Source organism: Methylobacterium sp. 1030 (genome assembly GCF_040544715.1).
Lineage (GTDB): Bacteria > Pseudomonadota > Alphaproteobacteria > Rhizobiales > Beijerinckiaceae > Methylobacterium.
In genome coordinates this window covers 1-53,840 of the sequence record NZ_JBEPKM010000022.1, presented here as the reverse complement: position 1 = coordinate 53,840, position 53,840 = coordinate 1, and the positions used below count along the sequence as shown (strand labels likewise).

Sequence of the window (53,840 nt, the reverse complement as noted above, 5' to 3'; positions counted from 1 at the left end):
CCCAGCAGGGGCTGGTGGAGGAGACCGAGAGCGTGACCAGCGGCGCCGCCGGCCGGCCGGCGCGGCTGGTGCGCTTCCGCCGGGAGGTGCTGCTGGAGCGCCCGGCCCCGGGCCTGCGGCTGCCGTCGCGGCGGGCGGGGTGACGGCGGTCAGTCTCGCCGCGCCAGGGTGCCGAGCCCGCTCGCGTCGAGCGCGTCCACCGTCACGGCGGCGGCCCGGCCGTCGCTGCCGATGGCGAAGCGGACGGCGGAGGGGCGGTCGGGCGCCTCGGCGTCCGGGAAGCTGAGGAAGAGGTCGCGGTCGAAGTGCCGGAGGGGGTAGCGGCGCGCCCCCGCGGGGCCGACCGTCAGCGTCAGGGCGCCGTCCGCCTCCGCCACCACGGCCTCGCCGACATAGGCGTTGGCGTAGCGTCCGGCATAGGCCGAGAGCGCCAGGGGCGCGGCGGGCGGCGCCGGCGGTGTGCCGTAGGCCGCCTTGTCGGCGGCGATGCCCGGCGCGAACAGGCTCTCGTAGGCCGCGCCCCAGGCCGTCACCCAGTCCCGGCCGACGCGGCCGTCGAAGACGAGGTCGGCGAAGCTGTCGGCCAGCCCCTCCGGCACGCCGGACGGGAAGGCGTTGGTCAGGACGAGGATCCCGAGACCGGCCTCCGGATGGATCGAGACGAGCGTCTGCGCGCCGACGCTGAAGGCGCCCGCGTGGCCCCAGACGAGGCCGTGCCGGCCGTACTCGACGTTCCAGCCGAGGCCGTAGAAGGACGCGCCGCCGGTCACGGGGTTGCGGCCGCGGGCCATGAGCGGGGCGTGCGTCTGCGCCAGGGCCGGGGCCGCGACGCGCTGCGCGCCCTCGAAACGGCCCTTGCCGATCACGAGCCGCAGCCATCGGGAGAGGTCGCGGACATCGCTGCTGACGCCGCCGGCCGGTGCCTGCGCGTCGGGATCGCGCTCGATCTTGGCGGTCCAGACGCCGCCGGCCCGGACGTGGAGCGCCGCGCGGTCGGGCCGGCTGAGGAAATCCGCGTGGGTCGTGCCGGTGGCGGCCATCCCGAGCGGCCGGAACAGCCGGTCCCGGGCCACCGCCTCCCAGGGCTGGCCGGTCGGCTTCGCGGCGGCGACCGCGCCCTCGGTGAAGCCGAAATTGCTGTAGGCGTAGCCGGCGCGGAAGCTGGAGGCGGGCGGCGCGAGGCGCAGCCGGTGCAGGATCGCGTCGCGGCCGAAGCCGATCGCCTCCAGATCGTCGCCGGCGGTCCCCGGCAGGCCGCTGCGATGGTTGAGGAAGTCGCGCACCGTGACCTGCGCGGTCGGGTAGGGCTCGTGCAGCTGGAAGGCGGGATCGAGATCCGCGACGCGCGAATCCCAGTCGACCACCCCGTCGCCCACCAGGGCGGCCACGATCGTCGCGGTGACGGGCTTGGACAGCGAGGCGATCTGGAAGACCGTGTCGGGGCCGACCGGCTCGGGCTTCCCGGCCTGCCTGAGGCCGTATCCCTTCAGGAGGAGCGTCTCGTCGCCGAGGACGACCGCGACCGCGAGGCCCGGCACCGCGCCCGCGTCGACGGCCCGCCGCGCCAGCGCCTCCAGCGCCGGCAGCTGCGCCTCGACCTGCGCCCGCGTCAGCGTCCCGGCGGATCCGGCTCCGGGCCCGGCCGCGATCAGGCCGAGGGCGAGGCACGCGCCGACGAGGCGCCGGCGCGATCGGGCCCGCTGCATGAGTCGTCGATCCCGCCTGAGAGAGCTCGGACCTCGAGAGTGGCATCGTCGGGCCGCCGAAATCAATCGCGCCGCCCCGGGCCGCGCCGCGAATGCGCGGGCCGGCCTGACGGACACGGACGAAGACTGTTCGGGAACCGGGCCGGGCTAGCGGAACGGGTCGGCGCCGGGTGCCGGCTTCACGCCGCGGAGCATCCGGTACAGCGTCCATTCCTCGACGATCTTCCGCCCCGGAAGGGCGCAGAGCCCGATCGTGCCGCCATCGGGCAGCTTCGCGAGGATCGTCTGCCCGCCCATCGTCGCGCAGAAGGCCGAGGCCGGATTCTCCAGCGCGCGGGCCGGCCCGGATCCGGCAAGGGCGGCGCAGACCGCGAGCGCGCGGACAGGCCACGCGGCGGGCGCCCTCCACGGTCCGATCATGCGCGTCATGGGCCGCCCTGCCCTAACCGTAGGTGTGGTCGTCGGCCGGGAACCGGCCGGCCCGGACCTCGTCCGCGTAGGCTTTCACGGCGTCCTCGATGTGGGTCCGCAGGCTCCCGAACTGGCGCACGAATTTCGGCGTGCGCTCGGACAGGCCGAGCATGTCCTCCAGCACCAGGATCTGGCCGTCGCAGACCGCCGAGGCGCCGATGCCGATCGTGGCGGCGGTGACCTGGGGGGAGGTCGCGATCGCCCGCGCCACCGGCTCGACGATGCCCTCGAGCACGATCGCGAAGGCGCCGGCCTCCGAGATGGCGCGGGCATCCTCCAGGAGGCGGCGCTCGTCGTCGGGGGCCCGGCCCTGGACCTTGAAGCCGCCCATCGTGTTCACCGCCTGCGGGGTGAGGCCGATATGGCCCATCACCGGCACGCCGCGCTGGACGAGGAACGCCACCGTCTCGGCGAAATGGGCGCCGCCCTCCATCTTGATCGCGCCGGCGCCGGTCTCCTTGAGAACCCGGGAGGCGCTGAGGAAGGCCTGCTCCCGGCTCGCCTCGTAGGAGCCGAACGGCATGTCGACCACGACCAGCGCCTTCTGCGTGCCGCGGATCACCGCCTGGGCCTGGAGGATCATCATCTCCAGGGTCACGGGGATCGTCGATTCCATCCCGTGCATCACCATGCCGAGGGAATCGCCCACGAGGATGAAGTCGCAATAGGGATCGACGATGCCGGCCGTGTGGGCGTGGTAGGCGGTGAGCGCGATGATCTTGCGCCCCTCGGCCTTGCGCTTGCCGATATCGACCGCCCGGAGCCGTCGGGACTGCACGACCTGCGACATGGTTCAGACCTCATTCCGGCCACTCGGGACGCGGCGCGGGCCCCCTCTCCCGCCCGGGAGAGGGCGCGCCCCGCCACGCGAGCCTTGTTCCGCGGCGTCTCTTACAATGCCCGGCGATGCGGGTCAGCGCCCCGCCTGCGGCTCGGCGCCCGCCTTCCAGTCCGGATCGACCGTCAGGTTCGCGGTCTCGTGCATCTCCTGCCAGCCCTCGACGCCCTCGGGGAACCAGCGCACGCCGGTATAGCCCTTCAGCACCAGCCGCTTGGCGGCGTTCCAGCTGCCCCAGCACTCGACGTGGCAGAACACCACGACGGGCTTCGCCTTGTCGCCCCCGGTCAGCGCCGCGACGCGGGCGTAGAAGAGCGCCTCGCGCGCCGGCGCCAGGGGCTCGGCGCCGGCCTCCGGCATCCAGACGGCGCCGGGGATCGACGGATGCACCGGCAGCCAGAGGCGGCCCTCCGGGAAGTTCGACGGCTTGCGGTCCGGCGCCGCCACGTCGAGCAGCACCGGCTTGTCGGGGCCGGCGATCAGGGCGGCGACGGCGTCGGCGTCGACCACCGCGGCGCCCTTGAGGGTCTGCGGCGTGTAGCCCTTCGGAGGGCCGGCGTAGAGCCCCTCCGGCTCGGGCACGTTCACCGGCGAATCGGCCGGCGCCGCGGCGAGGCAGAGGAGCGCGGCGCAGGCCGCCGCGGCCCGGCCGGTCAGGAGGAGGCGCCGCATGGTCAGTTCGTCGGGCTCGGCGCGGTGAAGCTGTGCTGCCACTGGCCGCCCTGGTTGTCGGAGGCCGCCACCTGGATCGGCTTGCCGTCCGGCTTGAACGCGAAGTTGATCACCGGGTTCGACGCGATCGAGATGTCGCCCGTCATGGTGAAGACCTTCCGGTCGCCCGCCGAGACGGTGAGCTTGTCGATGTAGCGCGCCGGCGTGTAGTCGCGGGTCACCTGGTTCATCTGCATGCCGGAGAAGTTCGGGTGGCGGATCATCAGCGTCGCCTCCACGGGCTTGCCGGCCGCCGTCTCGGCGAACTTCATGCGCATGTCGCCCATGCCCTTCATGGCCTCCTCGTCGCTCATCCCCATCGGGGCCGAGCAGCCGCCGGAGGCCTTCACGAACTGCTTGGCCTCGTAGAGCTTGCCGTCCGTGGTCTCCACCACGGCGTGCATGTCGGTGTAGTTGTTGACCCGCACGCGCAGCTTCAGCTCGGCCGGGTCGGCGGCCGGCCCGAACTCGAACTTGGCCGCGTAGGGCGCCGGGTTGTCGTCGATGATCAGCGAGACCGCCTTGATCTGCCCGTCCTTGGGCATGGTCAGGGTGATCGGAACCAGGGCGGCGTCGAGCGCCCGGGCGGGCGCCTCGATCTTCACGAGGCTGTCGGTCGGGGCGATCTGGCGGTCGCCGAAGATCGACTTGGCGATCTCCTGCCAGCGGGCCGCCCGCTCCTGATCGGTGTCGGAGGCGCCGGCCGCCCGCGCGGCGCCGGCGAGCGGTCCCGACAGCGCCGTCGTCGCCAGGACGAGGCCGAGGGCGAGGCTGGAGAAGGTCTGTCCGATGAAGGTCTGTCCGATCCTGTGCGTCATGGCGTGCCTCCCGATTGGCTTGGATATGGGGATTCTGAAACCTATTCCCACTCGAGTTCCTGGTAGGCCACGGTGACGTTGCGGCCGTTGTAGGTGTCGAACAGGGCCCACTTGTCGCGCTGGTCCGCCGCGACGCTGGTCACGGCCTTCTCGATGGGCACGTCCTTGGCGATCGCCGCCCGGGTGCCGTCGCGCAGGGCGGCCAGGTAGCCGGAGAGGTCGGCGAGCGCCGGGGCGAGGTCGACCGCGACGGGGCCGTGGCCCGGGACGGCCCGGGCGGGACCCATGGCCTTCAGCCGCTCGATCTCGGCGAGCCAGCCCTTGAGGCTGCCGTCGAGGGAGGGGATCCGGTTCACGAACAGCAGGTCGGCGGGGAACAGCAGGCCGCTGCCGGAATCGATCATCGACAGGTCCGAGGTGGTGTGCGCCGGACCGTGCGCCGTGAAGGTCAGGCGGCGGTCGCCGAGGTCGATCTCGGCCGTGTCGGCGACGGTCATGGTCGGGTAGACCACAGGCCCGGTCCGGTCCTCGCCGAGCAGGTCGATCAGCCGCTTGCGGTAGAACTCGCCCCGGGCCGCCAGGGCCTCGGTGAGCTTGGCGTGGCCGATGAAGACCGGCTTGTCCTGGACGAAGGCCCCCGCCCCGAAGACGTGGTCCGGGTGGACGTGGGTCAGAACCACGTGAGTGATCGGCTTGTCCGTGCGCTTGGCGATCTCGGCGCGCAGCCACTGGCCGTCGGCGAGGCTGCCGCCGGACTCGGTCACCACCACGCCGGTCCTGCCGACGAGGAAGCCGATATTGGCGATGGCGTCGGCGTTGTCGGGGGTGGCGTCGGCGATCAGGCCCTTGCGCACGTACAGGCCCGGCCCGACCTCCTCCATCGTGAAGCTCTCGGCGGCGCGGCCCAGCGTCGGCAGGCAGCACAGGCAGAGCCCCGCGAAGAGGGCGTGCCGTCGCGTCGGCCCGGCGGTCTGCACCCGCGGATGGACGGCGCGTGCCGTCATGCCGAAACCTCCCGATCTTGCCCGTTCTTGATTGTCTACCATTAAGTAGGTAGATTGATCGTCCGTCAAGGGGTCGCCGGGAGCCGGTCCCCGCCGCGGCCGCACGTTCGCGTGACTTCGTGCGATGACGGGGGTGAGTTTTGGAGCGACGTTCGCCGCGATGAGGGATACCCGCGCCGAGTTGCTGATGCAGGCCGAGACCCTGGTGCGGGGCCGCGGCTTCGCCGGCTTCAGCTACGCCGACCTCGCGGCGGCGGTGGGCATCCGCAAGGCGAGCATCCACCACCACTTCCCCACCAAGGTCGATCTCGGCGCCGCCCTGGTGGCGGCCTACGCGGCGCGCTACGCCGCGGCCCTGGAGGCGATCCGCCGGGACGTGCCGGACGGGCCGGGCCGGGTCGAGGCCTACGGGCGGCTCTATCTCGGCGGCGTCGAGCAGGGGCTCGGCTGCCTCTGCGCGGCGCTGGCCATCGAGGGCGAGGCCCTGCCCGAGCGCCTGCGCCGGGACGTCGCGGCCTTCTTCGCGGACCATCTCGCGTGGCTGGAAGGCATCCTGCGCGCGGGCCAGGTGGATGGCAGCGTGCGCGGCGGCGCGGATCCGGCGGCGCTCGCCCGCTACGTCGTCGCCACCCTGGAGGGGGCGCTCCTGATGGAGCGCCTGTTCGCGAGCCCCGACGCCTTCCGGGGGACGCTGGCGGTGCTGGTCGACGGCCTCAGGCCGCAGTGAACCGGGCGTAGCCGTCCGCCCGCAGCCGGCAGGCCGGGCAGGTGCCGCAGCCGTAGCCCCAGGGATGCCGCTGCCCGCGCTCGCCGAGGTAGCAGGTGTGGCTCTCCTCGACGATCAGGTCGACCAGCGCCCGCCCGCCGAGGCTCTCGGCCAGCTCCCAGGTCTGCGCCTTGTCGAGCCACATCAGCGGCGTGTGCAGCACGAAGCGCCGCTCCATGCCGAGATTGAGCGCCACCTGCAGGGCCTTGATCGTGTCGTCGCGGCAATCCGGGTAGCCGGAATAGTCGGTCTCGCACATGCCGCCGACCACGTGCCGGAGCCCGCGCCGGTAGGCGAGCGCCGCCGCGAAGGTCAGGAACACGAGGTTGCGGCCGGGCACGAAGGTGTTGGGCAGGCCCGACGCCTCGTAGCCGATCGCGGCCTCCCGGGTCAGCGCCGTCTCGGAGACCTGCCCGAGGGCGTCGAGGGCGAGCGTGTGGTCCTCGCCGAGGCGGGCCGCCCAGGCGGGATCGAGGGCGGTCGTGCCCGCCCGCAGGGCCGCGCGGCGGTCGAGCTCGACCCGGTGACGCTGGCCGTAGTCGAAGCCGAGGGTCTCGACGTGGTCGAATTGGTCGAGCGCCCAGGCCAGGCAGGTGGCCGAATCCTGGCCCCCGGAGAACAGCACCAGCGCGGCGCGGTCCCCCGGGATGGCGGCGTCACTCGCCATCGTACTCGGCCCAGGACATCGGGGTCTCGGCGACCCGCACGAGCGCGAGGCCCGGCAGGTCCGGCCGGAGGCGCTGCCAGATCCAGGCCGCGATGTTCTCGGCGGTCGGGTTCTCCAGCCCCTCGATCTCGTTGAGGCAGTGGTGGTCGAGCCGGGCGAGCAGCGGCCCGAAGATCGACTCGATGTCGTAGAAGTCGATCACCCAGCCGGTGTGGGGATCGACCGGGCCGGCGACCGTCAGCTCGACCCGGTAGGAATGCCCGTGCATCCGGTGGCAGCGGTGGGTCTCGGGCACGTTCGGCAGCCGGTGGGCCGCCTCGAAGGTGAAGGCTTGGGTGATCTTCATGGACGGTTCGCGGGTGTGGCCGATCTCGCCCCCGCCATAGCGCCGACGGGCGGTCCCGCGCAAAGGCGGGCTGCCCTGCGTTCGGCGGCGCGGCCGGGGATCAGGCCCCGGCGCCGGCTTCCGACCACTGCGCGTACCACGCCTTGAACAGGCGCAGCTGCGTCTCCGCGTAGTGGCGCTGACCGGCGCTGAGCGCGTCGGTGGCGTTGAAGTGCAGCGCGTATTCCGGGTTCCCCTCCAGCACCATCAGGTGCTTGTAGTAGAGGACGAGGTCGGTCCCCTCGTCGAAGCTCGACAGGATCGCCAGCGCGGCGTCGAGTTCCTCGGCCCGGCGCCGGGCCCGGACGTCGCCCGCGGCGGCCTTCTCGCACAGGGCGACGAGGTGGAGCACCTCCCGCGGCAGGACGTTGCCGATGCCCGTGATGGCGCCCCGGGCGCCGCAATTGACGTAGCCGTGCACCACCTGGGTATCCACCCCGACCATCAGGGTGATGTCGGGGGACTGGCCGGTGATGTGCTCGGCCGCGTAGGTGAGCGAGGCCGCGCCGCCGAATTCCTTGAAGCCGACGAGGTGCGGGTGGCGGGCGCGCAGGCGGAAGAACAGGTCCGCCCGGGTCTCGAACCCGTAATAGGGGCTGTTGTAGATCACCGACGGCAGGTCGACGGCCGCCTCCAGGATGCCGCCGAAATGCGCCTCCTGGGCCGCGGCCGAACTGCCGCGCGACAGGACCCGCGGGATGATCATCAGGCCGTGGGCGCCGGCCGCCTTGGCGTGCGCCGCGAGCGCCGCCGCCCGCTTCGGGTTCTGCGCGCCGGTCCCGACGATCACCGGGACGCCGGCGGCGAGCAGCCGCTCGACGCCCGCCATCCGCTCCTCGTCGGTGAGTAGCGGCCAGTCGCCCATCGAGCCGCAGTAGACGACCGCCGACATGCCGGCACCGACGAGCTCCCGCCCCTTGCGCGCCAGGGCGTCGAGGTCGGGCGTCCGGTCCGGCCGGCAGGGCGTCATCAGGGCCGGGATCGTGCCGGAGAAGATGTGTCGATCGAAGGCCATCGCCGGCTCGCCTGCTGGGAGGTGGGATCGTCCCGGCCGGCCCCGCGGGCCTCGCGGGGCGGCACGCCTCTCCATGGCAGCGCCGCGCGAGTCTGGCAAGGATTTTATACAATCTCTGTCGCGCGGGCCGGGACCGGCGCGGCGCCGAGGAAGGCCATCAGCGCGGCGGCGACGTGGTCGATATGGTCGGTCAGGAGGGCGCAGGCGGCCGAGACGTGGCCGTTCCGGCAGAGCCGGACGATCTCGCGGTGCTCGCGGTCGGCCCGCTCCAGCTCGGCGCTGTCGGTGGAGAGCTGGAGGCGGGTGTAGCGGTCGCACTCGGCCAGCAGGGAGCCGACCAGTCCGAGGGCGCGGGGACGATCCGCCCGGCCGTAGAGGAGGAGGTGCAGCTCCGTGTTGAGGGCGCCCCAGCGCGCCGTCGCGCCCGCCCGCAGGGCCGCGGCGTACTCCTCCAAGAGGGTGTCGGCCCGGGCGTAGTCGTCGGCGGTCAGGCGGGGCGCCGAGAGGGCCAGGAGGCGCGGCTCGAGGGCGCCCCGGAGCTCGAGGGCCTCGGCGGCGTCGGCAGCCGAGAGTGGCGCCACCATGGCCCCGCGATGCGGCAGGATCCGCACGAGGCCCTCGGCCTCCAGCTGAAACAGGGCCTCCCGCACCGGGATCCGGCTGGCGCCGAACTCCGCCGCGAGGCCATCCTGGCGGAGCTGCGAGCCGGCCGGATAGCGGCCGTCGAGGATGCGCCGCCGGATCTCGGTCCCGATCGAGCTCGCGATGGTCCGGTTCTTCATCGTCTCGCTCCCGGTCGATCCCGGATGCCCCGCAGGACCCTTGACGGCGGAGCTCCGGTGTTGAAATTGTATAAAATCAATCGGGCAACGGGCTCGATCAGGACAAGGGTGCCCGCGATGACGCTCTCCCGTCGCCAGATTCTGGCCGGAACCGCCGGCGCGGCCGCCGGCCTCGGCCTCCCGCACCTGGTCCGGGCCCAGCCCGGCGGCGGCAGCGTGCTGCGCTTCATCCCGTCGACGCCCCTGCCGTCCCTCGATCCGATCGTCGCCACGAGCTACGTCATCCGCAATCACGGCTATCTCGTCTACGACACGCTGTTCGCCACCGACGAGAATTTCCGCATCCAGCCGCAGATGGTGAGCGAGTGGCAGACCGCGCCCGACGGCCTGCGCTGGACCTTCCATCTCCGCGACGGCCTCACGTTCCACGACGGCTCCCCCGTCGAGGCCAAGGACTGCATCGCGTCCATCGCGCGCTGGTCCAAGCGGGACGCGTTCGGCCAGACCCTGGCGGGCTTCGTGGAGGGGTACGGCCAGGAGGACGCGCGGACCTTCACGGTCGCGCTGAAGAAGCCGTTCCCCCTGCTCCCGGCGGCGCTCGGCAAGCTGTCCTCGAACGTGCCCTTCATCATGCCGGAGCGCGTCGCCCTCCAGGACGCGTCCAAGCCGATCGCCGACGCCACGGGCTCCGGGCCGTGGCGCTTCGAGGCGCGGGAATGGATCCCCGGCCAGAACGCGATCTACACCCGGCACGCCGGCTACCGCCCCCGCGAGGAAGCGCCCTCCTGGGCGGCCGGCGGCAAGGTCGCCAAGGTCGACCGGATCGAGTGGCTCGCCATCACCGAGGCCTCGGCGGCGGTGGGCGCGATGATCCAGGGCGCGGTCGACTGGTACGAGCAGCCGGCGATCGACCTGATCCCCGTCCTCAAGGGCAAGCCGGGGATCGAGATCCGCAACGTGCCGCTCGGGCTGATCCTGCTGATGCGGTTCAACCACACGCAGCCGCCGTTCAACAATCCCGAGATCCGCCGGGCCGTGATGATGGCCATGAAGCAGGACGACTACATGCAGGCGGTGGTCGGCAGCCCCGAATACTACCGGGAGGCCAAGACCTTCTTCACGCCGGGCTCGCCGATGTCGACCGGGGCCGGCGGGGCCGCGGCCATGCAGGCGGACCTCGCCAAGGCCAAGGCGATGCTGGCCAAGGCCGGCTACAAGGGCGAGCGCGTGGTGCTGCTGGCCCCGGCCGACCAGCCGATCGCCTACAACCAGTCGCTGGTGACCCAGGACCTGCTCAAGCAGCTCGGCATGAACGTCGATCTGGTCTCGACCGACTGGGGCAGCTTCATCGCCCGCCGCGGCAACCGCGGGCCGGTCGATGCCGGCGGCTGGTCGCTGTTCCACACCCTCTGGTCGGGGGCCGACGTGCTGAACCCGGCGCTCCACCCACTGATCCGCGCCAACGGTCAGGCGGCGTGGTTCGGCTGGCCGGACGACCCGACCCTGGAGGGCCTGCGCAGCGAGTGGATCGCCACCAGCGACGAGGCGCAGCAGAAGGCGCTCGCCGCACGCATCGAGGAGCGGGCCTTCGCGGTCGTGCCCTACGCCCCGGCAGGCCTCGTGCAGCAGCCGATGGCGGTCAGCGCGAAGCTCAAGGGCATGGTCATGGCCCCGGTGCAGTTCTTCTGGAACATCGAGAAGACCGCCTGAGTCCGGGCGCTCCCGAGGAAGGTTCGTCTTTGCGAGCGCAGCGAAGCAACCCAGGGCAGCGGGCCGCTGATGGGCGTGGCGCCGCTGGATTGCTTCGCTCCGCTCGCAAAGACGCGAGGGCGCAGGTGCCCGCGCGTCTTCAGCCCGCGCCCTTCCCCGACACGCCGGCCTGCGCGAAGGTCGCCATGCCGGTGTGGCAGGCGAGCGCGCCCTTCAGCAGGCCCATCGCCATGCCGGCGCCCGAGGCCTCGCCGAGGCGCATGCCGAGCGCCAGCAGCGGCACCAGCCCGAGCCGCTCCAGAACCTCCGCGTGGGCGCCCTCCGCCGAGACGTGGCCGGCGAGGCAGTGATCGAGGGCATTTGGGTCGGCGGCGTGCAGCACGGCCGCGGCGGCGGTCGCCACGTAGCCGTCGATCACCACCGGGATGCGCTGCAGCCGCGCGGCCAGGATCGCCCCCGCCATGGCGGCGATCTCCCGGCCGCCGAGGCGCGCCAGGACCTGGAGCGGGTCGTCGAGGTGGCCGGCATGGTGCGCGAGCGCCGCCTCCACGGCCGCGACCTTCCGGGACAGGCCGTCCCGGTCGACGCCCGTGCCGCGCCCGACCCAGTGGGCGGGATCGCCGCCGAACAGGGCGGCGTAGAGGGCGGCCGCCACCGTGGTGTTGCCGATGCCCATCTCGCCGATGCCGAGGCAGTCGGTGCCGGCGGCCACCGCCTCCATGCCGAACGCCATGGTGGCGACCGTGGCGCGCTCGTCGAGGGCCGGCCCCTCCGCGATGTCGCCGGTGGGCATGTCGAGGGCGAGGTCGAACACCTTGAAGCCGAGGCCGTAGGCCGCGCAGATCTGGTTGATCGCCCCGCCCCCGGCGGCGAAGTTGTCGAGCATCTGGCGGTTGACCGCGTCCGGGAAGGCCGAGACGCCGCGGCGCGTGACCCCGTGGCTGCCGGCGAAGACGCAGACCAGCGGCCGGTCGAAGGTCGGCGGCGCCTTGCCCTGCCACGCCGCCAGCCACGTCACGAGGCTCTCGAGGCGCCCCAGCGAACCGGCGGGCTTCGTCAGGGTCGCGTCCCGGGCCGCGACGGCTTCCTTCGCCTCCGCGTCGGGGCCCGGCATCGCCTTCAGCAGGTTGCGGATGTCGTCGAAGGGGCCGGGTTCGGGAGCGGTCGTCGAATCGGTCATGGCGGCGATGATTTCCTGTGGGCGCCTCCGGACGGGGAGACTATACGGGAGCGGCGCGCGGTGGCGGGCGGATGCGAGAGGCCGCGATGGACAGGCAGACCGGCGGGGAGGCCGACTGGCCCGGGCGCGGCGCCCTCTACGACCTCGCCGGGTGCCTGCGCTTCTACTCCCGCCTGCCGGTGCCGCAACTGCCCGGCGAGCCGGACCCGCACCGGAGCCCCGACTTCACCACCCTGCCGCGGATGCTGCCGCTGGCCGGCCTGATCCTGGCGCTGCCCGCCGCCCTGGTGCTGGCGGCCGGCTGGGCCGTCGGGCTCGGGCCGTTCCTGGCCGCGACCCTCGCGGTGGCGGTCGCCGTGGTGGCGACCGGTGCCCTCCACGAGGACGGGCTCGCGGACGTCGCCGACGGGTTCGGCGGCGGCGCCACGCGGGAGCGCCGCCTGGAGATCATGCGCGACAGCCGGATCGGGGCCTACGGCGGCGCCGCCCTGGTCCTGGCGCTGGCCCTGCGGATCGGCGCCCTGGCGACGCTCCTCGACCGGATCGGCCACGCGGCCGTGGCCGGCCTGATCCTGGCGGCCGCCCTGTCGCGGGTCGCCGCCCTCGCCCCGATGGCGCTGCTCGCGCCGGCGCGGCCGGGCGGCCTCTCCGCCTCGGTCGGCCGCCCGGGCCGGGCGAGTCTCGCCACCGCGCTCGGCCTCGGCGCGGTGCTGGCGCTCGGCGCCGTGCCCCTCGGCCTGCCCCTCGGCGGCGTCGCGCTGATGATCCTGTGCGCCGGCCTCGCGGCCCTGGGCCTGACCCGGCTGGCGCGCGCCAGGATCGGCGGCCAGACCGGCGACGTCATCGGCGCCTGCCAGCAGGTCGCGGAGATCGCCGCCCTGCTGGCCCTGGTGGCGGCGACGGCGGGCGTGGCGGATTGAGGGAGGCCGCCGCGTCTTGACCCGGCCACGATCCCCCGGCCAAGGATCACCGATGCCGCCCGCGCCGAAACCCTCCTCGCCCTGCACCAAGGTCTGCGTCCTCGACGCCGCGACCGGCCTGTGCTGCGGCTGCGGCCGGACCCGCGACGAGATCGCCGCCTGGGGCTCGCTGTCGGAGGACCGGCGCCGCGCCGTGATGGCGGGGCTCGGCGCCCGGATGCGGGCCGCCGGCCTCACCCCCCTGGAAGCGCCGCTGCCGTCATGATCTATCTCGGCCTCGCGGCCCTCGCCCTGGTTCTCGTCGCCCTGGTCCTCAGCGACGGCAGCGACAGCGTCGGCGGCGTGATCGAGCCCGACCAGTTGGCGAACCTCGCCTGGACCGGCACGATCCTGCTCCTGGTGGTGGCCGGGTTCTGGCGGCAGTTCACGGCCCGGCTCGGCGCGAACCTGCAGGCGCTCCTGGCCTGGGCGCTGATCGGCCTCGCCCTGGTGATCGGCTACAGCTACCGCGACCGGATCCAGGATGTCGGCGCCCGGGTGCTCGGCGATCTCCGGCCGGGGAGCGCGACCTCGAGCGGCGACGGTTCCGTCACCGTCACAAGGCGGGCGGACGGCGATTTCCGGGTCGACGCCTCGGTCAACGGCCGGGTGCAGCCCTTCCTGTTCGACACCGGGGCGAGCAGCGTCGTGCTCACCGCCGAGAACGCCGCCGCGCTGGGGCTCACGCCCGCGCCTGCCGAGTTCACCGCCCGCGTCTCCACCGCCAACGGCATCACCTACGCGGCGCCGACCCAGCTCGACTCGCTCAGCGTCGGGACGATCACCGAGCGGCGCGTCAACGCCATGGTGGCCAAGCCGGGCGCGCTCTCGGCGAACCTCCTCGGCCAGACCTTCCTGTCGCGGCTCTCCGGCTACGAGGTCCGGGGCGACCGCCTGATCCTGCGCCGGCCCTGACCGGGCCGCCGCGCAAGACGCTCAGGCGGCGTGGGCCTCGGGGGCGGCGCGGGAGACCAGCGCCACCGCCTCCCGCAGGGTCGCGAGGTCGGCCTCCGGGCGCATGCCGTGTGTCGAGAGGTGGCGCCGGAAGGCCCGCGCGCCCGGCCGGCCGTTGAACAGGCCGAGCATGTGCCGGGTGACCGCGTGGAGGCGCTCGCCCCGGGCGAGGCACGCGGCGATGTAGGGCTCGAACGCCGCGACCGCCGCGAAGGCGTCGGGGGCCGGCGCCGGCACGCCGAACAGGTCGGGATCGACCCCGAGCAGGAGCGCCGGCTCGGTGTAGGCGGCGCGGCCGACCATGACGCCGTCGACCTCGGCGAGCCGCGCCCGCGCGGAATCCAGGTCGCGCAGGCCGCCGTTGACCGCGATCGGCAGGCCGGGAAGCCGCCGCTTCAGCCGCGCGGCGCGGCCGTAATCGAGGGGCGGCACGTCCCGGTTCTCCTTGGGCGAGAGCCCCTGAAGCCAGGCCTTGCGGGCGTGGACGATCAGCCCGTCGACGCCCGCCGCCACCACGGCGTCGGCCAGGGTGTCGAGCGCCGCCTCGGGGTCCTGGTCGTCGACGCCGATCCGGCACTTCACCGTCACCGGCACGGAGACCGCGGCCTTCATGGCGGCGACGCAGTCGCCGACCAGGGCCGGCTCGCGCATCAGGCAGGCGCCGAAGCGGCCCTCCTGCACCCGGTCCGAGGGGCAGCCGACGTTGAGATTGACCTCGTCGTAGCCGAGATCCGCGGCGATCCGGGCGGCCCGCGCCAGGTCCGCCGGGTCCGAGCCGCCGAGCTGGACCGCCACCGGGTGCTCGATCTCCGCGAAGCCGAGCAGGCGCTCCCGCGGCCCGTGCAGCACCGCGCCGGTCGTCACCATCTCGGTGTAGAGGCGGGCGCGCGCCGAGAGGGACCGGTGGAACGCCCGGCAGTGGCGGTCCGTCCAGTCCATCATCGGGGCGACGGAGAAGCGCCATCCACTGAGAGTTCCGGGTTCTTCCGTTGCGGCAATCACTTGCTGTCGCTCTCGTGCTGTACCTCGGCGATGCCCCATCGGGCGTCGGACTGCTCGGAATCCGGCTGTGGCGTGCCCGCTCGGCCCCGTCCGGTCCCACCGCGGGGGCGCGATGGGGCGCATCGTCGAGTCCGCCGGGAAGCACGGGACGACGGGGTATCACGCCCGGACCGTCGTCAAAAGAGACGGCACGGTCCACCGCGGGGCCCGGACCGTCGACCGGCGCGCCCGCCGCGGCTCTAAACGCGCCGTTAACCAAGATCAGTGATTTCCCAGGTCATTGGTAGCGTCGCGCGGGCTGTACCTGCCGCCGCGCAAGGATGGCACATCATGCGGCTGATCGTCGGCACAGTGATCGTCTTCGCCTGCGTCTTCGGCAGCTACGCGGCGATGGGCGGCCATCTGCTGGTCCTGTGGCAGCCGTTCGAGTTCGTCATCATCCTGGGTGCGGCGATCGGCGCCTTCGTCATCGGCAACACCGGGCCGGTGCTCAAGGCCGTGCCCGCCATGCTGGGCACGCTGATCAAGGGCCCCAAGTACAACCAGCAATCCTATGTCGAACTGCTGGGAATGCAGTATTCGTTGTTCAAGCTCGCGAAGCAGAAGGGTGCGATGGCGCTCGAGCCGCACATCGAGGATCCGGGCGAGTCGACGCTGTTCAACGCCTTCCCGACCTTCGCGGCGAACCACCACGCGGTCGAGTTCGTCTGCGACTACATGCGCATGGTGACGCTGGGCGCCAACAACGTCCACGAGATCGACGCGCTCATGGATGAGGAGCTGGAGACGCACCATCAGGAGCAGGAGCGCGTCGTCTCGGCCATGCAGTCGCTCGCCGACGGGACGCCGGCGCTCGGCATCGTCGCCGCCGTGCTCGGCGTGATCAAGACGATGGGGGCGATCAAGGAGCCGCCGGAGGTGCTGGGACACCTGATCGGCGGCGCGCTCGTCGGCACCTTCTTCGGCGTCTTCGTGGCCTACGGCTTCTTCGGGCCCATGGCGCAGTCGCTCAAGAGCCTCTTCGAGGCCGAGTCCAAGTACTATCTCTCGCTCAAGGCGGGGCTGCTCGCCCACATCGCCGGCCAGCCGCCGGTGATGGCGGTCGAGTTCGCCCGCAAGTCCCTGATGAGCGACGTCCGCCCGACCTTCAACGAAGTGGAAGCGGCGACCGCCGCTCTGCCCGCCCAGAGCTGATCCGACATCCGGGAGGGAGTCCATGGCGACGATCATCATCAAGAAGGTCAAGAAGGCCGCCCACGCCCACCACGGCGGGGCCTGGAAGATCGCCTACGCGGACTTCGTGACCGCCATGATGGCGTTCTTCCTGCTGATGTGGCTGATCAGCATGACGACGCAGGAGCAGAAGATCGGCCTGGCGGAGTACTTCTCGCCGGCGGCTCTGAGCCCTGCGACCAGCGGCGCCGGCGGAATCCTGTACGGGACCGCCCTCGACACGTCCGGCAACAAGCCGTCCACGCCCCGCGACGCGGAGCGGGGCTCCGCCGAGCGGGAGGAGATCACGCGCCCGACCAGCCCGGGGCGCGTCAGCGACGTCGATGCCAGCCGCCCGGTCGCCAACGTGGAGGCCAATTTCAGCGCCATAGCCAGCCTCCGGCAGGCGCTCCAGACGATGCCCGACATCGCCGAACTGTCGAAGAACATCGTGATCGAGCAGACCAAGGAGGGCGTGAACGTCTCCCTCGTGGACCAGGACGGCCGCGCCATGTTCCGCGAGGGGTCCGTCGAGCCCTACGACCGCACCCGTCGCGTGCTGGAGGCCCTCGCGCCCGCCATCCGGCGGCTGCCCAACCGCCTGTCGATCACCGGCTACACGGCCGTCGCGCGCCCGGGCTCGACGCGGGCCGGCGAGCCCTGGAACCTCTCCGCCGGGCGTGCCCTCGCCGTGCGCGAGGTCCTGTCGGGTGCCGGGGTTCCCAACGACAACTTCTCCTCCGTGTCGGGACGCGGCGACACGGAGCCGGTTTTCCCGGACAATCCCTACCTCGCGCCGAACCGGCGGGTGACGATCACGCTGCTCAACGCGAGCCCGCCGGTGCCCCCGAACCTTCTCCGCTGACGCCGGAGCGGCGCGTCGCGTCGGACCGCGACGCGGCGCGCCGTCGATGCCGCCTCACGTCACCGCGGCGCGTCACGCGCTCCGCGCGGGACCGCGCGCCGCCGCGTCGCTTCCGGCGCGCGGTGTCGAGGCGGCGCGGGTGGCCGGCGACCGGGCCGAGCGCCCGCGCCGCGCCGAGGCGGTAGGCTGACGGCGCGGCGGCGCGCGCACGTCGCCCGCGAGCGGCACCGCGATCCCTGAGCCCGCCGCGCTCGGAGCCTCCGGGTTCGAGGCCGCACCGTCGCGATCCGGGTCAGCCCCGGGCATCCTCTCGGCCGGGATGCCGGAAATCGATGTCGCGGTCGGGCCGCGCGCCGCGCGCTCCACGGGGCGCGACAGCGTCCGACGATTCACCGCCGGGACCTGCGCGCAACCCGCCTCCCCCGCCCTGACTCCCGGAAGCGGACCGGCGGCAGTCCGCCCGGAGCAGCCGGTCGAGCGCGGCCGACGGGCGGGCGTGGACGACCGGCGGCTCGCTGACCCGCCGCGTGTCGCGCGGCGTGAACCTCTCGAACGTCGTGTCCCTGCCTAGCCCGCTCCGGCAGCGCGGTGGGCGCGTCCGGCCCGCCGATCGGCGCCCGCGGGCCGTGCGACGGCGGCACGAGACCGTCCGCGACGAGGTCGATCGTCCCGGCCGACCGCTCCGCCGGGAGCGCGATGAAGCATATCTCACATGTGTGGCCGGAATGGAATTATTCCAATGTTCGGCAGATGATCGGCGGGCGCGGCGCCGAAGGGCAGTTGATTCGATCTGCGAGCTTCGCGGTGTAGCTTTATTTATAGTTAGGAATATTTGATATGACGATCGGTAGAAAGATATTTTGTCTTATCAGTAGCATCCTTCTGGCATTCATATCGATCGTGGGCGTCCAGGTCTCGTCCGTCGGCGCGGTGATGATGGAGGGGCGCAAGGCCGCCATCCGCGCCCAGGTCGAGTCGGCGCACGGCATCGTGGCGGCGTTCGCCCGGCAGGCGGAGGCCGGCGCCGTCTCGGCCGACGAGGCGCGGCGGCGCGCGGCGGAGGCGCTGCGGGCCATGCGCTACAACGGCGGCGACTACGTCTTCGTCTACAGCTCGGAGCCGGGCAACATCGGCCGCAACGTCGTGCATCCCGATCCCAAGATCGAGGGCACGCGGTCCCGCGACGACGCGGCGATGAAGAAGACCTTCGTCTGGACGATGATCCAGCACGCCCGGGAGGGCGGCGGCTTCACCGAGTACCGCTGGGCCCGCCTCGGCGAGACCGAGCCCGCCCCGAAGGTCGCCTACTCGCTCGCCTACGAGCCCTGGCAATGGGTCATCAATTCGGCCCTGTACGTGGACGACATCCACGCCCTGGACCGGGCGCGGATGGTCACCACCCTGCTCTGGCTGATCCCCCTCGCGATCGGGATCGGGCTGGTCGGGTTCCTGCTGGCGCGCAGCATCACCCGCCCCCTGAGCGCCTTCACGGCCGCCCTGCGCCGCCTCGCCGGCGGCGCGACGGACGTCGCCATCCCGGGTCTCGGCCGGCGCGACGAGATCGGCCAGATGGCCGAGGCCGCCGGCGTGTTCCGGGACAGCATGATCGAGGCGCGGACCCTGTCGACCGAGCAGCGCGCCGAGCAGGAGCGTCGGCAGGAGCGGGCCCAGTGGATGGAGGCGGTGACCCGCAGCTTCGACACCGAGGCGAGCCAGCTCCTGGCACGGGTCGACACCGCCGCGGCCGGCATGCGGGAGGCCTGTCGGGCGATGGCCGACACCGCCGCGCAGGCGTCGCGGCAGGCCGGCTCGGCCGCCGGGGCGGCGCAGCAGGCCGCCGCCAACGTGCAGACGGTGGCGGCGGCGACCGAGGAGCTGTCCGCCTCGATCGGCGAGATCGGCGGGCAGGTCACCAAGTCGGCCGCGATCGCCGGTCAGGCGGTGAGCGAGGCGGAGCGGACCGACCGGCAGATCCGCGGCCTCGCCGGGGCGGCGGAGCGGATCGGGGAGGTCGTGCGGATCATCTCGGCGATCGCCGAGCAGACCAACCTCCTGGCGCTGAACGCCACGATCGAGGCGGCGCGGGCGGGCGAGTCGGGGCGCGGCTTCGCGGTGGTCGCCGCCGAGGTGAAGGGCTTGGCCGGGCAGACCGCGAAGGCCACGGAGGAGATCACCGCGCAGATCGCGGCGATCCAGGGCGAGACGACGGAGGCGGTCGGCGCGGTCCACTCGATCGGGAGGACCGTCGACACGATGAACGCGATCGCCAGCGCGATCGCGGCGGCGGTCGAGCAGCAGCGGTTCGCCACCGGGCACATCTCTCAGAACATCGACGAGGCCGCCCGGGGGACCGACGCGGTGAGCGCGAACGTGGTCTCGGCCTCGTCGGCGGCGGAGGCGACGCACCGCGTGGCCGGGGAGGTCGGTGCCGCGGCCGGCGACGTCTGCCGCAGCGCCGAGGCCCTGCGCGCCGAGGTGATGCGCTTCCTCGTCGAGATGCGCGCCGCCTGAGCGCGCCGACGCCCCGGACGGGCGCCGCTGGCGCGGGGCACATCCGTGACGTGCGTGGGAGAGGCGCGTCAGAACACCGGCATGGCCCCGGCCACCGTGACGAGCGCGCCCGACGTGTAGCTGCTCTCGTCGGAGGCCAACATCACGTAGGCTGAGGCGAGTTCGGCCGGTTGTCCGGGCCGACCGAACGGAACCTGACTGCCGAAGGATTTCACCGAATCCTGGCTCATCCCGGAGGGGATGAACGGGGTCCAGATCGGCCCGGGCAGCACGCCGTTCACGCGCACGCCCTTCTCGGCGAGGAGCTGGGCCAAGCTGAGCACCATGTTGCTCAGGGCGCCCTTGGTGGCGCTGTAGGCCATGAGCGACGGCATCGGGTGCTTGGAATTCACCGAGGAGGTGAAGATCACCGAGGCGCCGGGCTTGAGATGGGCGAGCGCCGCCTTGGTCACGTAGAACGCGCCGAACACGTTGGTGCGGAAATGGTCCTCGAACACGGCGTCGTCGATCGCGGCGAGGTCCTCGTTCGGCTGCTGGAACGCGCCGTTGTTGACCAGCACGTCGAGGCGCCCGAACGTCTCGACGGTGCGGGCGACGATCTGGCGCCCGTAGGCGGCGTCCTTGAGGTCGCCCGGCAGGAGCAGCGCCCGCCGACCCGCCTTCTCGACCCACTGGGCGACCGCCTCCGCGTCGGCCTGCTCGTCCGGCAGGTAGGAGATGGCGATGTCGGCCCCCTCCCGGGCGAAGGCGATGGCGACCGCGCGGCCGATGCCGGAATCGCCGCCGGTGATCAGCGCGGCCTGGCCGGTCAGCTTGCCCGAGCCCTTGTAGCTCGCCTCGCCGTGGTCGGGTTCGGGCTCCATGCGGCCGGTCTTGCCGGGGAAGCTCTGGGGCTGCGCCGCGAAGGGCGGGCGGGGATACTTGTGCAGCGGATCCGTGGTCACGCGTCGTCTCCGATGGGGATGCCGGTCCAACCGCACGGCATCCCGGGTGTTCCGGTGCCCTGGCGCCGCGCCCCGCCGGCACAGCCCTGTTCGAGGCCGCCCGCCGCCCTTCCCCCCTCGCGGACAACACGAACCCGTGTGCCGGCGAGGGGCCGACACAGGTCAGCAACAGCCGCTCGTCACTCTGGCCGCGAGGAGGTCCCGCCATGATCGACGTTCAGCCGGAGGATCGGGCCGCCCGCGTGATCGACCGGGTCCTGATCTGCGCAGCGATGCTCTCGCTCACCTTCGGACTGGCGACGGGCCTGTGGGGTCTGCTGCAGTGAGCCGGCCCGGTCGCGCGCCCGCGCGGCGGTCCGGACGCGACTACACCGCCGTGACGCTGATCGGAGCGGGACTCACGGTGCTCGCGCTCGCGCTGCTGCTGGTCGGGATCCCGTGAGCGGTCGCCGGCGATGCTGCTGAACCGCGTCCTCGTCGCCGCGCTGGTCGTCGCGGTCGCGGCGTTCCTGCTGTACCTAGCGGCCCTCGCCCGCGCGGCGCTGTCGCCCAACGAGCCCTACGCGGCCAGCATCGGCCTCACCCTCGACCAGTGCGTGGCCGCCCAGGACAGCCTGTCCGCCGAGGCGTCGCGCCTCTACTGCCTCAGGCCCGTCCCGAAGCGCCTGTGACCGGCAAGGATCTCGGCCCGCCGGAGACCCTGCGTGAGTTTTCCTGACACATCGTGTGAGGACATGGTGATTGTCCGCACGGTGCCGGAAACTTACGGTTCGAGGTGCCGGCTGGCTCCGCCACCGCGCTCGATCACAGGAAAACGCACGGAAGACCCGGCATCATGACGGATGACGCGACGATCCGGTCCGGACGCTGCCACTGCGGGGCGGTGCGCTTGGAGGCGGCCCTCGACGACGATCTCGCGTCGATCCGTCGATGCACCTGCTCCTACTGCCGCATGCGCGGCGCCGTCGTCGTCATGGCGCGGCCGGGCGGGGTGAGGATCCTGGAGGGGTCGGAGGCGCTGACGACCTACCGGTTCCATACCGGGGCGGCGCAGCACTTCTTCTGCTCCCGCTGCGGCGTCTACACGCACCATCAGCGGCGGTCGGACCCGAACGTCCACGCCGTCAACGTGGCCTGCCTGGACGGGGTCAGCCCCTTCGACTTTCCGGAGGTCCCGGTGATGGACGGCGTCAATCACACGAACGACACCGGCCAGCCCACGCGGCGCGCCGGCACGCTGCGCTTCGTCTCGGCAGAGTGACGGCCGCGTAGGGCTGCGTGAGGGTCGCGTGACGGCGGCGGACCGTCCGCGGTCGGGGCCCGGTGCGGGATCCCCGATCGGGCCCGGCTCAACCGCTAGTGATCGTGGCCGCAGCCGCAGCCGGGACCGTGCACGTGGCCGTGCTTCTGGTGCCCGTGCTCGTGATCATGGCCGTGATCATGGCTGTGACCGTGGGCATGATCGTGGCCGTGCTTCTCGTGCCCGTGATCGTGGCTGTGCCCATGATCGTGCGCGTGGGCGTGGTCATGCCCGTGGTCATGGCCGTGCTCATGGCCGTGCTCATTCCCGTGGTCGTGATGATGGTGGGCGTGATGGTCGTGCCCGTGATCGTGCCCGCAGGTGCTGTGATCGTGGGCGGCCTGCTCGGGACGGAAGGCACGGGAGACCGGGGTCGCGACGCAGCCCTGCCCGCGCACCAGCTCGGCCGCGGCGGGCGTCGCCGGCACGTAGAGCACGTCCGCGCCGATCTCGGCGTCCACGTGGCTGCCGCCGAGCTGCCAGGCCAGGCGCAGCAGGCGGGCCGGATTCTCGGCGCGCACCTCCAGGAGATCCTCGGCGGCCGCCCGCACCGCGACGAGCCGGCCGTCGTCGAGGCGCAGGGCGTCGCCGTCCTCGAGCGCCGCGGCCTTGGTGAGCGCGACGTCGAAGCCGAGGCCGCCCTCGGCGACCAGGGATCCGGCGACGGCAGCCCGGCCCGCGCGGTCGAGGGTCACCGTGTCGGCGACGCGGTCGGCGCGGACCGCGGCCCGGCGGACGATCGTGGTGGCTGTCGGCATGGGACCCTCGGACATGTGCCGGACTGGTGCCGGGCGTGGTGCCGGATAGGGCGTCGCGGCACCGCGGCCGGAGCGCCTCCGAACGTGGCATAGGGCGAGACGGGAACCGGGCGCAACTCGTCTCGCAACGCGTCTCGCGGCCGATGGAACCTTAGCCGTATGGCCGACATTCCTTTCCTGCTAAGCTCGACCCGATCCGCAACGATCACGGCCACCGGCCGGACCGGATTCACAAGGGAGTTCTGGGGACCATGAAGAAGCTGACGGCCGCCGCCATCGCCACCATCGCCGCCCTCTCGCTCGCCGGCTGCAACACCCCGGAGGACCGGGCTCTGGGCGGCGCCGGCCTCGGCGCCCTGACCGGTGCCGCGATCGGCGCGGCGGCCACCGGCCGCGCGGGCGGTGCCCTGGCGGGTGCCGCGATCGGCGGCGCCGGCGGCGCCATCGTGGGCGCCTCGACCGCGCCGCGCTGCCCCTACGGCACCTATCGCGACGCCTACGGCAACGTGTACTGCCGCTGAGCTGAAGGGGAAGGGCCGGGCGCGTCCCGGCCCTTCCTCGCGGCGTGCGGAGCGGCTATCCCGTCGCTCGGCCGGGCCCGTCCCGGTGCCGGAACCCCGCCGCCGCCGATGACAGAGCCGAGCCGAGGATCAGCGCCGGGACCGGTCGTCCCATGACTCAGGCGACCAAAACTCAGGGCGTCTGGGGCAAGCTCGGCGGCGCGGGATTCGGCCTCGCGATCGGCGGCCCCCTCGGGGCGCTGATCGGCGGGGTCGCCGGTCATTTCCTGCTCGACCGCGTCGGCGCGCCCTTCGGGCGGACGCCGCGCGACGTCGTGTTCACCACCGGACTCGTGGCGCTCGCCGCCAAGATGGCCAAGTCCGACGGCGTCGTGCTGCCCTCGGAGGTCGAGGCGTTCGGCCGGGTCGTGCAGGTGGAGCCGTCCGCGCGGGCGGGCGTCGAGCGCCTGTTCGACCTCGCCAAGAAAACCACGAACGGCTTCGAGGCCTACGCCCAGCAACTGGCGACCACCTTCGGCGACGAGCCGGCCCTCCTCGAGGACGTGCTCGACGGCCTGTTCCAGATCGCCGGCGCCGACGGGGCGCTGCACGAGGCCGAGGAGCGCTACCTGCGCGCGGTCTCGGGCATCTTCGGCTTCGACGAGGCGGCGTTCCGGCGCATCGCCGCCCGCCACGTGCGGTTGCCGGACGATCCCTACGGCGTCCTCGGGCTCGACCGCGAGGCGGACGACGCCGCCGTGAAGGCCCGCCACCGGGCGCTGGTGGCCGAGCACCACCCGGACCGGGCGCTCGCCCGCGGCCTGCCGACGGAGGCGGTGGCCATCGCCACGCGGCGGCTCGCCGCGATCAACGCCGCCTATGACCGGATCGCGCAGGAGCGCGGGCTGCGGTGAGCCTGACCCCCGACAGCCCCCTCGCCCGCCGCGTCGCGCCCTCGCCGAACCACGGCGCCCGCCGCGCGGGGCCGCTCGACATGCTGATCCTGCACTACACCGGGATGGACAGCGGGGCCGCCGCCCTCGCGCGCCTGCGCGACCCGCTGAGCGAGGTCTCGGCGCACTACCTCGTGTTCGAGGATGGCGGGATCGTCCAGATGGTGCCGGAGGCCCGCCGGGCCTGGCACGCCGGCGCCGGCGCCTGGAAGGGCGAGACCGACGTCAATTCCCGGTCGATCGGGATCGAGATCGTGAACCCGGGCCATGCCGGCGGCCTGCCGCCCTACCCGGAGCCCCAGGTCGAGGCGGTGATCGCGCTGGCCCGGGACATCCTCGCCCGCTGGCCGATCCCGCCGGAGCGGGTGCTCGCCCATTCCGACGTCGCGCCCGAGCGCAAGGAGGATCCGGGGGAGATCTTCCCGTGGGACCGTCTGGCGGCGGCGGGGGTGGGGCACCGCGTGCCCCCCGCGCGCCTCCAGGACGGCCGGTTCTTCGCGCGGGGCGATGCCGGCCAGCCCGTCGAGGCGCTGCAGGCGATGTTCGCGCTCTACGGCTACGACCTGCCGGTGACCGGTCTGTTCGACGCGCGCACCCACGCGGTGGTCACCGCGTTCCAGCGCCATTTCCGCCCGGCGCGGGTGGACGGCGTGGCCGACGCCTCCACCATCACCACCCTGCGCGACCTGATCGCGGCGCTGCCGCCGGCCTGAGGGCCAGGCGCCCGCCGGGCCCCCTCAGGCGCGGTGGGCCCGGGCCTCGCGGGGGTGTCCGGCCTCCGGGGCCGGCGCGACCGGCGCGTCGGTCCGGGTCCGCCAGAGGCTGTAGAAGACGCCGGCCGCCAGCAGCGTCAGGGTCACCACCAGGGAGACCCAGGGCTGCACGTGGATGAGCCCGAACGTGTCAGCGACCACGATCTTGGCGCCGATGAAGATCAGGATGAAGGCCAGCGCCGTCTTCAGGTAGGCGAACCGGTCGACCATCGCGGCGAGCGCGAAGTAGAGGGCGCGCAGGCCCAGGATCGCGAAGATGTTGGAGGTGTAGACCACGAACGTGTCGGTGGTGATCGCGAAGATCGCCGGCACGCTGTCGACCGCGAAGATCACGTCGGCGCCGTTCACCAGCACCAGGGCGAGCGCCAGCGGGGTGAAGTACAGGGCGACCTTGCCGGTCCTCGGGTCGGTCTTGCGCACGGTGAAGCGCTGGCCGTGCAGGTCGGGCGTGACCCGGAAGGTCGTCTTGAACCAGCGCACGACGGCGCTGTTCTGGAAGTCGCCTTCCTCCTCGTCGCCCGAGAGCAGGATCTTCAGGCCGGCGTAGATCAGGAAGGCGGCGAACAGGGAGAGCACCCAGTGCACCTCGTGCACCAGGGCGGCGCCGAGCCCGATCATCAGCCCGCGCAGCACCACGGCCGCCAGGATGCCCCAGAGGAGAACCCGGTGCTGGGCCGCCCGCGGGATGCCCAGGGCCGTGAGGATCATGGCGATGACGAAGACGTTGTCCATCGACAGCGACTTCTCGACCACGAGGCCGGTGACGTACTCCTCGGCGGAAGACGGCCCGAGATACCACCAGATCCAGCCGCCGAAGGCGAGGCCGAGGGCGAGGTAGAAGCCAGTGAGAGCCAAGCTCTCCCGGACGCCGATCTCGTGCTCCTTGTCGCGGTGGAGGAGCCCGAGGTCGAAGGCGAGCAGGCAGGCGATCAGGACGTGGAACCCGAGCCACATCCACAACGGCTTGCCGAGCCATTCGACGGTGAGGACGTCCATCATGTGCGGGGACCTGATGCTGATTCCAGATGGAAAGCATCGGCTCCGACATCACGGGCGCTGAGGAGCGCCCGCCAGAGGGGCCCGCAGCCGATGGGGCCGACGTAAGCGGTGATCCGGGCGAATCAAGGGCAGAGCGCCCGGCCGGCGCGCGGTCCGGTGACGCTGTCCGCTCCCCGTGGCCCCGCCGCGACGCGGGCGCGCGCGTCGGGGCGGCCTCCTGTCCTGGAACAGGAGCGCGCGCGGGGTGAGGGACCGCGTCCGGTTCCGCGCCGCCGTCAGGCGGAGGCGTCCGGCGTCTCGGCGGCCATCTTGGGGGATGTGCGCTCGCGCAGGGGCCGCTCCTCCATCAGCGCCAGGAACGTGAAGGCTCCGAGCAGGCCGAGGCAGGCGGCCAGGAAGACGTGGCGGAAGGTTAGGGCGAGCTGGGCCGGGTCCGCGCCGCGGATTAGGCTCTCCACGTCGTGGGCCCCTCCCCCCGCCCCGCCCGCGGCGCCGCCGAGCACGATCGTGCCGAAGGCCGCCACGATCAGCGCCCCGCCGAGGGAGCGGAAGAAGTTCATCGCGGCGGTGGCGATGCCGAGCTGGTGCGTCTCCACCGCGTTCTGGATCGAGATGGTCGAGAGCGGCAGGATCGTCCCGATCCCCATGGAGAGCAGCGCGAACAGCACCTCCATGAGCCAGAAGGGCAGCGCCCGGCCCTGCCAGGCGATGGTGGCGCAGCAGGCGAGGCTGACGCACATCATCGCCAGGGGCACGCGCTTGTAGTGCCGGAAATGGAGCATCGACCGGCCCGACAGGGTCGCACCCGTGACGGTGCCGATCATCAGCGGCACCAGGGCCACTCCGGACTCGCTCGCCGAGAGCCCGATCACCCCTTCGAGGAAGATCGGCACGTAGATGGTGAGCCCGATGAAGGTGCCCATGGCGAAGCACGCCGCCAGCGTCGCGCTGTAGACCACCCGGTCCTTGAGCACCTCCGTGGGGATCAGCGGCTCGGCCGCCGTGGCGAGCCGCGCCGCGAAGCCGCCGCCCAGCACGGCCGCCCCGGCCAGGAGGGCGAGGACCGGCGCCGAGTCCCAGGGATAGCGCACCCCGCCCCAGCTCAGGGCCAGCAGGAGGGTGACGGAGCCCGCCACCATCAGGGCGGCGCCGGGATAGTCCAGCCGGTGGCGGCGCTCGTGGCGGGGCAGGCGCTTGAGGTTGGCGTTGGTGAGCGCGAAGGCGAGGACGCCGATCGGCAGGTTGATCCAGAAGATCAGGGACCAGTGCAGGTGCTGGGCGAAGAGGCCGCCGAGCAGCGGCCCCGCCACCGAGGCCGTCACGAACACGCCCGCGATCACCACCTGGTAGCGCGCCCGCTCCTTGGGCGACATGATGTCGGCCAGGATGGTCTGCGCCAGGGCGATCAGACCGCCGCCGCCGACACCCTGGAGACCCCGGGCGAGCGCCAGCGCCACCATCGTGGGCGCGAGCGCGCAGGCGAGCGAGCCGACCACGAAGGTCGCGATGGCGATCAGCAGCATGACCCGCCGGCCGTGGATGTCGCTGAGCTTGCCGTAGAGCGGGGTCACCGCCGTGGAGGCCAGCAGGTAGGCGGTGACGATCCAGGGCAGGTTCGCGGCGTCGCCGAGGTCGAGGCCGATGGTCGGCATGGCGGTCGCCACGATGGTCTGGTCGAGGGCCGCGAGCAGCATCGCGGTCATCAGCCCGTAGACGATGGCGCGGATCTCGCCGGGGCTGAGCGCGGCCTGCGGGGCGGGCCGCGCCTGGGCCTGCGGCTGGATCTCGGTGACGGCGACGGGACTGGCCACGTGTCTGAGAGCCTCTGATCCGGACCGTGCCGGCCGACCGTCCGGGACGGACGGGGCCTGGGGCGGCATGAGGGGGGCGCGGGCGGGCCGCGGTCGCGGGCCTGTGCACCGGTAACCGCGGCGCCCGGGATCGGGAAGAACGTGCGTTCGGGCGTGTCCGTTTCCTAGCGCAACGCCGGAGGCCGGCCCATGGCGCCCGGCGCCGATCCGACCTTCGCCCTTGACAGAGGGGGCCGGGCTGTCGCTCTCCCGCCCCATGCCGGATGACAGGGACGCAATCGCCATCGTGGGCGGGGGGCCCGCCGGGCTCGCCGCGGCCGAGGTGCTGGGCGAGGCTGGCCGCGCGGTCACGGTCTACGAGCGCATGCCGTCGGTCGCCCGCAAGCTGCTGATCGCCGGGCGCGGCGGCCTCAACATCACCCACAGCGAGGCGCGGGCGGAGTTCCTCGCCCGCTACCATCCGCGCGGCGCCCTCGACGCGGCGATCGCGGCCTTCCCGCCCGACGCGCTCAGGGCGTGGTGCGGGGATCTCGGCGAGCCGACCTTCGTCGGCTCGAGCGGGCGCGTCTTCCCGCGCAGCTTCAAGGCCTCGCCCCTGCTGCGGGCGTGGCTGGCGCGGCTCGACCGCCTCGGCGTCCGGATCCGGACCCGCCACCGGCTCACGGGGATCGCCGGGGGCCTGCGCTTCGAGACCCCGGACGGTCCCCTGGACATCCGGCCGCGCGCCACCCTGCTGGCGCTGGGCGGGGCGAGCTGGCCGCGCCTCGGCTCGGACGGGCGCTGGGTGCCGCTCCTCGAGGGGCTCGGCGTGGCGGTGTCGCCCCTGCGTCCGGCCAATGCCGGCTTCGCGGCGGCGTGGTCCGACCTGTTCCGGGAGCGGTTCTCCGGCGCGCCGCTGAAGCGGGTGGCGCTCACCTGCGCGGGCACCACGGTGCGGGGCGAGGCCGTGATCACGGAGGCCGGCCTCGAGGGCGGGGCGGTCTACGCCCTCTCGCGCGCCCTGCGCGAGGCGATCGCGGCCGGGGGCAGCGCCCGGCTCGTCGTGGATCTCCGCCCGGACCTGACCCGGGACGCCCTCGCCCGCCGCCTGTGCGGCGCCCGGCCGGGCGACTCGGCCGCGACCCGGCTGCGCAAGGCCGCGGGCCTCGCGCCCGCGGCGGCGGGGCTGCTGCGCGAGGCGGCCGGCACCGCCCTCCCGGCGGAGCCCGGGGCCCTCGCCGGGCTGATCAAGGCGGCGCCCATCACCCTCACCGCCTCCGCGCCGATCGAGCGGGCGATCTCGACGGCGGGCGGCGTCCGGCTCGACGCGCTGGACGGGCGGTCCATGCTGCGCGCCCATCCCGGCCTGTTCCTGGCCGGCGAGATGCTCGACTGGGAGGCGCCGACCGGCGGCTACCTCCTCCAGGGCGCCTTCGCGGGCGGCCGGTCGGCCGCCGCCGGGATGCTCGACTGGCTGCGCGAGAGCGGCGGCTGACCCGCCCGGTTCACGGCCGCGTGCAGAACCCGACGATGCCGGTCGCCTCCGCCGGGCAACTGGCGCCCTCCCCGTCGTAGGTCGGCGCGCCGCCCTTGAGGCAGTGGGCCGTGACCAGCATCTCCCCGGTCCCGCAGGTGATCGTGCAGCCTCCCGGGCAGTCGGACTTGCGCACGGGCCGCAGGCTGGCGGCCTCGCCCTTCGGGCCCGGGCCGCCCTGCGGCCCGATCGGCCCCCGCGAGCCCGGTGCGCCCGGCGGGCCCGAGGCTCCCGTGTCGCCCTTCGGGCCCGGTGCGCCCTGCGGGCCGGCCGCGCCCGTGGCACCGGGCTCCCCCTTCGGGCCGGGCTCGCCCTGGGGACCCGTATCGCCCTTGAGGCCCTGATCCCCCTTGGGGCCGGTCTCGCCCTTGGCCCCCGTCTCGCCGGGCGGTCCCGCCGCACCCTGGGGACCGGGCGGTCCGGGCGGACCCTCGGGCGCGCAGTTCGCCACGACCGCCTCGCGCTCGTCCGGCTCCGCCTTCAGCGTCACCACGCAGGTCGAGGGCCGGTAGGGCAGCCGGAAGGTGAACCGGCCGCGCCGGTCGGCCTGGATCGAGATGTCGTCGTCCAGCACCACGATCGCGCCGGGCTTGCGCACGGAGCCCGAGATCCTCAGGTCGCCGGCCTCGATCCGCGCGTCGTAGACCATGATCGGCTGGCTCGGGGCCTGCGCGTGGCGGACCCGCGGACGGGCCGGGCGCGCCCGCCCCGTCGCGGGGGCGGACGCGGCCGGATCCGGGGCGGCGGCACCCGGCGGATCCGCCTGCTGGCCGAGCGCCGCGCCCGGCAGGGCGAGCAGGAGCGTCAGGGTGAGGGCTGAGCTGAGGGCTGAGCGCATGCGCGGTCCGGTTCGGCCGCGTCACGCGCGCGGCGTCCGGACATTGGTCTCGCCCTGCGATTGCGGTCAACCGCGACCTCGGACGCCGCGGGGGCGGCCGATTCCACAGGCGTCCACAGCCGTCCACAGGCCAAGCCGCTGCCGCCACGCGCGATTCCGGGACCCCGCGGAAACCGTTTGTGCATGTTCCTGTTATGTTCCTATCGTCCAGCATGACCGGAGCCGATGGAGATGGGGCTGGACCCTGCCGACGAGACCGAGGCGGCGATCGCGCGGGACGATCCCCGGGCCCGGCTGGCGGTCCTGCGGGCGCGCCTCGCGCCGCCGGATCGCGGCCGGGATCCGGTCCCGGTCCTGCCGCTGGGCGTTCCGGATCTCGACGCGCACCTGCCGGGCGGCGGTCTCGCCCTCGGGCCGCCCCACGAGATCGCGCCGGCCGAGCCCGCGGACGCGATCGCGGCCCTGGGCTTCGCCCTGGCGCTCTGCGCCCGCCAGCTCGCCCGGGAGCCGGGGGAAGCGCTGATCGCCGCCGCGCCCGGCGAGCCCCTGCCCTACGGGCACGGCCTCGCCGGCCTCGGCCTCGACCCCGGCCGCCTGCTGCTGCTGGAAGCCGGCAGCGACGCGGAGGTGTTCCGCGCCCTGGAGGCGGCCCTGCACGCGCGGGCGCTCACGGCCCTGATCGGCCTCCTGCGGGACGGGCTGCCGCTGAAGCCGGGCCGGCGCCTGCAGCTCGCCGCGGATGGGCCGGCGCCGCCGCTGCTGCTGATCCTGCGGCCGGCGCCGGCCGGTCTGCCCAACGGGGCCGCCACGCGCTGGCGGATCGCCGCCGCGCCGGCGGCGCGGGACCGGTTCGGGACCCTGGACAGGCCGCGCTGGCGGGCGCGGCTCGAGCGCTGCCGCAACGGGCGGGGCGGCGACTGGCTTCTGGAGTGGGACCATGCCGCGCATCGTCTGCATCTGCCTGAGCCACTGGCCGGTGACGCGGCTGCGGCGGGCCGGTCTCGCGCCTGAGCGCGGCCCCCTCGCGGTGGCGGCCGAGGGGGCCGGCGGGCTGCGGCTCGTGGCCCTCGACCCGGAGGCCCGCGCCCTCGGCCTCCGGGTCGGCGAGCCCCTCGGCCGGGTCCGGGCGCGGATCGGCGTGCCGCTCCAGGTCTACCCGGCCGACCCGGAGGCCGACCGGGACGCCCTGCTGCGGCTGTGCCGCTGGGCGAGCGGCTACGCGCCCCACGTGGCCCCGTTCGGGCCGGGCGAGGCGGCGGACGGGCTCTACATCGACGTCGCCGGCGCGAGCCACCTGCGCGGCGGCGAGGCGAACCTCGTCGCGGACTTGGCCGCCCGGCTCGCGCGGAGCCGCGTACCGGCGGGGATCGCGCTGGCCGACACGCCCGGCGCCGCCTTCGCGCTGGCGCGGCAGGGCGGGCCCGATCCGGTCGTGGTGCCGCCGGGCGGGGCCTCGCAGGCCCTGCGGGCCCTCCCGGTGGACGCCCTGCGCCTCGATCCCGGCACGGTCGCGGGCCTGAAGCGGCTCGGCCTGCGCCGGATCGGCGAACTCGACGCCCTGCCCCGGGGGCCCCTCGCCCGCCGCTTCGGCGCGGCGCTGCTGCTGCGCCTCGACCAAGCCCTGGGCCGCCGGCCCGAGCCGCTGGCGCCCCTGACGGAGGCGGCCGCCTACGCCGCCGCCCGCGGCTTCCTCGACCCGATCGGGCGGCAGTCGGACATCGTTCGGACCGCCCGGGACCTGATGGCGGAGACCGCGCCGCGGCTGGAGCGGGACGGGCTCGGCGCCTGCGCCCTGCGCCTCGGCCTGCACCGGGTCGACGGCGCCCTGCGGGTGATCGATCTCGGCCTGTCCCGCCCCGAGCGCGATCCTGAGCGGGTCGCGGCCCTCGTCGCCCTGCGCCTCGACCGGCTGGGCCCCGCCCTCGACGCCGGCTTCGGCTTCGAGACGGTGGCGCTCGCCGTGACGGTGACCGGCCCCATGCCGGCCCGCCAGACGGATCTCGGCGCGGCGGCCCCGGGCGACGGGATCGGGTTCCTGGCCGACGCCCTGGCGCAGCGCCTCGGGCGGGCGCTCCTGCGGCTCGAGCCGCGGGCGAGCCACCTGCCGGAGCGGGCCGACCGGGACCGGGTCTGGGTTGCCGGAATGGGGCACGGACCGTCGACCGATCGAGGCGTCAGCCGGCCACGGGCGCCTCTCCCGCCCCCCGCTCCCGAACGGCAGCGTGGGCCGGATGCGCTCCTTCAGCGTCGGCGTTCAACCGTGATGGCTGCGCCTTCCGACCCAGCGGCGGAAGAGGAGGCGCGCACCGGCGCGTCCCCCTGGCCCGACCACCTCCCGCCCCGCCCCCTGGTGATCTTCCCCCGCGGCGAGGCCGCCCTCGACGTGCTCTCGACCGTCCCGGAGGGGCCGCCCCGGCGCTTCCGCTGGCGCGCCCGGGTCCACCGCGTCGCCCATGCCGAGGGGCCGGAGCGGATCGCCGCCGAATGGTGGCGCGCGCCCGGCGCGGATCGCGATTACTACCGCATCGAGTGCGAGGCCGGGCACCGGCTCTGGCTCTACCGCGACGGCCCGCACGCCCCTGATCGCCCGGCCGCGTGGTACGTCCACGGGCTCTTCGCGTGAGCGGCCCCGCCTACGCCGAGCTCGCCGTCACCACGAACTTCTCCTTCCTGCACGGCGCCTCCCATCCGCAGGACTTCGTCGTGCAGGCGGCGTCCTACGGCCTCGCGGCCATCGGCATCGCCGACCGCAACACCGTGGCCGGCGTGGTCCGGGCGCACGCGGCGGCGCTGGCGCTCGACCAGGAAGGCACACCGATCCGGATCCTGCCGGGGGTGCGCCTCGTCACCGAGGAGGGGTTCGAAGCCGTCACCTACCCGATGGACCGGGGCGCCTGGGGGCGCCTCTGCCGGCTGCTCACCCTGGGCAACCGGCGCGTCCGCAAGGGCGCGTGCCGCTTCTCCTTCGCCGAGATGGTGGAGGCCGCCGAGGGGCAGATGTTCATCGCGATGCCGCCGGCCCGGCGCCTGCCGGAGGGGTTCCGGGCGCGGCTGGAGGCGCTGGCCGCCGCCGCCCCGGGCCGGACCTTTCTGGGGGCGAGCCACACGCGCCGCGGCGACGAGCGGCGGCGCCTCGGGCTGCTCGCCGAGCTGGGCGCGGCCTCCGGCGCCCCGATGGTCGCGGTCTCGGACGCGCTCTACCACCATCCCGAGCGACGCCCGCTGCAGGACGTGGTCACCTGCATCCGCCAAGGCTGCCGGATCGAGGACGCCGGCTACCGGCTGGAGGCCAATGCCGAGCGCCACCTGAAGCCCGCCGCCGAGATGGCGCGGCTGTTCTCCGACCACCCGGAGGCGCTGGCCCGCACCGTCGAGATCGCGCAGGCCTGCGAGTTCAACCTGTCGCAGCTGCACTACGAGTATCCCGACGAGCCGGTGCCCCCCGGGCGCACGCCGCAGGAATACCTGGAGGAGAAGACCTGGGAACGGGCGCGCTGGCGCTACGGCGGCGAGGTCCCGGACGGCGTCGCGGCGACGCTGCGCGAGGAGCTGCGGCTCATCGCCAAGATGAAATACGCCCGCTACTTCCTGACCCTGTTCGACGTGGTCGAGTTCGCTCGCGGCCGGGGCATCCTCTGCCAGGGCCGCGGCTCGGCGGCCAATTCCGCCGTGTGCTTCTGCCTCGGCATCACCGCGGTGGACCCGTCGAAGCACCGGCTGCTCTTCGCCCGCTTCATCTCGGAGAACCGCGGCGAGCCCCCCGACATCGACGTCGACTTCGAGCACGAGCGCCGCGAGGAGGTGATCCAGCACCTCTACGCCCGCTACGGCCGGGAGCGCGCCGCCCTCTGCGCCACGGTGATCCACTACCGGCCCCGCATGGCGATCCGCGAGGTCGGCAAGGTCCTGGGCCTGACCGAGGACGTGACCGCGGCGATCGCCGACACGGTCTGGGGCTCCTGGGGCACCGGCATGCCGGACCAGCACGTGCGCGAGGCCGGGCTCGACCCGGAGAACCCGGCGATCCGGCAGGCGCTCGACCTCGCCCACCAGCTGATCGGCTTCCCCCGCCACCTGTCGCAGCATGTCGGCGGCTTCGTGCTGACCCGCGGCCGCCTCGACGAGACCGTGCCGGTGGGCAACGGCGCCATGGCGGACCGCACCTTCATCGAGTGGGACAAGGACGACATCGACGCGATCGGCCTGATGAAGGTCGACGTGCTGGCGCTCGGCATGCTGACCTGCCTCAAGCGCGGCCTCGATTTCTTGGAGAAGGATCACGGCACCTTCTACGAGACGCTGGCCGACCTGCCGCAGGACGATCCCGCGACCTACGCGATGCTGACGAAGGCCGATTCCGTCGGCGTGTTCCAGGTCGAGAGCCGGGCGCAGATGTCGATGCTGCCGCGCCTTAAGCCCAGGGAGTTCTACGACCTCGTGGTGCAGGTCGCGATCGTGCGCCCCGGCCCGATCCAGGGCGACATGGTCCATCCCTACCTGCGGCGACGCTCCGGGATCGACCCGGTCGAGTACCCGGCCCCGCACCCGGATCACGGCCCGGCGGACGAGCTGAAGGAGGTCCTGCAGAAGACCTACGGCGTGCCGCTGTTCCAGGAGCACGCCATGCAGATCGCCATCACGGCGGCGGGCTTCACCCCGGCCGAGGCCGACGGGCTGCGCCGGGCGATGGCGACCTTCCGCCACGTCGGGTCGATCGGCGGCTTCGCGGACAAGTTCGTGGGCGGCATGACCCGCCGGGGCTACCCGCAGGACTTCGCCGAGCGCTGCTTCGCGCAGATCCGGGGCTTCTCGACCTACGGCTTCCCGGAGAGCCACGCGGCGAGCTTCGCGCTCCTCGTCTACGCCTCGGCCTGGATGAAGTGCCGGCACCCCGACGTCTTCCTGGCCGCGATCCTCAACGCCCAGCCCATGGGCTTCTACCAGCCGGCCCAGCTGGTGCGCGACGCCCGGGCCCACGGGGTCGAGGTGCGGGGCGTCTGCGTCAACGCCAGCGACTGGGACTGCACCCTGGAGCCGGCCGGGGATCCGGCGCTGCACGCCGTGCGGATCGGTCTGCGCGTCGTGCGCGGCCTGCCCGAGGCCGCGATGCGCCGGCTCGTGCGGCTGCGCGCCAACGGCTACGCCAGCATCGAGGGCCTGCAGGCGTCCCTCGCCCTGCCCCGCAACGCCCTGGAGCGGCTGGCGGAGGCGGACGCGTTCCGCTCGCTCGGCCTCGACCGGCGCGCCGCCCTGTGGATGGTCCGCACCCTGGAAGGGACGTCATCCCGCAAGGCCGCCAAGGCCGATGCGAGCGAGCGCCGCGCCCATCTTCTCGACGCACCCCTGCCGCTCTTCGCGTGGCACGCCGATGACGGCCTGTTCCGGCACGAGCCGGCGGTGGACCTTCAGCCCCTGGCCCCGTCCGAGGCCGTGGCCGAGGATTACGCCGCCACCGGCCTGTCGCTCCAGGGGCACCCGGTCGCGTTCTTCCGGGGGCGGCTCGCCCGGATCGGCGCGATTCCGGCCCGGGCCCATCTCGATCCGGCGCTGCCCCAGGGGGCGCGGGTCACGGTGGCAGGGCTCGTGCTGATCCGCCAGCGGCCCGGCACCGCCAAGGGCGTGGTCTTCCTGACGCTGGAGGACGAGACCGGTATCGCCAACGTGATCGTCTGGAAGACCGTGTTCGAGGCGAACCGCCGGATCGCCATGCAGGCGCGGTTCCTCGCCGTGCGCGGCCGGATCCAGCGGGCGGACGGGGTGGTCCACCTCGTGGCGGAGGGGTTTCGCGACCTCACCGCTGCCCTGCGCGATCTGCGCGAGGCCGGCATGAAGCTGCCGCCCGAGAACACGGATTTCGGCGTGCCCCCGGACCGGCGCGTGTTCCCCAGCCGGGATTTCCACTGAGGCCGGCACTTCGACCAGCCCCTCGACCAGCCCCTCGACAGGCCCCTCGACAGGCCCCGCGCCGCGCGTAGAGTGCGGCGATGTCGAGCTTCGCCGTCCCGCGCCTCCTCCTCGCCGCCTGCGCGGCCCTGCCCCTCCTGGCGGAGGCCGCCCGGGCCGACAGCTGCGACGACCTCACCCGCCAGATCGCCGACGCGATCGGCGGCCGGGTCGGCAAGCGCGCCGGCCCCAGCATCGACATCCGCGTGGCCGGCCCGATCAAGTTCGACGTGACCTGCCGGGCCGAGCCGATCGTGCAGGCGACCTCCGCCGAGCCGAGCCCCTCGGCGACCTTCTTCCGCGACCTGTCGGTGGCCTCCGAGATCCTCATCGGCCAACCGGCCGCGACCGTCGAGCCGATCATCGCCACCGCCTACCGGACCGCGCTGGCGGAGCGGCGCAAGTCGTTCATCCAGCAGAACGGCTGGTCGGCGTCCTGCTACACCGACCCGGGCAGCAGCACGATGCGCACCCTGTGCTCGGTGGGGCGTATCCCGCCGGGCTGAGGCGGACCTGAGCCGGCAGGATGCGTGGCCTGGGCCCGCTCAGTACTCGATCACGCCGTCGAGCGCGTAGTGCTTCACGGTCTTCCGGTTGGCGATCAGCTCGTCGACCGTGGGCTCGCCCTTGAGGGCGCGGGCGATGGCGAGTTTCGTGGCCTCGTAGTTGGTCCGGTAGAGGTCCTTCTGGTCGAGGTTGTCGTCCTCGGCGCAGCGCTGATCGAGCCAGATCATGATGATCATGCACAGCTCGTCGAGCCCGTCCTTCGGCAGGATGCCCTCGATGATGCAGTCCACGATCGCGTCGCCGGTGGCGGCCTGGACCACGCCGCCGAGGAGCTCGGCATACTCGGCCGTGTGGATCGTGACCTTGGTGGTCATCATCGTGGCCGGGCGCACGAGCTGGTTGAGGTCGCGCACCACGAACATCCGCGTGTGGCCCTGGACCTGCCCCATCATCGACGCGAAGGCCTGACCGACCGGGCCGCGCACCGAGCCGATCAGCACCTCCGGCATGGCGTCGGTGTACTGGCCCTCGGCCGCCAGCACCGTGGCCTCGCCCGTGCGGAACCAGATCTCTTGCATGTTCGAACTCCACCTGATCGGAGCCCGCGGGAGACATCATCGGCGGCCTCGCGTCAATCGCCCCGAAGCCGGCTCCCATCCCGGCCGCCCCTGCCCTCGCCCGCGCTGCGGCGCGGGCGCGGACCCGTGCCGCCCCGCGTCGCCGCGATGCGGCCGCCGGCATCCGCGACGGCGCGCATCTCCACCCCTGCGCGGCCTGTGGCCTTGAGGAACGCGGACAGGCGAGGCAGGGAAGATCGGAGCGCGGCTCCGGGAGCGGTCCCGGGCCTGGCCGTTCCGGTGGGCGCGCGGCGCCGTGCCGGGCATGCGGGAGGAACACGATGGCGGAGAGCACGGACCGGGGCTCCGGCTGGAGCCTTCAGGCGAGCGCCGTGCCCGACGGGGTGCGCCTGGAACTCGCCCTCGCCGACCTCGGCGGTGCGCCGGTCACCGCCGCGATCGTGCTCGACCGGACGGAGGCCCGGGCCTTCGCCCGCGCCCTGCTGGCCGCCGCCGGCGACGCCGCGGAGCGGACCTTCCCGAAGCCGGGCGCCTGAGGACGCGCCGCCGGCCGGTCAGCGCACGCCGAGGCCCGGATTGCGGCCCGGCAGGCGGGGGACCACGGTGCCGCGCTTCTCGATCGGCGCGTCGCAGGCGTAGGCGAACTCGGTCTTCAGCGGATCGAACACGGTCTCGCCGGTGATCCGGCAATCCTCGCGCACGGTCTCGTCGAGATAGGCCCGGGCGGCGGTGCGGAAGCGCTTCACCCGGGTGGCGCCCGGCTCCGGATCGATCCGGACCTCGCTCAGGTTGCAGCCGGTATACTCGCGCAGGGCGTTGGACACGATCAGCATCCGGCGCAGCTGCCGGTTGTCGTAGACCTCGTAGGGCTCCTTGCAGCCGATCGTGACGACCTGGGGAGTGAGCGCCACGTAGTTCCGCGAGATGTAGGAGAATCCGGTGGTGCAGCCGGCGAGGCCGAGGGCGGCGAGGCCGAGGGGCAGCAGAGCTGCGGGTCGTCGCATCCTCGTCATTCCAAGAGGGTCCCAGCCCGCACCCCGGATCCGCCGCCTTCCCGGCGGGGCGCCGCGATGCATTGAAACGGCTCCGCTTGCGCCGTCAATGCGTTTCTCGACCTTCTCCCGCGGGCGCGCCCGCGGCGCGCCGAGCCGAGCGGTGCCGCTCTTGCGGAACACTTGCGGAACGTTTAACCTGTTCGTGATTTGTTTCGGAGACCGTCACGTGGCGGTCCGCCAAGCCGCGAGTCCCCCGTCGATGCTCACGCGCAAGCAGCTGGACCTCCTGCGATTCATCCAGAGCCGGATGCAGGAATGCGGTGTCCCGCCGTCGTTCGACGAGATGAAGGATGCCCTCGATCTCAAGTCGAAATCCGGCATCCACCGGCTGATCACGGCGCTCGAGGAGCGCGGCTTCCTCCGGCGCCTTCCGAATCGGGCGCGCGCCATCGAGGTGATCCGGATCCCCGAGAGCCTGACCCAGGCCGCTCCGGCGACTCAGGCCCCCGCCGAGCCGCGCCGCTTCACGCCGAGCGTGGTCGAGGGCGGTAAGTCCAAGCAGCCGCCGGCCCCGGCGAGCACGCGGATGATCGACGAGTCCGGCCGCGCCATCTCGATCCCGGTCATGGGCCGGATCGCGGCCGGTACCCCCGTCTCGGCGATCCAGAACCAGAGCCACGCCATCACCCTGTCGCCGGACTTCGTGGCCGGCGGCGAGCACTACGCCCTCGAGGTGCGCGGCGACTCGATGGTCGAGGCGGGCATCCTGGACGGCGACCTCGTGGTCATCCGCAAGCAGGAGACGGCCAATACCGGCGACATCATCGTGGCGCTGATCGACGACGAGGAGGCGACGCTCAAGCGCCTGCGCCGCCGCGGCTCGTCGATCGCCCTCGAGGCCGCCAACCCGGCCTACGAGACCCGCGTGCTCGGGCCCGACCGGGTCCGGATCCAGGGCCGCCTTGTGAGCCTCGTCCGCCGCTACTGAAGCGGCTCGGCCGGCGCGTCGCCGGGGGCGAGGTCTCCGCCCGGCGCGGCGTCGGCCTCCGGCGTCGCGGCGACCCCGTCCTCCGCGGGGCGGTCGCCCGGCTCCGCGGTGACCGGCCGCGGCGGTCCCGGCCCGCGCCCGGCGGCCGGCCGCCAGGGCACGGCGCGGCCGTCGTCCCGGGCGTAGCGCGCGGCGAAGCCGTCGCCGTCGGTCCGGAGGGCCACGGCCCCGCGGGCGGCGAGGACGCGCCGGTCGATCACCAGCGGCCCCGTGCAGGTCGGCGGCGCCGCGAGGCCCGTGATCAGCACCGCGGCGCGGGCGCAATCCTCCGGGAAGGCCCGCCGGTCCCGGACCAGGGCGACCGCCCGCCCGTCCGGCAGCCGGGCGGTGCAGCCGAGCCGGTCGCAGCGCCCGCTGCCGGACCGGACGATCAGCCCCGCGGACCGCCGCCCGTCGCCGTCCGCCTTCAGCCACTGCTCGAGGACGAAGCCCGAAGGGCTGCCGAGGGCCGCGAGCCGCCCGTCCGGGCCCCTCACCGCGGCCCCCGCGCCCTGCCGGTCGACGTAGAGGTCGTAGTGGTTGGGCCGGGCCGCGAGGACGAGCCCGAGCAGGACCGGCGGCACGGCGAGCCAGCGCAGGCGCGAGGCCGGCAGCGTCCCCAGCAGCAGGCCGGCGGTCAGCAGGGCGAGCGCCCCGGCGCCGAAGGCCGGCAGCACCAGGACCGCCCGCTCGAACCCGGCGATCCAGTCCGAGATCGCCAGCATCCCGGCCACCGCCTGCCCCATCAGCCACCAGACCGGCCGGTCGAGGGCGAAGGGATAGGCGAGGCAGCCGATTACCGCGGCCGGCATCACCACCAGGGAGACGAGCGGCAGGGTCAGGGCGTTGCCGACGAGGCCGAAGGGCTGGACCGTCTGGAAGTGGTAGGTGGCGAAGGGGGCCGTCGCGACCTGCGCCACCAGGGTCGTGGCCAGGGTCCCGGTGATCGCCGACAGGCCGGTCCCGACGAGCCGCCCGATCCGCCCGGCCCCCGGGCGCACGAGCAGCCGCCCGTCGATCAGCCGCGCGCAGGCGATCAGCCCGGCCACGGCGCCGAAGGACATCTGGAAGCTCGGGCCGAGCAGGCCCTCCGGCTCCCGGGCGAGCGCGATCAGCGCCGCGAGGGCGAGGTTGCGCATCGACAGGGCCGGCCGGTCCACCAGGATCGCGCCGAGCATGATCAGGGTCATGATCAGCGAGCGCTCGGCCGCGATGTCCCAGCCCGAGAAGGCGCAGTAGGCGGTGACGCCGACCATGGCGAAGCCGGCCGCGATCTTCTTGATCGGCCAGAGCAGCGCGCAGAGCGGCACCGCGGCGAGGAGCGCCCGCACCAGCCAGAACACCACGCCGGCGGCCAGCACCATGTGGAGGCCCGAGATCGACACCACGTGGTAGATGCCGGCGGCGCGGAGCGCGTCGTTGGTGGCCGGCCCGATGAGGCCGCGCTTGCCCGTCACCAGGGCCGCCGCCACCGCACCCGCCTGGCCGCCGGCGGCCTCCGCGATCCGGCGCGTGAGCCCGTTGCGCGCCGCGTCGAGCGCAGCGGCGAGCCGCAGGCCCAGCGGCGGCGGCCCGGACGGTTCCCGGACGGTGACGGTGCCGATCAGCGAGCCCACCGCGCCGATCCCCTGGAAATAGGCGTCCCGGGCGAAGTCGTAGCCGCCGGGCCGGGCCGCCTCCGGGGGCGGAAGCAGCCGGGCCGTGGCGGCGACGCCGTCCCCGGGACGCGGGATCGGCGTCTTCCGGAACGAGACCCGGACCCGGGCGGGCCGCGCCTCCGGCGCGAGGCCGGCGAAGCTCTCCACCCGGATCACCAGCCGGGCGCCCACCTCGCGCTCGTCCAGGGCCTCGACCGTTCCGACGAGCGGGCCGATCGTGGTGCGGGTGAGGATCGGTGCGGCGACCTGCGAGACCCGCCAGGTCGCCGCCGCGAAGCCGAGGAACGCGGCCGCGACCGCGAGCGCCGCCGCCAGGGCCGCCGGCCGCGCGCCGAGGACGGGGACCGGCGCCAGCGCGAGGCCGGCCGCGATCAGGGGGGCGGCGAGGCTCGGCGCGCCGTCGGCCGCCGCGAAGTAGACCAGGATCCCGCCGCCGAAGGCCACCGCCAGCCAGGGGAACAGCCGGCGCTGCTCGGCCTCGCGGGCGAGGCCGGCGACGACCCAGTCGCGGAGCGCCGGGAGGGCGGCCGGGAGGGCGGCCAAGAGGGCGGCGGGAAGGGCTCGGGCGCGCGGGCCGATCAGCGCGACCGCGCCGTCCGCCCGCCTCGCGCCGATCCGCCGCATCGCCGCCGCCCCGCTCCGCGCGACCTGTCGTCGGGGCCGTGCGATTCTGCGGGCGATTCTTAACGCATCCGCCGGCCCGTGCTACAGCGGGTTCTTCGTGCTACGGGCGCCCTGTCGAGCCCCTCGCCGCTCCGCCGCCCCTTCGCCGTCCGTCGCGCCCCGTCCGCGACCAGCCCCGGAACATACCGGACCGATGTCCTCAGCCGTCGTCACGCGCTTCGCCCCCTCGCCCACGGGTTACCTGCATATCGGCGGGGCCCGCACGGCCTTGTTCAACTGGCTCTACGCCCGCCACACCGGCGGCACGATGCTGCTGCGCATCGAGGACACCGACCGCGAGCGCTCCACCAAGGGGGCGATCGACGCGATCCTCGACGGCCTCTCCTGGCTCGGCCTCGACTGGGACGGCGACGTGGTCTTCCAGTTCGCCCGCGCCGAGCGCCACCGCGCGGTCGCCGAGGAGCTGCTGGCCGCGGGCCGCGCCTATCACTGCTACGCCACCGCCGAGGAGCTCACGCAGATGCGCGAGACCGCCCGCGCGGAGGGGCGCGCTCCGCGCTACGACGGCCGCTGGCGCGACCGCGACCCGTCCGAGGCCCCCGCCGGGGTCAAGCCGGTGATCCGCCTGCGCGCGCCGACCGAGGGCGAGACCGTGGTCGAGGACGCCGTCCAGGGCCGCGTGACCTGGGCCAACAAGGACCTCGACGACCTCGTCCTGCTGCGCTCGGACGGGACGCCGACCTACATGCTCGCCGTCGTGGTCGACGACCACGACATGGGCGTCACGCAGATCATCCGCGGCGACGACCACCTCACCAACGCGGCGCGCCAGAGCCAGATCTTCTCGGCCCTCGGATGGGACATCCCGAGGATGGCGCATATCCCGCTGATCCACGGAGCGGACGGGGCCAAGCTCTCGAAGCGCCACGGCGCGCTCGGCGTCGAGGCCTACCGCGATCTCGGCTACCTGCCGGCGGCCCTGCGCAACTACCTCGTGCGGCTCGGCTGGAGCCACGGCGACCAGGAGGTCTTCTCCACCGACGAGATGGTCGCGGCCTTCGACCTCGGCGCGGTCGGACGCTCCGCGGCGCGGTTCGACTTCGCCAAGCTCGCCAACCTCAACGGCCTCTACATCCGCACCAGCGCCGATTCCGACCTCGTCGCGGCGATCGAGACCATCCTGCCCAACGTCGGGCCGGAGCGCGGCTTGTCGGCGCCGCTGCGGCCCGACCTCAGGGACAAGCTCGTCCAGGCCATGCCGGGCCTGAAGGAGCGGGCCAAGACGCTGATCGAGCTCCTCGACAGCGCCTACTACCTCTACGCCCAGCGGCCCCTGGCGCTCGACGACAAGGCCCGCGCCCTGCTCTCCGACGAGGGGTGCGGCCGCCTCGCCGGGGTGCGGCCGGTGCTCGAGGCTGTGCCCGACTGGAGCGCGACCTCCACCGAGGGCGCGGTGCGGCAGTACGCGGAATCGGCCGGCTGCAAGCTCGGGCAGGTGGCCCAGCCCCTGCGCGCGGCGCTCACCGGCCGCACCACCTCCCCGCCCCTGTTCGACGTGATGGCGGTGCTCGGCCGGGAGGAAACCCTGGCGCGCCTCGGGGATCAGGCGCCGCAGGGCTGAGGCCGGGCTGAGGGCAGGGACGAGGCGGGGACGAGGCGGCGCTGGGACCGCCGCGCGCGGACCGGGAGCGGACAGGGAACTGCCGGCCCCGACCCGGATTGCGTTGGGTGGAAATCGGTTGGCGGAATTCGCTTGGCGACGGGGGCGGGTTGTCACCGACCCCGTTGCTGCTGCACTGCCGTTTGGGTAACCCATGGCTGTGAGCACCCGCAGCATAATGCGTGTGCTCAGGCCCCCGGGACCGACTCGGGCAGCCCGAGGCCGGCATCCGCCACGTCGCCAGAGAAGGGTCCACGATCCATGAGCGCACCCAGCACCATCACCGTGGACGGCAAGTCGATCGAACTGCCGGTGAAAACCGGCACGATCGGGCCGGACGTGATCGATATCGGCAAGCTCTACGCCCAGACCGGCGCCTTCACCTTCGACCCGGGCTTCACCTCGACGGCCTCGTGCGAGTCGAAGATCACCTACATCGACGGTGACGAGGGCGTGCTGCTCTACCGCGGCTACCCGATCGAGCAGCTCGCCGAGAAGGGCGACTTCCTCGAGACCTGCTACCTGATGCTGTTCGGCGCCCTGCCGACCGCCGCCCAGCGGGCCGATTTCGAGTACCGGGTCACGCGCCACACCATGGTGCACGACCAGATGAACCGGTTCTTCACCGGCTTCCGCCGCGACGCGCACCCGATGGCCGTCATGGTCGCCTCGGTGGGCGCCCTCTCGGCCTTCTACCACGATTCCACCGACATCACGGACGAGAGCCAGCGGCTGATCGCGTCGATCCGCATGATCGCCAAGATGCCGACGCTCGCCGCGATGGCCTACAAGTACTCGATCGGCCAGCCGTTCGTGTACCCGAAGAACGATCTCGACTACACGTCGAACTTCCTGCGCATGTGCTACGCGGTGCCGTGCGAGGAGTACGAGGTGAACCCGGTCTTCGCCCGGGCGCTCGACAAGATCTTCATCCTGCACGCCGACCACGAGCAGAACGCCTCGACCTCGACGGTGCGGCTCGCCGGCTCCTCGGGCGCCAATCCCTTCGCCTGCATCGCGGCCGGCATCGCCTGCCTGTGGGGCCCGGCCCATGGCGGCGCCAACGAGGCGGCCCTCAAGATGCTGATGGAGATCGGCACCCCCGAGAATGTCAGCAAGTACGTCGCCAAGGCCAAGGACAAGAACGACCCGTTCCGCCTGATGGGCTTCGGCCACCGCGTCTACAAGAACTACGACCCGCGCGCGCGGATCATGCAGAACACCACGCACCAGGTGCTCAAGGAGCTCGGCAAGACCGACGACCCGCTGCTCCACGTCGCCATGGAGCTGGAGCAGATCGCGCTCAAGGACGAGTACTTCATCGAGAAGAAGCTCTACCCGAACATCGACTTCTACTCGGGCATCACCCTCAAGGCGATGGGCTTCCCCACCGACATGTTCACCGTGCTGTTCGCGGTGGCCCGCACCGTCGGCTGGATCGCCCAGTGGGCCGAGATGATCGAGGACCCGTCGCAGAAGATCGGCCGTCCGCGCCAGCTCTACGTCGGTCCGGCCCAGCGCGACTACGTGGCCGTGGACCAGCGCGGCTGAGGCGGGACCACCTGCCCCGGGAAGCGTCGAGCGGGGCGGCCGAGAGGCCGCCCTTCGCGTTCGCGGAGGTGATCGAACGCCGCCTGCCCGTCCGGCCGCCCTACGACTGGCCGGCGATCCGCGCGTTCCTCGCCAAGCGGGCGATCCCGGGCGTCGAGACGACGGATCCCGCGGCTTCCTACGCGCGCACGATCAGCGTCGCGGGGCGGCACGGGCTCCTGACGGTGGCACCGGGCGCGGATTGCCTGCACGTCGCGCTGCGCGGCGTCGAGGCCGGGCACGAAGAGGCCGTCGCGGGACGCCTGCGCCGCCTGTTCGACTGCGACGCCGATCCGGCCGCCGTCGCGGCCTGCCTCGGCGGGGACCCCGTCCTGGCCCCGCTCGTCGCGGCGCGGCCGGGTCTGCGCCTGCCGGGGGCCTGGGACCCGTTCGAGACCGGCTGCCGGGCGATCCTCGGCCAGCAGGTCTCGGTGGCGGCCGCGATCGGGCTCGCGGGCAGGCTGGTGGCGGCGTTCGGGACGCCGCTGGCGGAGCCGGCAGGCGGTCTGACCCACGTGTTTCCCGCGCCGACCGATCTGGTCGAGGCGGACGTCGCCCTGGCGCTCAACATGCCGCGGGCCCGCGGCGCGGCGATCCGGGCGCTGGCCGCGGCGGCGCTGGCCGATCCGGACCTGTTCGCCCCGGCGGAGTCGCTCGAGGCCGCGGTGCTGCGCTTCACGGCGATCCGCGGGATCGGTCCCTGGACGGCGCAGTACATCGCCATGCGGGCGCTCAAGCTGCCGGACGCCCTGCCGGTGGGCGATGTCGGGCTGCTGCGGGCGCTGGAGGGGGCCACCGGGCGTCCCAGTCCTGCGGAGCTGCTGGCGCGGGCCGAGGCGTGGCGCCCGTTCCGGGCCTACGCGGCGCAGCACCTCTGGGCGGCGGACGAAGCGTCCGCGACGGGGCGATGAGGCGACCGAGAGGTTCATGTTCCGCATCGCCGATATCGGCTAAGCTTGCGGCCGGCCGGGGGGCTCAGGTTCGATGTCGGAAGCGGACAGCGAAGCGCGCGACACGCTTGTTGCGAACGAGCGGATCAAGTTCACGGCCACCTACGCCAACGGCCTCGCGGTCGCGATCTTCGCCGTCGGCGGTTTCGCGCCGTTCATCTCGACTGCCCTGTCGGATCGTCCGCACTTCGCGCCCGTGCTCATCGCCATGGTGGTTTGCTGGATCATGAGTGGCGCCATACATTGGGCTGTGAGGCGCGCATTGCGGAACCTTCGCCCATGACGACAGCTCAGCTTCTTCTCCTGCTCGCGGTTCCGATCGGCGGCGGCGTGCTAGCCTTCGGTGCGCTCTGGCTCGCCCAGCGGGCGCATTGAGGACTGGCCCTCCGCACCGCGGGAACCGTTCCAGACACTCCCAATCGCGCCCGCATCTCGAGGGGCGGCGGAGCCGCCTCGAAGGCGGGCTCCAGGGATTGCGCGGCTGACCGGAGGTCTCCCCCCGAGGCGACTCCTCTCCGGCATCTCAGGATGAGGTGGTGGGTCGGGAATCCTTCACCCTCCGCGGCTCCTCACCGCCCGAAACGCTCGAATTTCGGGAAGCTGCGCGCCATCATCAGCCCGACCTCGGCGCGGTGACCGAGCCACTTCTCCAGCACCGATGCGTTGGCGAGCCGGCCCTCGGCCGAGCCGTCCTGCCAGGGCAGGCCGTCGGCGAGCTTGAACACGTGCGCGTCGAGCAGCGTCCCGCTGCGGCAGCGCTGCAGCCGGACCCCCTTGCCGCGGGCGAGCTCCGCCACCTCGGAGACCGGGAAGACCAGCAGCAGCTTCTCGGTGTTCACCACCGCCACGTGATCGCCGTCGGCCGGCACCAGCACGGCGGCCGTGGCGTCGCCGTCGAGGCCGAGCACGCTCTTGCCCTTGCGGGTGTTGGCCACGAGCGCGTCGGCTGGCGCCACGAAGCCGCGTCCGTCCGAGCCGGCGATCAGCAGCTTGGTCTCCGGCCGGTACGGCAGCGCCGCCACGATCTCGGTGCCGTCGTCGAGGTCGGCCATCAGCCGGACCGGGTCGCCGAAGCCGCGGCCGCCCGGCAGCTTCGAGGCCTCGAGCGTGAACACCTTGCCGTTGGTGGCGAGCAGCAGGATCTTCTGGGTCGTCTCGGTCGGGAAGGCGATCTTCAGGGTGTCGTCGCCCTTGAACGCGACGCCCGAGAGATCGGCGACGTGGCCCTTGAGCGCCCGGATCCAGCCCTTGGTCGAGACGATCACGGTGATCGGCTCGCGCTCGACCAGGGCCGCCGTGAAGTCGATGCCGCCGACATCCGGCGGGCTCGCCAGCGTCGTGCGGCGCTTGCCCAGCTTGGTCTCGGGCCCGAAGGTCTTCTTCACCGCGCGGATCTGCGCCTGGATCGCCTTCCACTGCGCCGGCTCGGAGGCGAGGAGCGCGTCGATCTCGGCCTTCTCGGCGGTGAGCGCCTCGAACTCGCGCTTCAGCTCCATCTCCTCCAGCTTGCGTAAGGAGCGCAGCCGGGTGTCGAGGATGGCGTTGGCCTGCACCTCGGTCAGCTCGAACCGGGCCATGAGGGCGGCTTTCGGCTCGTCCTCCTCGCGGATGATGCGGATCACCTCGTCGAGGTCGAGGTAGACGATGAGCAGGCCGCCCAGGATCTCGAGGCGCCGGTCGATCTGGCCGAGGCGGTAGCGCGAGCGGCGCTGCAGGACCACGCGGCGGTGGTCGACCCACTCGCGCAGGCACTCGGCGAGGCCGATCACCTTCGGCACGAGGCCGCCGACCAGGACGTTGAGGTTGAGCGGGATGCGGGTCTCGAGTTCCGTGAGCCGGAACAGCGATTCCATCAGGATCACCGGGTCGACCGTGCGCGAGCGCGGCTCCAGCACCACGCGCACGTCCTCGGCCGACTCGTCGCGCACGTCGGCGAGCAGCGGCAGCTTCTTCTCCTGCAGCAGCTCGGCCATCTTCTCGATCAGCCGGCCCTTCGGGATGCCGTAGGGAATCTCGGTGACGACGATGTTCCAGGTGCCGCGGCCGAGATCCTCCTTGGCCCAGCGGGCACGGACCCGGAAGGCGCCCCGCCCGGTCCGGTAGGCCTCGGCGATCGACTCGGCCGAGTCGACCAGGATGCCGCCGGTCGGGAAGTCCGGCCCCTGGACGAACTTGGCGAGCTGCCCCGAGGTCGCCTCGGGATGGTTGATCAGGTAGAGCGCCGCGTCGCACAGCTCGGCTGCGTTGTGCGGCGGGATCGAGGTCGCCATGCCGACCGCGATGCCCTGGCTGCCGTTGGCGAGCAGGTTCGGGAAGGCCGCCGGCAGGACGATCGGCTCCTCCTTCTCGCCGTTGTAGGACGGGCGGAAGTCGACCGTGTCCTCGTCGATCCCGTCGAGCAGGAGGCGCGCGACCTCGGTGAGCCGCGCCTCGGTGTAGCGGTAGGCCGCGGGACCGTCGCCGTCGATGTTGCCGAAATTGCCCTGGCCGTCGACCAGCGGGTAGCGCTGGGCGAAATCCTGGGAGAGCCGGACGAGCGCGTCGTAGATCGCCTGGTCGCCGTGGGGGTGGAAATCGCCCATCACGTCGCCGACGATCTTGGCGCACTTCTTGTGCGCGGTGGTCGGGTCGAGGCGCAGCAGCCGCATCCCGTACAGGATGCGCCGGTGCACGGGCTTCAGCCCGTCGCGGGCATCCGGCAGGGCCCGGTGCATGATCGTGGAGAGCGCGTAGGCGAGGTAGCGCTCCTCCAGCGCGGATTTCAGCTCGACGCTCTCGATCCCGTCGCCGGACGGCGGCTCGAAGGGCTGGCCCATGACGGCTCCTCACTACAACGTCTTCACCGCGCGCCGTCATTCCGGGGCCGCGCAGCGGGGCCCGGAATCCAGAGCCGCCGACGTCCCGCGCGTGCGCGCGGACGGTGGTTATGGATTCCGGGCGCGCCTTCGGCACCCGGAACGACGACGGGGTATCAAGAACAGAACACGAACATTACCCGGCCTCGCGGCCGAGCGCAACGAATCGCGCCCGCTCCTCGGGCGGCCCGAGGCCGCGGGGGCCCCAGACGTGCCGGTCAAGGAAGTACCCCGTCAAGGTAAACCCTTGGGCAACGCCGTCGGGACCCGGGGATCCGCCCGCGTGCAGGAAGGTCGGGAGCGCCAGCAGGCGGTCCCGGTAAGGCTCGCCCGCCGAGGCGCTGACCGCCCGGCCGCTCTTCGGCGACACGTAGGCCAGGGCGTCGTTGCCGCCGGTGGCCGCGCAGGCGGTGAGGTCGAGGCCGAAGCCGAGTTCCGACAGGATCGCCAGCTCGAACCGCACCATCAGGGGCGGGGCGATGGCGGGGTCGTCGAGGTGCTCGACCAGGATCCCCGCCGCCGCGTAGAGCGCCGGATGCGGGTCGCGCTCGGGGAGGAGCCGCAGCAGCGCGGCCATGTGGTTCATGCCGTAGAGGGCGAGGCTCGACCCGATCAGCCGCGAGACCTGCGAGTCCAGGGGCTCGACCGCGTAGGCGCCGAGACCCTCGTCGAGGCGCGCCCGCCACGTCACGCGGACCCGGTTCCCGGCCTGCAGCACGGGCTGCATCCGGCGCGAGCGCCCACCGTGCACGAGGCCGAGATGGCGCCCGTGGGCCTCGGTCATGGCCTCGAGGATGACGCCGGTCTCCCCGTGCCGGCGCAGGCCGAGCACCAGGGCGTCGTCGGTCCACTGCATCGAACGTCGCGTCTTCGTGTGAGGGATCGGGTGAGAGGCGCGCTCCGCGCCTGTCTCTCATATAGGGGGCCGCGGCCGCCGGCGCTGCCCCGCGCGGTCCCAGCCTCGGGCAACCTTGGCCGGGTAGCGATGACCGATGCCGCTCCGCGCCGCCCTCGCCGCCCTGCTGGTCCTCCTCGCCGCCGGCGCGCAGGCCGCGCCGCGCGCACCGAAGCCCGCCGCCGAGCCCGCCGCCGAGGCCGACCCCTCCCCGGCCCTCCTCCGGCGGATCGCCGCCCTGGCGCTGAGGCAGGTCGATTTCGGCGCGGTCTCGCTGCTGCCGGTGCGGTTCGCGGGCAGCCGGATCGCCGGGCCGATCGCCGAGGGGGGCGGGGTGATCTACTGCGTGTCGGGCCGGATGTACGGCCGGACCTTCGGCAAGCCCGAGCGCCCGAGGGTGGCGCTGCGCTACGACAACGACCGGCTCACGGTGCTCGACGACGACGAGGTCTGCACCGGACACCGTACCCGGCCCTTCCCCGAACTCGACGCGCTGGGCAACAAGCCGTGAGGCCCGGGCGTTGAGGGCCCATGCCCGCCGCGTCCGTCCGCACCCTCGACCTCAGCCTCGACCTGATCGCCCGCGCCCATTCCGTCCCGATCCCCGACGACCCGAGCGCGCTCGAGGTTCTGTCGGACGCCGAGTTGCGCCCGGGGCTCGACGCGATCGTCGCCGGGCGCGAGGGCAGCGACCTCTGGGTCTTCGCCTACGGCTCGCTGATGTGGAACCCGGAATTCCCGGTGGCCGAGCGCCGGATCGGGACGGTGCGCGGCTTCCACCGCCGCTTCTGCCTGCTCCAGCGGCGGTTCCGCGGCACGCCGGAACGGCCGGGCTTCGTCCTGGCGCTGGACCGCGGCGGCCTGTGCCGGGGCGTGGCCTTCCGCCTGCCCGGCATGGAGATCCGCGAGGCGCTGATGCCGGTCTGGCGCCGCGAGATGCGCGGCCGCGGCTACGTCGCCCGCTGGCTGCCGGTCGCCACCGAGGCCGGGACCGTCCCGGCCCTGACCTTCCTGGCGAACCGCGCCAGCGACCGCTACGCCGGACGCCTCTCGGATTCTGCGATCGCCGAGAAGATCGCCGCGGCCTGCGGCCACAAAGGGCCGAGCGCCGAGTACCTGTTCCGGACCGTGGAGGCCTGCGAGCGCCTCGGCATCCGCGACCGCCACCTCTGGAGCCTCCAGGCCCTCGTGGCCGCGCGCCTCAGGGCCTGCGCGCCCGGGGCGTGAGACCGTCTGCTGTCGAGCGCGTCGGTGCAGCCGTGCTCGCGAGGACGGTCGCGTCGACCGGGCAGCGGTTCAGATCCAGGCCCGCTTGGTCGCGACCACGAGGCGCCCGCCGCCGTGCTCCGCGTCCGGATTGCGCGGCTCCCGGATGCCGGGGGCGCGGCCGGTGGTGACGTAGACGAGGAGAGTGAGGACGAGCAGGATCTTCGTGCGCATGGCGACGCTCAAGGTTGAGCGTCGGTGCATAGGAACGATCGGTTTTTACCGAGTTGCTGCAGTGCACGCGGGCGCGCCGGCGGACGATTCCCTGCGGACGTGGTGAACGGAGGGTTGCGATGCGGCCGCGATCGTCTATGCCGCCGGCCCGTGATGTCCACAGGCGGAGGATGGGATGCGGCTCCGGATCGGCGTGGCCCTGGCGGTGGTCGTCATCGCCGCCGTTGCTCTGCTTGCCGGGCCGCTGAGCCGCGGCGACAGCCTGTCCGACATCCTGACCGGCCGGACCCCCCTGCTCGCCGGCAGCGCCCGGGCGCCCGGCGGCAGCGCGGACTTGAGCGGCACCGCGACCCTCGCGGCGGACCAGCGGCCGGCGACCCTGCACGTCGCCTGCGATCCGGGCGGCACCGGCCTGTCGGCGGCGCTGACCGTGCCGCGCTTCGCCGAACTGGCGCCGCGCTTCGATTTCGCGGGCCTCGAAGGGGCCGACAGCGAGAAGCCCCTGACCGGCCTCCTGGTCTCCAGCGCCGGCAGCGTGCGCTCCGTGCGCATGCCGGTCCGCGGCGCCGCGACCGGGGCCGATGCGGGCTTCACGCTGACGGTGGCGGGCGCGCGCCGCGGCGAGGATCCGCTGCGCGGGGTCGCCCTGGCCCTCGTCCAGCCCGGGACGAAGCTGACCTGGACGCAGGCGAGCCCGCGCGGCGAGGACCCGACCCTGACGGCCACGTTCACGGTGGCGGAGGCCGACGCCGCCGCGCTGAAGGGCGCCCTGAGCGGCTGCCTCGCGGCGCCGTTCTAGGGTCGCGATCGCGGCGGTCGGCCACCCCGGCCCGTTCGTCGCGGCCGCAGCGCACCGGAGCTGGTCAACCGGCGTGGCTGATCCCCTCGATGGCGCGGATGCGCGGCACGGCGAAATCGGTGAATGCGCGGACGACCGGGCGCATGTGGCGGACCGAAGGGTAGACCAGATAGGCGTCCGTCGACCGCACCTCGTACGCGGGCAGGACGCGGACGAGGTGGCCGGCCGCCAAGTCCTCGGCGACCAGCAGGTGCTGGACCGGGCCCATGTACCGTCCCGCGCGCAGTTCGGCCAACAGCACCTCCGCGCTGTTGGTCCGCAGGGCCGGGCGGACGGCGAGGCTCAGCGTCTCGCGCCCGTGCTGGAGTACGAGCGTGTTCCGGTCGTCCAGGGCCGACGTGGTCGTCACGAGGGCCCGGTCGGCGATCTGCCCGGGCGCGTCGATGCCGCCGGCCCGCGCCAGGTATGCCGGGGCGGCGACCAGGATGCGGCGCACCCAGCCGAGCCGCCGCGTCACGACGTCCTGCCCGTGGGGCCGGCCGTAGCGGAGCGCGAGGTCGTAATCCTCGTAGACGAGGTCGATCAGCCGGTTGTCCAGCACGAGATCGACCGTGACCCGCGGATTCTCGGCTTGGAACGCCGCCACGATCCGGTGCAGATGGGCCGCCCCGATGCAGGCGGGCGCGTGCAGCCGCAGCCGGCCTTCGATGCGGCCAGCCTCGGTGCGGGCATCTTCCAGGGCGGCGTCGATCGTGGCGAGCGCGGGCTGACAGGCCGCGTAGAGCCGCTGGCCCTGCTGGGTCGGACGCACCAGCCGGGCGGACCGTTCGAGGAGCCGCGCGCCGACCTGGGCCTCCAGATTGCGCAGATGCTTGCTGATCGCCGGCTGCGACACCGCGAGGTCGCGTGCGGCCGCGGTCATCGAGCCGCGCTCGACGGTCCGGAGGAACGCGCGCAGGGCCAGCGTCAGATCCATGGATACCATCCGGTTATGGGTGCGATCACCCCATAGCCGATGGACGGGGCGGCCGCGTGGCGCTTCTGTGCGTCGTCGCCAGATCTTGGAGCGCAGCATCGATGTTTCCGACCCGCCGCAGCCTGCTCGCCGGCACGCCCCTGCTCGTCGCCGGCTGCGTCACCCGCGAGCAGCGCCCCGTCGCCACGCTGCGCCCGCCCGTCGACCCGGCCTACACGGCCCTCTACGCCGCGCTCGACGGCGAGCCCTTCCCCGTGCCGGCGGTGGACCTGTCCGCGATAGACCCGCGCTTCCTGCGCCGGGAGGTGGCCTACGCCACGGCCGAGCCGCCGGGCACGATCATGGTCGATCCTTCGGCGCGCTACGCCTACCTTGTGCGCGAGGGCGGGCGCGCCATCCGCTACGGCGTGGGCGTCGGGCGCGATGAGGCGTTCAACTTCCGAGGCGCGGCCGTCATCGCCCGCAAGGCCCAATGGCCGCGCTGGACGCCGACCCAGGCCATGATCAAGCGAGAGCCCGAGCGCTACGGGCCCTATGCCGGCGGCCTGCCCGGCGGGGCCGGCAATCCGCTCGGTCCGCGGGCGCTCTACCTCTATCGGGACGGCGGCGACACGCTCTACCGCCTGCACGGCACCACGGAGCCGCAGACCATCGGCACGATGGTGTCGTCGGGATGCGTCCGGTTCCTGAACCAGGACATCATCGACCTGTACGCCCGCGTGCCGGTGGCGAGCCGGGCGGTGGTGCTGGCGGCCAGCGGGACGGCGGCGAGCTGAGGGCCTCGACGGGCACGCACCTACAACTCCCGGCGACAGAACTCACAAAAGCCCACCCGTCCTTGCGAGCGGAGCGAAGCAACCCCGTGTCGCGCGCCCTCATCGAGCGTGGCGCGTCCCTGGATTGAATCGCCCCGGGTTTTCCGGAGGCCGTTTGGTTTGGCTCAGGCGGCCAAGGCTTGGACCTCGGCCTGGGCATAATAGCGTGCCTCCGCCTCGGCGGGAGGGATGTGGCCGATTGGTTCGAGCAGCCGACGGTGGTTGAACCAGTCCACCCATTCCAGCGTGGCGTACTCGACCGCCTCAAAGGACCGCCACGGCCCGCGTCGATGGATGACCTCCGCCTTGAACAGGCCGATCACCGTCTCGGCGAGAGCGTTATCGTACGAGTCGCCAACACTGCCGACGGAGGGTTCGACGCCCGCCTCGGCCAAGCGCTCGGTGTAGCGGATGCTCACATATTGCGATCCGCGATCCGAGTGACAGACGAGGCCGCTGCCGGCGAAGGGGCGGCGCTCGTGCAGGGCCTGCTCCAAGGCATCGAGCACGAAGTCGGCCCGGGCCGAGCGCGACACACGCCAGCCCACGATCCGGCGGGCGAAGACGTCGATCACGAAGGCCG

54 protein-coding genes (1 of these 54 running past the window's edge) are annotated in these 53,840 nt (G+C 73.3%); 29 read left to right on the top strand and 25 right to left on the bottom strand.

Annotation, left to right across the window (positions count from 1 at the left end):
* Positions 1–143, top strand: the end of a protein-coding gene (locus ABIC30_RS26430) for an NUDIX hydrolase (RefSeq protein WP_020092332.1). Its footprint begins 853 nt before the window's first position; only the last 143 of its 996 coding nucleotides appear in the window; the start codon falls outside the window, past its left edge; the stop codon is at positions 141–143.
* A 6-nt stretch (positions 144–149) separates the two neighbouring features.
* On the opposite strand, the gene ABIC30_RS26425 is transcribed toward ABIC30_RS26430, so the two are convergent.
* The 6 genes from ABIC30_RS26425 to ABIC30_RS26400 form a co-directional block, all read right to left on the bottom strand.
* Positions 150–1,706, bottom strand: coding sequence for a serine hydrolase (locus ABIC30_RS26425; protein WP_020092331.1), 1,557 nt, complete (start codon positions 1,704–1,706; stop codon positions 150–152).
* Positions 1,707–1,853: 147 nt separating this feature from the next.
* The gene (locus ABIC30_RS26420; protein WP_020092330.1) at positions 1,854–2,135 is read right to left on the bottom strand and encodes a DUF333 domain-containing protein; all 282 of its coding nucleotides are present in this window, start codon (positions 2,133–2,135) and stop codon (positions 1,854–1,856) included.
* A gap of 13 nt (positions 2,136–2,148) precedes the next feature.
* Positions 2,149–2,967, bottom strand: a complete 819-nt coding sequence (gene panB, locus ABIC30_RS26415) for a 3-methyl-2-oxobutanoate hydroxymethyltransferase (RefSeq protein WP_020092329.1) — start codon at positions 2,965–2,967, stop codon at positions 2,149–2,151.
* A gap of 123 nt (positions 2,968–3,090) precedes the next feature.
* Positions 3,091–3,687, bottom strand: a complete 597-nt coding sequence (locus ABIC30_RS26410) for a rhodanese-like domain-containing protein (RefSeq protein ID WP_020092328.1) — start codon at positions 3,685–3,687, stop codon at positions 3,091–3,093.
* A gap of 2 nt (positions 3,688–3,689) precedes the next feature.
* Positions 3,690–4,544 carry a quinoprotein dehydrogenase-associated SoxYZ-like carrier gene (locus tag ABIC30_RS26405; RefSeq protein WP_020092327.1) on the bottom strand — a complete coding sequence of 285 codons (855 nt, stop codon included), beginning with the start codon at positions 4,542–4,544 and terminating at the stop codon, positions 3,690–3,692.
* Between the two features lie 41 nt (positions 4,545–4,585).
* A complete protein-coding gene (locus tag ABIC30_RS26400; RefSeq protein WP_020092326.1) occupies positions 4,586–5,548 on the bottom strand; it encodes a quinoprotein relay system zinc metallohydrolase 2 in 963 nt (320 codons plus the stop codon).
* A 160-nt stretch (positions 5,549–5,708) separates the two neighbouring features.
* Between ABIC30_RS26400 and ABIC30_RS26395 the strand changes: the two genes are divergently transcribed.
* Positions 5,709–6,275 (top strand): TetR/AcrR family transcriptional regulator, encoded by a 567-nt coding sequence (locus tag ABIC30_RS26395; protein ID WP_026604793.1) that lies wholly within the window; start codon positions 5,709–5,711, stop codon positions 6,273–6,275.
* On the opposite strand, the gene queC is transcribed toward ABIC30_RS26395, so the two are convergent.
* The 4 genes from queC to ABIC30_RS26375 form a co-directional block, all read right to left on the bottom strand.
* Positions 6,262–6,981, bottom strand: coding sequence for a 7-cyano-7-deazaguanine synthase QueC (gene queC, locus ABIC30_RS26390; protein WP_020092324.1), 720 nt, complete (start codon positions 6,979–6,981; stop codon positions 6,262–6,264). The genes ABIC30_RS26395 and queC overlap by 14 nt on opposite strands.
* A complete protein-coding gene (gene queD / locus ABIC30_RS26385; RefSeq protein WP_020092323.1) occupies positions 6,971–7,327 on the bottom strand; it encodes a 6-carboxytetrahydropterin synthase QueD in 357 nt (118 codons plus the stop codon). The genes queC and queD overlap by 11 nt, the downstream gene beginning before the upstream one ends.
* A 100-nt stretch (positions 7,328–7,427) precedes the next feature.
* Positions 7,428–8,381 carry a dihydrodipicolinate synthase family protein gene (locus ABIC30_RS26380; protein ID WP_020092322.1) on the bottom strand — a complete coding sequence of 318 codons (954 nt, stop codon included), beginning with the start codon at positions 8,379–8,381 and terminating at the stop codon, positions 7,428–7,430.
* 104 nt (positions 8,382–8,485) lie between these two features.
* Positions 8,486–9,163 carry a GntR family transcriptional regulator gene (locus tag ABIC30_RS26375; RefSeq protein WP_020092321.1) on the bottom strand — a complete coding sequence of 226 codons (678 nt, stop codon included), beginning with the start codon at positions 9,161–9,163 and terminating at the stop codon, positions 8,486–8,488.
* Between the two features lie 117 nt (positions 9,164–9,280).
* On the opposite strand from ABIC30_RS26375, the gene ABIC30_RS26370 reads away from it, so the two are divergent.
* On the top strand, positions 9,281–10,873 hold the full coding sequence (locus ABIC30_RS26370) for an ABC transporter substrate-binding protein (protein ID WP_020092320.1): 1,593 nt from the start codon (positions 9,281–9,283) through the stop codon (positions 10,871–10,873).
* A 139-nt stretch (positions 10,874–11,012) separates the two neighbouring features.
* Here ABIC30_RS26370 and cobT read toward each other — a convergent pair whose 3' ends face one another.
* Positions 11,013–12,053 carry a nicotinate-nucleotide--dimethylbenzimidazole phosphoribosyltransferase gene (cobT, locus tag ABIC30_RS26365; protein ID WP_020092319.1) on the bottom strand — a complete coding sequence of 347 codons (1,041 nt, stop codon included), beginning with the start codon at positions 12,051–12,053 and terminating at the stop codon, positions 11,013–11,015.
* 86 nt (positions 12,054–12,139) lie between these two features.
* On the opposite strand from cobT, the gene cobS reads away from it, so the two are divergent.
* From cobS to ABIC30_RS26350, 3 genes are read left to right on the top strand one after another with little or no spacing between them, the layout of a single operon-like run.
* Complete coding sequence (gene cobS / locus ABIC30_RS26360; protein ID WP_020092318.1) at positions 12,140–12,973, top strand: adenosylcobinamide-GDP ribazoletransferase; 834 nt, start codon at positions 12,140–12,142, stop codon at positions 12,971–12,973.
* Between the two features lie 52 nt (positions 12,974–13,025).
* Positions 13,026–13,238, top strand: a complete 213-nt coding sequence (locus ABIC30_RS26355; protein WP_020092317.1) for a DUF1289 domain-containing protein — start codon at positions 13,026–13,028, stop codon at positions 13,236–13,238.
* A complete protein-coding gene (locus ABIC30_RS26350) occupies positions 13,235–13,927 on the top strand; it encodes a retropepsin-like aspartic protease family protein (protein WP_020092316.1) in 693 nt (230 codons plus the stop codon). Before ABIC30_RS26355 ends, ABIC30_RS26350 begins: the two co-directional genes overlap by 4 nt.
* Positions 13,928–13,948: 21 nt before the next feature.
* Here ABIC30_RS26350 and dusA read toward each other — a convergent pair whose 3' ends face one another.
* Complete coding sequence (gene dusA / locus ABIC30_RS26345) at positions 13,949–15,007, bottom strand: tRNA dihydrouridine(20/20a) synthase DusA (RefSeq protein WP_081636460.1); 1,059 nt, start codon at positions 15,005–15,007, stop codon at positions 13,949–13,951.
* 291 nt (positions 15,008–15,298) lie between these two features.
* Here dusA and motA point away from each other — a divergent pair, with 291 nt between their 5' ends.
* From motA to ABIC30_RS26330, 3 genes are all read left to right on the top strand, one after another.
* The gene (gene motA / locus ABIC30_RS26340; protein ID WP_020092314.1) at positions 15,299–16,162 is read left to right on the top strand and encodes a flagellar motor stator protein MotA; all 864 of its coding nucleotides are present in this window, start codon (positions 15,299–15,301) and stop codon (positions 16,160–16,162) included.
* Positions 16,163–16,184: 22 nt separating this feature from the next.
* Positions 16,185–17,045, top strand: coding sequence for a flagellar motor protein MotB (locus ABIC30_RS26335; protein WP_020092313.1), 861 nt, complete (start codon positions 16,185–16,187; stop codon positions 17,043–17,045).
* 900 nt (positions 17,046–17,945) lie between these two features.
* Positions 17,946–19,556 carry a methyl-accepting chemotaxis protein gene (locus ABIC30_RS26330; protein ID WP_234082880.1) on the top strand — a complete coding sequence of 537 codons (1,611 nt, stop codon included), beginning with the start codon at positions 17,946–17,948 and terminating at the stop codon, positions 19,554–19,556.
* A gap of 68 nt (positions 19,557–19,624) precedes the next feature.
* Here ABIC30_RS26330 and ABIC30_RS26325 read toward each other — a convergent pair whose 3' ends face one another.
* The gene (locus tag ABIC30_RS26325; protein ID WP_020092289.1) at positions 19,625–20,500 is read right to left on the bottom strand and encodes an SDR family oxidoreductase; all 876 of its coding nucleotides are present in this window, start codon (positions 20,498–20,500) and stop codon (positions 19,625–19,627) included.
* Between the two features lie 455 nt (positions 20,501–20,955).
* Between ABIC30_RS26325 and ABIC30_RS26320 the strand changes: the two genes are divergently transcribed.
* Together ABIC30_RS26320 and ABIC30_RS26315 are read left to right on the top strand one after the other, a co-directional pair.
* Positions 20,956–21,171, top strand: a complete 216-nt coding sequence (locus ABIC30_RS26320; RefSeq protein ID WP_020092286.1) for a hypothetical protein — start codon at positions 20,956–20,958, stop codon at positions 21,169–21,171.
* Between the two features lie 164 nt (positions 21,172–21,335).
* Entirely contained in the window at positions 21,336–21,761 is a 426-nt protein-coding gene (locus tag ABIC30_RS26315; RefSeq protein WP_020092285.1) for a GFA family protein, read from the top strand.
* A gap of 95 nt (positions 21,762–21,856) precedes the next feature.
* On the opposite strand, the gene ABIC30_RS26310 is transcribed toward ABIC30_RS26315, so the two are convergent.
* Positions 21,857–22,558, bottom strand: coding sequence for an urease accessory protein UreE (locus ABIC30_RS26310; protein WP_020092284.1), 702 nt, complete (start codon positions 22,556–22,558; stop codon positions 21,857–21,859).
* Positions 22,559–22,809: 251 nt separating this feature from the next.
* Here ABIC30_RS26310 and ABIC30_RS26305 point away from each other — a divergent pair, with 251 nt between their 5' ends.
* From ABIC30_RS26305 to ABIC30_RS26295, 3 genes are all read left to right on the top strand, one after another.
* Positions 22,810–23,079, top strand: coding sequence for a YMGG-like glycine zipper-containing protein (locus ABIC30_RS26305; protein WP_012318984.1), 270 nt, complete (start codon positions 22,810–22,812; stop codon positions 23,077–23,079).
* Positions 23,080–23,231: 152 nt separating this feature from the next.
* Positions 23,232–23,972 carry a TerB family tellurite resistance protein gene (locus tag ABIC30_RS26300; protein ID WP_020092283.1) on the top strand — a complete coding sequence of 247 codons (741 nt, stop codon included), beginning with the start codon at positions 23,232–23,234 and terminating at the stop codon, positions 23,970–23,972.
* Positions 23,969–24,724, top strand: a complete 756-nt coding sequence (locus ABIC30_RS26295) for an N-acetylmuramoyl-L-alanine amidase (protein ID WP_020092282.1) — start codon at positions 23,969–23,971, stop codon at positions 24,722–24,724. The genes ABIC30_RS26300 and ABIC30_RS26295 overlap by 4 nt, the downstream gene beginning before the upstream one ends.
* Before the next feature lie 24 nt (positions 24,725–24,748).
* Here ABIC30_RS26295 and ABIC30_RS26290 read toward each other — a convergent pair whose 3' ends face one another.
* Together ABIC30_RS26290 and ABIC30_RS26285 are read right to left on the bottom strand one after the other, a co-directional pair.
* Entirely contained in the window at positions 24,749–25,783 is a 1,035-nt protein-coding gene (locus ABIC30_RS26290; protein ID WP_020092281.1) for a TerC family protein, read from the bottom strand.
* Positions 25,784–26,058: 275 nt separating this feature from the next.
* A complete protein-coding gene (locus ABIC30_RS26285) occupies positions 26,059–27,594 on the bottom strand; it encodes an MDR family MFS transporter (RefSeq protein WP_020092280.1) in 1,536 nt (511 codons plus the stop codon).
* Positions 27,595–27,850: 256 nt separating this feature from the next.
* Between ABIC30_RS26285 and ABIC30_RS26280 the strand changes: the two genes are divergently transcribed.
* Positions 27,851–29,068 carry a TIGR03862 family flavoprotein gene (locus ABIC30_RS26280; RefSeq protein WP_026604790.1) on the top strand — a complete coding sequence of 406 codons (1,218 nt, stop codon included), beginning with the start codon at positions 27,851–27,853 and terminating at the stop codon, positions 29,066–29,068.
* Positions 29,069–29,078: 10 nt separating this feature from the next.
* Here the strand turns inward: ABIC30_RS26280 and ABIC30_RS26275 are convergent, their stop codons facing one another.
* Positions 29,079–29,945, bottom strand: coding sequence for a collagen-like protein (locus tag ABIC30_RS26275; protein ID WP_020092278.1), 867 nt, complete (start codon positions 29,943–29,945; stop codon positions 29,079–29,081).
* Between the two features lie 225 nt (positions 29,946–30,170).
* Between ABIC30_RS26275 and ABIC30_RS26270 the strand changes: the two genes are divergently transcribed.
* The 4 genes from ABIC30_RS26270 (at position 30,171) to ABIC30_RS26255 (ending at position 36,394) form a co-directional block, all read left to right on the top strand.
* Positions 30,171–30,956 carry an ImuA family protein gene (locus ABIC30_RS26270; RefSeq protein WP_354456351.1) on the top strand — a complete coding sequence of 262 codons (786 nt, stop codon included), beginning with the start codon at positions 30,171–30,173 and terminating at the stop codon, positions 30,954–30,956.
* Positions 30,883–32,568, top strand: coding sequence for a Y-family DNA polymerase (locus ABIC30_RS26265; RefSeq protein WP_020092276.1), 1,686 nt, complete (start codon positions 30,883–30,885; stop codon positions 32,566–32,568). Before ABIC30_RS26270 ends, ABIC30_RS26265 begins: the two co-directional genes overlap by 74 nt.
* Positions 32,565–35,849, top strand: coding sequence for an error-prone DNA polymerase (locus tag ABIC30_RS26260; protein WP_020092275.1), 3,285 nt, complete (start codon positions 32,565–32,567; stop codon positions 35,847–35,849). Before ABIC30_RS26265 ends, ABIC30_RS26260 begins: the two co-directional genes overlap by 4 nt.
* Positions 35,850–35,929: 80 nt before the next feature.
* The gene (locus ABIC30_RS26255; protein WP_020092274.1) at positions 35,930–36,394 is read left to right on the top strand and encodes a hypothetical protein; all 465 of its coding nucleotides are present in this window, start codon (positions 35,930–35,932) and stop codon (positions 36,392–36,394) included.
* Between the two features lie 39 nt (positions 36,395–36,433).
* Here ABIC30_RS26255 and fae read toward each other — a convergent pair whose 3' ends face one another.
* Entirely contained in the window at positions 36,434–36,973 is a 540-nt protein-coding gene (gene fae / locus ABIC30_RS26250; RefSeq protein ID WP_020092273.1) for a formaldehyde-activating enzyme, read from the bottom strand.
* A gap of 320 nt (positions 36,974–37,293) precedes the next feature.
* Between fae and ABIC30_RS26245 the strand changes: the two genes are divergently transcribed.
* Complete coding sequence (locus ABIC30_RS26245; RefSeq protein WP_020092272.1) at positions 37,294–37,509, top strand: hypothetical protein; 216 nt, start codon at positions 37,294–37,296, stop codon at positions 37,507–37,509.
* A gap of 18 nt (positions 37,510–37,527) precedes the next feature.
* Here the strand turns inward: ABIC30_RS26245 and ABIC30_RS26240 are convergent, their stop codons facing one another.
* Entirely contained in the window at positions 37,528–37,977 is a 450-nt protein-coding gene (locus tag ABIC30_RS26240) for a hypothetical protein (protein WP_026604787.1), read from the bottom strand.
* A 250-nt stretch (positions 37,978–38,227) separates the two neighbouring features.
* Here ABIC30_RS26240 and lexA point away from each other — a divergent pair, with 250 nt between their 5' ends.
* On the top strand, positions 38,228–38,956 hold the full coding sequence (lexA, locus tag ABIC30_RS26235) for a transcriptional repressor LexA (RefSeq protein ID WP_020092270.1): 729 nt from the start codon (positions 38,228–38,230) through the stop codon (positions 38,954–38,956).
* Here lexA and ABIC30_RS26230 read toward each other — a convergent pair.
* Positions 38,950–41,277: a ComEC/Rec2 family competence protein gene (locus ABIC30_RS26230; protein ID WP_020092269.1), complete on the bottom strand. Its 2,328-nt coding sequence runs from the start codon at positions 41,275–41,277 to the stop codon at positions 38,950–38,952. The two genes, lexA and ABIC30_RS26230, sit on opposite strands and share 7 nt — an antisense overlap.
* Before the next feature lie 193 nt (positions 41,278–41,470).
* Here ABIC30_RS26230 and gltX point away from each other — a divergent pair, with 193 nt between their 5' ends.
* The 4 genes from gltX (at position 41,471) to ABIC30_RS26210 (ending at position 45,760) form a co-directional block, all read left to right on the top strand.
* Positions 41,471–42,898 (top strand): glutamate--tRNA ligase, encoded by a 1,428-nt coding sequence (gene gltX / locus ABIC30_RS26225; protein WP_020092268.1) that lies wholly within the window; start codon positions 41,471–41,473, stop codon positions 42,896–42,898.
* Positions 42,899–43,198: 300 nt separating this feature from the next.
* Complete coding sequence (gene gltA / locus ABIC30_RS26220; protein ID WP_020092267.1) at positions 43,199–44,488, top strand: citrate synthase; 1,290 nt, start codon at positions 43,199–43,201, stop codon at positions 44,486–44,488.
* A 68-nt stretch (positions 44,489–44,556) separates the two neighbouring features.
* On the top strand, positions 44,557–45,438 hold the full coding sequence (locus tag ABIC30_RS26215; RefSeq protein WP_020092266.1) for a DNA-3-methyladenine glycosylase family protein: 882 nt from the start codon (positions 44,557–44,559) through the stop codon (positions 45,436–45,438).
* Positions 45,439–45,511: 73 nt separating this feature from the next.
* Positions 45,512–45,760 carry a hypothetical protein gene (locus tag ABIC30_RS26210; protein ID WP_020092265.1) on the top strand — a complete coding sequence of 83 codons (249 nt, stop codon included), beginning with the start codon at positions 45,512–45,514 and terminating at the stop codon, positions 45,758–45,760.
* A gap of 286 nt (positions 45,761–46,046) precedes the next feature.
* Here ABIC30_RS26210 and parC read toward each other — a convergent pair whose 3' ends face one another.
* Both parC and recO read right to left on the bottom strand, forming a co-directional pair.
* Positions 46,047–48,293 carry a DNA topoisomerase IV subunit A gene (parC, locus tag ABIC30_RS26205; RefSeq protein ID WP_042674740.1) on the bottom strand — a complete coding sequence of 749 codons (2,247 nt, stop codon included), beginning with the start codon at positions 48,291–48,293 and terminating at the stop codon, positions 46,047–46,049.
* A gap of 175 nt (positions 48,294–48,468) precedes the next feature.
* The gene (gene recO, locus ABIC30_RS26200) at positions 48,469–49,188 is read right to left on the bottom strand and encodes a DNA repair protein RecO (RefSeq protein ID WP_020092262.1); all 720 of its coding nucleotides are present in this window, start codon (positions 49,186–49,188) and stop codon (positions 48,469–48,471) included.
* 136 nt (positions 49,189–49,324) lie between these two features.
* Between recO and ABIC30_RS26195 the strand changes: the two genes are divergently transcribed.
* Together ABIC30_RS26195 and ABIC30_RS26190 are read left to right on the top strand one after the other, a co-directional pair.
* Positions 49,325–49,738, top strand: a complete 414-nt coding sequence (locus ABIC30_RS26195; RefSeq protein WP_091977226.1) for a hypothetical protein — start codon at positions 49,325–49,327, stop codon at positions 49,736–49,738.
* A 20-nt stretch (positions 49,739–49,758) separates the two neighbouring features.
* Positions 49,759–50,454 carry a gamma-glutamylcyclotransferase gene (locus ABIC30_RS26190; RefSeq protein WP_354456346.1) on the top strand — a complete coding sequence of 232 codons (696 nt, stop codon included), beginning with the start codon at positions 49,759–49,761 and terminating at the stop codon, positions 50,452–50,454.
* Positions 50,455–50,523: 69 nt separating this feature from the next.
* On the opposite strand, the gene ABIC30_RS26185 is transcribed toward ABIC30_RS26190, so the two are convergent.
* The gene (locus ABIC30_RS26185; RefSeq protein ID WP_020092259.1) at positions 50,524–50,667 is read right to left on the bottom strand and encodes a hypothetical protein; all 144 of its coding nucleotides are present in this window, start codon (positions 50,665–50,667) and stop codon (positions 50,524–50,526) included.
* A 175-nt stretch (positions 50,668–50,842) separates the two neighbouring features.
* Between ABIC30_RS26185 and ABIC30_RS26180 the strand changes: the two genes are divergently transcribed.
* Complete coding sequence (locus tag ABIC30_RS26180) at positions 50,843–51,466, top strand: hypothetical protein (protein ID WP_020092258.1); 624 nt, start codon at positions 50,843–50,845, stop codon at positions 51,464–51,466.
* A 64-nt stretch (positions 51,467–51,530) separates the two neighbouring features.
* On the opposite strand, the gene ABIC30_RS26175 is transcribed toward ABIC30_RS26180, so the two are convergent.
* Complete coding sequence (locus ABIC30_RS26175; protein ID WP_020092257.1) at positions 51,531–52,442, bottom strand: LysR family transcriptional regulator; 912 nt, start codon at positions 52,440–52,442, stop codon at positions 51,531–51,533.
* Between the two features lie 101 nt (positions 52,443–52,543).
* On the opposite strand from ABIC30_RS26175, the gene ABIC30_RS26170 reads away from it, so the two are divergent.
* Positions 52,544–53,218: a L,D-transpeptidase gene (locus ABIC30_RS26170; RefSeq protein ID WP_354456343.1), complete on the top strand. Its 675-nt coding sequence runs from the start codon at positions 52,544–52,546 to the stop codon at positions 53,216–53,218.
* 164 nt (positions 53,219–53,382) lie between these two features.
* Here the strand turns inward: ABIC30_RS26170 and ABIC30_RS26165 are convergent.
* Positions 53,383–53,840: DDE-type integrase/transposase/recombinase (locus tag ABIC30_RS26165; RefSeq protein ID WP_354456341.1), on the bottom strand; the 458-nt coding region annotated here is incomplete at its 5' end.

What these genes read in the sequence shown, in the direction of transcription:
- ABIC30_RS26195 (WP_091977226.1), top strand. Translation starts at nt 49,325, where the DNA reads ATGCCGCTCCGCGCCGCCCTCGCCGCCCTGCTGGTCCTCCTCGCCGCC.
- ABIC30_RS26425 (WP_020092331.1), bottom strand. Translation starts at nt 1,706, where the DNA reads ATGCAGCGGGCCCGATCGCGCCGGCGCCTCGTCGGCGCGTGCCTCGCC.
- gltX (WP_020092268.1), top strand. Translation starts at nt 41,471, where the DNA reads ATGTCCTCAGCCGTCGTCACGCGCTTCGCCCCCTCGCCCACGGGTTAC.
- ABIC30_RS26240 (WP_026604787.1), bottom strand. Translation starts at nt 37,977, where the DNA reads ATGCGACGACCCGCAGCTCTGCTGCCCCTCGGCCTCGCCGCCCTCGGC.
- ABIC30_RS26290 (WP_020092281.1), bottom strand. Translation starts at nt 25,783, where the DNA reads ATGATGGACGTCCTCACCGTCGAATGGCTCGGCAAGCCGTTGTGGATG.
- cobT (WP_020092319.1), bottom strand. Translation starts at nt 12,053, where the DNA reads ATGACCGATTCGACGACCGCTCCCGAACCCGGCCCCTTCGACGACATC.
- ABIC30_RS26245 (WP_020092272.1), top strand. Translation starts at nt 37,294, where the DNA reads ATGGCGGAGAGCACGGACCGGGGCTCCGGCTGGAGCCTTCAGGCGAGC.
- parC (WP_042674740.1), bottom strand. Translation starts at nt 48,293, where the DNA reads ATGGGCCAGCCCTTCGAGCCGCCGTCCGGCGACGGGATCGAGAGCGTC.
- motA (WP_020092314.1), top strand. Translation starts at nt 15,299, where the DNA reads ATGCGGCTGATCGTCGGCACAGTGATCGTCTTCGCCTGCGTCTTCGGC.
- ABIC30_RS26375 (WP_020092321.1), bottom strand. Translation starts at nt 9,163, where the DNA reads ATGAAGAACCGGACCATCGCGAGCTCGATCGGGACCGAGATCCGGCGG.
- ABIC30_RS26380 (WP_020092322.1), bottom strand. Translation starts at nt 8,381, where the DNA reads ATGGCCTTCGATCGACACATCTTCTCCGGCACGATCCCGGCCCTGATG.
- ABIC30_RS26310 (WP_020092284.1), bottom strand. Translation starts at nt 22,558, where the DNA reads ATGCCGACAGCCACCACGATCGTCCGCCGGGCCGCGGTCCGCGCCGAC.
- ABIC30_RS26405 (WP_020092327.1), bottom strand. Translation starts at nt 4,544, where the DNA reads ATGACGCACAGGATCGGACAGACCTTCATCGGACAGACCTTCTCCAGC.
- ABIC30_RS26395 (WP_026604793.1), top strand. Translation starts at nt 5,709, where the DNA reads ATGAGGGATACCCGCGCCGAGTTGCTGATGCAGGCCGAGACCCTGGTG.
- lexA (WP_020092270.1), top strand. Translation starts at nt 38,228, where the DNA reads ATGCTCACGCGCAAGCAGCTGGACCTCCTGCGATTCATCCAGAGCCGG.
- recO (WP_020092262.1), bottom strand. Translation starts at nt 49,188, where the DNA reads ATGCAGTGGACCGACGACGCCCTGGTGCTCGGCCTGCGCCGGCACGGG.
- ABIC30_RS26370 (WP_020092320.1), top strand. Translation starts at nt 9,281, where the DNA reads ATGACGCTCTCCCGTCGCCAGATTCTGGCCGGAACCGCCGGCGCGGCC.
- ABIC30_RS26210 (WP_020092265.1), top strand. Translation starts at nt 45,512, where the DNA reads ATGTCGGAAGCGGACAGCGAAGCGCGCGACACGCTTGTTGCGAACGAG.
- ABIC30_RS26335 (WP_020092313.1), top strand. Translation starts at nt 16,185, where the DNA reads ATGGCGACGATCATCATCAAGAAGGTCAAGAAGGCCGCCCACGCCCAC.
- ABIC30_RS26230 (WP_020092269.1), bottom strand. Translation starts at nt 41,277, where the DNA reads ATGCGGCGGATCGGCGCGAGGCGGGCGGACGGCGCGGTCGCGCTGATC.
- ABIC30_RS26265 (WP_020092276.1), top strand. Translation starts at nt 30,883, where the DNA reads ATGCCGCGCATCGTCTGCATCTGCCTGAGCCACTGGCCGGTGACGCGG.
- fae (WP_020092273.1), bottom strand. Translation starts at nt 36,973, where the DNA reads ATGCAAGAGATCTGGTTCCGCACGGGCGAGGCCACGGTGCTGGCGGCC.
- ABIC30_RS26355 (WP_020092317.1), top strand. Translation starts at nt 13,026, where the DNA reads ATGCCGCCCGCGCCGAAACCCTCCTCGCCCTGCACCAAGGTCTGCGTC.
- ABIC30_RS26185 (WP_020092259.1), bottom strand. Translation starts at nt 50,667, where the DNA reads ATGCGCACGAAGATCCTGCTCGTCCTCACTCTCCTCGTCTACGTCACC.
- queD (WP_020092323.1), bottom strand. Translation starts at nt 7,327, where the DNA reads ATGAAGATCACCCAAGCCTTCACCTTCGAGGCGGCCCACCGGCTGCCG.
- gltA (WP_020092267.1), top strand. Translation starts at nt 43,199, where the DNA reads ATGAGCGCACCCAGCACCATCACCGTGGACGGCAAGTCGATCGAACTG.
- ABIC30_RS26320 (WP_020092286.1), top strand. Translation starts at nt 20,956, where the DNA reads ATGCTGCTGAACCGCGTCCTCGTCGCCGCGCTGGTCGTCGCGGTCGCG.
- ABIC30_RS26315 (WP_020092285.1), top strand. Translation starts at nt 21,336, where the DNA reads ATGACGGATGACGCGACGATCCGGTCCGGACGCTGCCACTGCGGGGCG.
- ABIC30_RS26255 (WP_020092274.1), top strand. Translation starts at nt 35,930, where the DNA reads ATGTCGAGCTTCGCCGTCCCGCGCCTCCTCCTCGCCGCCTGCGCGGCC.
- ABIC30_RS26350 (WP_020092316.1), top strand. Translation starts at nt 13,235, where the DNA reads ATGATCTATCTCGGCCTCGCGGCCCTCGCCCTGGTTCTCGTCGCCCTG.
- ABIC30_RS26410 (WP_020092328.1), bottom strand. Translation starts at nt 3,687, where the DNA reads ATGCGGCGCCTCCTCCTGACCGGCCGGGCCGCGGCGGCCTGCGCCGCG.
- dusA (WP_081636460.1), bottom strand. Translation starts at nt 15,007, where the DNA reads ATGGGGCATCGCCGAGGTACAGCACGAGAGCGACAGCAAGTGATTGCC.
- ABIC30_RS26270 (WP_354456351.1), top strand. Translation starts at nt 30,171, where the DNA reads ATGGAGATGGGGCTGGACCCTGCCGACGAGACCGAGGCGGCGATCGCG.
- ABIC30_RS26275 (WP_020092278.1), bottom strand. Translation starts at nt 29,945, where the DNA reads ATGCGCTCAGCCCTCAGCTCAGCCCTCACCCTGACGCTCCTGCTCGCC.
- ABIC30_RS26170 (WP_354456343.1), top strand. Translation starts at nt 52,544, where the DNA reads ATGTTTCCGACCCGCCGCAGCCTGCTCGCCGGCACGCCCCTGCTCGTC.
- ABIC30_RS26420 (WP_020092330.1), bottom strand. Translation starts at nt 2,135, where the DNA reads ATGACGCGCATGATCGGACCGTGGAGGGCGCCCGCCGCGTGGCCTGTC.
- ABIC30_RS26180 (WP_020092258.1), top strand. Translation starts at nt 50,843, where the DNA reads ATGCGGCTCCGGATCGGCGTGGCCCTGGCGGTGGTCGTCATCGCCGCC.
- queC (WP_020092324.1), bottom strand. Translation starts at nt 6,981, where the DNA reads ATGGCGAGTGACGCCGCCATCCCGGGGGACCGCGCCGCGCTGGTGCTG.
- cobS (WP_020092318.1), top strand. Translation starts at nt 12,140, where the DNA reads ATGGACAGGCAGACCGGCGGGGAGGCCGACTGGCCCGGGCGCGGCGCC.
- ABIC30_RS26300 (WP_020092283.1), top strand. Translation starts at nt 23,232, where the DNA reads ATGACTCAGGCGACCAAAACTCAGGGCGTCTGGGGCAAGCTCGGCGGC.
- ABIC30_RS26175 (WP_020092257.1), bottom strand. Translation starts at nt 52,442, where the DNA reads ATGGATCTGACGCTGGCCCTGCGCGCGTTCCTCCGGACCGTCGAGCGC.
- ABIC30_RS26190 (WP_354456346.1), top strand. Translation starts at nt 49,759, where the DNA reads ATGCCCGCCGCGTCCGTCCGCACCCTCGACCTCAGCCTCGACCTGATC.
- ABIC30_RS26280 (WP_026604790.1), top strand. Translation starts at nt 27,851, where the DNA reads ATGCCGGATGACAGGGACGCAATCGCCATCGTGGGCGGGGGGCCCGCC.
- ABIC30_RS26305 (WP_012318984.1), top strand. Translation starts at nt 22,810, where the DNA reads ATGAAGAAGCTGACGGCCGCCGCCATCGCCACCATCGCCGCCCTCTCG.
- panB (WP_020092329.1), bottom strand. Translation starts at nt 2,967, where the DNA reads ATGTCGCAGGTCGTGCAGTCCCGACGGCTCCGGGCGGTCGATATCGGC.
- ABIC30_RS26400 (WP_020092326.1), bottom strand. Translation starts at nt 5,548, where the DNA reads ATGACGGCACGCGCCGTCCATCCGCGGGTGCAGACCGCCGGGCCGACG.